This is a genomic window from Knoellia sp. AC549 (assembly GCF_979258975.1).
This window is the reverse complement of record NZ_OZ409890.1, coordinates 3,853,686-3,901,690: the sequence shown is the minus strand read 5'-3', so window position 1 is coordinate 3,901,690 and position 48,005 is coordinate 3,853,686. Positions and strand designations below refer to the sequence as shown.

The 48,005-nt window shown below is 70.4% G+C and carries 50 protein-coding genes and 3 pseudogenes (1 of these 53 only partly in view); 44 read left to right on the top strand and 9 right to left on the bottom strand.

The window, feature by feature from the left end; translation table 11 throughout:
* The first annotated feature begins 175 nt into the window (after positions 1 to 175).
* The 18 genes and pseudogenes from ACZZ98_RS19015 to ACZZ98_RS18930 all read left to right on the top strand — a co-directional run bounded on the left by ACZZ98_RS19015 (position 176) and on the right by ACZZ98_RS18930 (position 18,130).
* Positions 176 to 1,084, top strand: a complete 909-nt coding sequence (locus ACZZ98_RS19015) for an HAD-IIA family hydrolase (protein WP_463517695.1) — start codon at positions 176 to 178, stop codon at positions 1,082 to 1,084.
* Between the two features lie 67 nt (positions 1,085 to 1,151).
* Entirely contained in the window at positions 1,152 to 2,030 is an 879-nt protein-coding gene (locus ACZZ98_RS19010) for a hypothetical protein (protein WP_463517694.1), read from the top strand.
* Positions 2,027 to 2,374, top strand: coding sequence for a hypothetical protein (locus ACZZ98_RS19005; protein ID WP_463517693.1), 348 nt, complete (start codon positions 2,027 to 2,029; stop codon positions 2,372 to 2,374). The genes ACZZ98_RS19010 and ACZZ98_RS19005 overlap by 4 nt, the downstream gene beginning before the upstream one ends.
* A gap of 1 nt (position 2,375) precedes the next feature.
* Positions 2,376 to 3,179, top strand: a complete 804-nt coding sequence (locus ACZZ98_RS19000; RefSeq protein WP_463517817.1) for a TlyA family RNA methyltransferase — start codon at positions 2,376 to 2,378, stop codon at positions 3,177 to 3,179.
* Complete coding sequence (locus tag ACZZ98_RS18995) at positions 3,176 to 4,120, top strand: NAD kinase (RefSeq protein ID WP_463517692.1); 945 nt, start codon at positions 3,176 to 3,178, stop codon at positions 4,118 to 4,120. The genes ACZZ98_RS19000 and ACZZ98_RS18995 overlap by 4 nt, the downstream gene beginning before the upstream one ends.
* A 10-nt stretch (positions 4,121 to 4,130) precedes the next feature.
* Complete coding sequence (gene recN, locus ACZZ98_RS18990) at positions 4,131 to 5,834, top strand: DNA repair protein RecN (protein ID WP_463517691.1); 1,704 nt, start codon at positions 4,131 to 4,133, stop codon at positions 5,832 to 5,834.
* A gap of 51 nt (positions 5,835 to 5,885) precedes the next feature.
* On the top strand, positions 5,886 to 7,067 hold the full coding sequence (steA, locus tag ACZZ98_RS18985) for a putative cytokinetic ring protein SteA (protein ID WP_463517690.1): 1,182 nt from the start codon (positions 5,886 to 5,888) through the stop codon (positions 7,065 to 7,067).
* Positions 7,064 to 8,017 carry a copper transporter gene (locus ACZZ98_RS18980; protein WP_463517689.1) on the top strand — a complete coding sequence of 318 codons (954 nt, stop codon included), beginning with the start codon at positions 7,064 to 7,066 and terminating at the stop codon, positions 8,015 to 8,017. Before steA ends, ACZZ98_RS18980 begins: the two co-directional genes overlap by 4 nt.
* Entirely contained in the window at positions 8,014 to 8,826 is an 813-nt protein-coding gene (locus tag ACZZ98_RS18975) for a hypothetical protein (RefSeq protein ID WP_463517688.1), read from the top strand. Before ACZZ98_RS18980 ends, ACZZ98_RS18975 begins: the two co-directional genes overlap by 4 nt.
* Positions 8,823 to 10,472: a murein biosynthesis integral membrane protein MurJ gene (gene murJ, locus ACZZ98_RS18970; RefSeq protein ID WP_463517687.1), complete on the top strand. Its 1,650-nt coding sequence runs from the start codon at positions 8,823 to 8,825 to the stop codon at positions 10,470 to 10,472. Before ACZZ98_RS18975 ends, murJ begins: the two co-directional genes overlap by 4 nt.
* 46 nt (positions 10,473 to 10,518) lie before the next feature.
* Positions 10,519 to 10,932 (top strand): annotated as a pseudogene (locus ACZZ98_RS18965) (glycosyltransferase); the annotation flags it as partial.
* Entirely contained in the window at positions 10,922 to 11,623 is a 702-nt protein-coding gene (locus ACZZ98_RS18960) for a glycosyltransferase family 4 protein (protein WP_463517686.1), read from the top strand. The pseudogene ACZZ98_RS18965 and the gene ACZZ98_RS18960, both read left to right, overlap by 11 nt.
* Positions 11,624 to 11,708: 85 nt before the next feature.
* Complete coding sequence (locus ACZZ98_RS18955) at positions 11,709 to 13,418, top strand: CTP synthase (RefSeq protein WP_463517685.1); 1,710 nt, start codon at positions 11,709 to 11,711, stop codon at positions 13,416 to 13,418.
* A complete protein-coding gene (locus ACZZ98_RS18950) occupies positions 13,415 to 14,059 on the top strand; it encodes an NUDIX domain-containing protein (protein WP_463517684.1) in 645 nt (214 codons plus the stop codon). Before ACZZ98_RS18955 ends, ACZZ98_RS18950 begins: the two co-directional genes overlap by 4 nt.
* Entirely contained in the window at positions 14,023 to 14,469 is a 447-nt protein-coding gene (locus tag ACZZ98_RS18945; protein ID WP_463517683.1) for a YchJ family protein, read from the top strand. The genes ACZZ98_RS18950 and ACZZ98_RS18945 overlap by 37 nt, the downstream gene beginning before the upstream one ends.
* A 129-nt stretch (positions 14,470 to 14,598) precedes the next feature.
* Positions 14,599 to 16,431, top strand: coding sequence for an aspartate--tRNA ligase (gene aspS, locus ACZZ98_RS18940; protein WP_463517682.1), 1,833 nt, complete (start codon positions 14,599 to 14,601; stop codon positions 16,429 to 16,431).
* The gene (locus tag ACZZ98_RS18935) at positions 16,431 to 17,081 is read left to right on the top strand and encodes an HAD family hydrolase (RefSeq protein ID WP_463517681.1); all 651 of its coding nucleotides are present in this window, start codon (positions 16,431 to 16,433) and stop codon (positions 17,079 to 17,081) included. The genes aspS and ACZZ98_RS18935 overlap by 1 nt, the downstream gene beginning before the upstream one ends.
* Positions 17,078 to 18,130, top strand: a complete 1,053-nt coding sequence (locus ACZZ98_RS18930; protein WP_463517680.1) for a GTP pyrophosphokinase — start codon at positions 17,078 to 17,080, stop codon at positions 18,128 to 18,130. Before ACZZ98_RS18935 ends, ACZZ98_RS18930 begins: the two co-directional genes overlap by 4 nt.
* A gap of 76 nt (positions 18,131 to 18,206) precedes the next feature.
* Here ACZZ98_RS18930 and ACZZ98_RS18925 read toward each other — a convergent pair whose 3' ends face one another.
* Complete coding sequence (locus ACZZ98_RS18925) at positions 18,207 to 19,037, bottom strand: alpha/beta fold hydrolase (RefSeq protein ID WP_463517679.1); 831 nt, start codon at positions 19,035 to 19,037, stop codon at positions 18,207 to 18,209.
* A 121-nt stretch (positions 19,038 to 19,158) separates the two neighbouring features.
* Here ACZZ98_RS18925 and ACZZ98_RS18920 point away from each other — a divergent pair, with 121 nt between their 5' ends.
* From ACZZ98_RS18920 to ACZZ98_RS18890, 7 genes are all read left to right on the top strand, one after another.
* On the top strand, positions 19,159 to 20,529 hold the full coding sequence (locus ACZZ98_RS18920; protein ID WP_463517678.1) for a replication-associated recombination protein A: 1,371 nt from the start codon (positions 19,159 to 19,161) through the stop codon (positions 20,527 to 20,529).
* 138 nt (positions 20,530 to 20,667) lie between these two features.
* A complete protein-coding gene (gene alaS / locus ACZZ98_RS18915) occupies positions 20,668 to 23,361 on the top strand; it encodes an alanine--tRNA ligase (protein WP_463517677.1) in 2,694 nt (897 codons plus the stop codon).
* Entirely contained in the window at positions 23,358 to 23,876 is a 519-nt protein-coding gene (gene ruvX / locus ACZZ98_RS18910) for a Holliday junction resolvase RuvX (RefSeq protein ID WP_463517676.1), read from the top strand. The genes alaS and ruvX overlap by 4 nt, the downstream gene beginning before the upstream one ends.
* Positions 23,873 to 25,036: an endolytic transglycosylase MltG gene (mltG, locus tag ACZZ98_RS18905; protein ID WP_463517675.1), complete on the top strand. Its 1,164-nt coding sequence runs from the start codon at positions 23,873 to 23,875 to the stop codon at positions 25,034 to 25,036. Before ruvX ends, mltG begins: the two co-directional genes overlap by 4 nt.
* On the top strand, positions 25,030 to 25,848 hold the full coding sequence (locus tag ACZZ98_RS18900; protein ID WP_463517674.1) for a shikimate dehydrogenase: 819 nt from the start codon (positions 25,030 to 25,032) through the stop codon (positions 25,846 to 25,848). Before mltG ends, ACZZ98_RS18900 begins: the two co-directional genes overlap by 7 nt.
* Positions 25,845 to 26,543: a prepilin peptidase gene (locus tag ACZZ98_RS18895; RefSeq protein ID WP_463517673.1), complete on the top strand. Its 699-nt coding sequence runs from the start codon at positions 25,845 to 25,847 to the stop codon at positions 26,541 to 26,543. The genes ACZZ98_RS18900 and ACZZ98_RS18895 overlap by 4 nt, the downstream gene beginning before the upstream one ends.
* 18 nt (positions 26,544 to 26,561) lie before the next feature.
* A complete protein-coding gene (locus tag ACZZ98_RS18890) occupies positions 26,562 to 28,034 on the top strand; it encodes a cryptochrome/photolyase family protein (RefSeq protein ID WP_463517672.1) in 1,473 nt (490 codons plus the stop codon).
* Positions 28,035 to 28,117: 83 nt separating this feature from the next.
* Here ACZZ98_RS18890 and ACZZ98_RS18885 read toward each other — a convergent pair whose 3' ends face one another.
* The 3 genes from ACZZ98_RS18885 to ACZZ98_RS18875 are packed head-to-tail and all read right to left on the bottom strand — an operon-like array spanning position 28,118 to position 29,588.
* Positions 28,118 to 28,471, bottom strand: a complete 354-nt coding sequence (locus ACZZ98_RS18885; protein WP_463517671.1) for a VOC family protein — start codon at positions 28,469 to 28,471, stop codon at positions 28,118 to 28,120.
* A gap of 11 nt (positions 28,472 to 28,482) precedes the next feature.
* Positions 28,483 to 28,782, bottom strand: coding sequence for a DUF1905 domain-containing protein (locus ACZZ98_RS18880; protein WP_463517670.1), 300 nt, complete (start codon positions 28,780 to 28,782; stop codon positions 28,483 to 28,485).
* Positions 28,779 to 29,588 carry an ArsR/SmtB family transcription factor gene (locus tag ACZZ98_RS18875; RefSeq protein WP_463517669.1) on the bottom strand — a complete coding sequence of 270 codons (810 nt, stop codon included), beginning with the start codon at positions 29,586 to 29,588 and terminating at the stop codon, positions 28,779 to 28,781. The genes ACZZ98_RS18880 and ACZZ98_RS18875 overlap by 4 nt, the downstream gene beginning before the upstream one ends.
* Before the next feature lie 235 nt (positions 29,589 to 29,823).
* Between ACZZ98_RS18875 and ACZZ98_RS18870 the strand changes: the two genes are divergently transcribed.
* From ACZZ98_RS18870 to ACZZ98_RS18860, 3 genes are read left to right on the top strand one after another with little or no spacing between them, the layout of a single operon-like run.
* Entirely contained in the window at positions 29,824 to 30,309 is a 486-nt protein-coding gene (locus tag ACZZ98_RS18870) for a PfkB family carbohydrate kinase (RefSeq protein ID WP_463517668.1), read from the top strand.
* Positions 30,263 to 30,799: a PfkB family carbohydrate kinase gene (locus ACZZ98_RS18865; protein WP_463517667.1), complete on the top strand. Its 537-nt coding sequence runs from the start codon at positions 30,263 to 30,265 to the stop codon at positions 30,797 to 30,799. The genes ACZZ98_RS18870 and ACZZ98_RS18865 overlap by 47 nt, the downstream gene beginning before the upstream one ends.
* Entirely contained in the window at positions 30,796 to 31,416 is a 621-nt protein-coding gene (locus ACZZ98_RS18860) for a bifunctional 4-hydroxy-2-oxoglutarate aldolase/2-dehydro-3-deoxy-phosphogluconate aldolase (RefSeq protein WP_463517666.1), read from the top strand. Before ACZZ98_RS18865 ends, ACZZ98_RS18860 begins: the two co-directional genes overlap by 4 nt.
* A 22-nt stretch (positions 31,417 to 31,438) precedes the next feature.
* Here the strand turns inward: ACZZ98_RS18860 and ACZZ98_RS18855 are convergent, their stop codons facing one another.
* A complete protein-coding gene (locus ACZZ98_RS18855; protein ID WP_463517665.1) occupies positions 31,439 to 32,482 on the bottom strand; it encodes a lactonase family protein in 1,044 nt (347 codons plus the stop codon).
* 142 nt (positions 32,483 to 32,624) lie between these two features.
* On the opposite strand from ACZZ98_RS18855, the gene ACZZ98_RS18850 reads away from it, so the two are divergent.
* From ACZZ98_RS18850 to ACZZ98_RS18825, 6 genes are all read left to right on the top strand, one after another.
* Entirely contained in the window at positions 32,625 to 33,113 is a 489-nt protein-coding gene (locus ACZZ98_RS18850; protein WP_463517664.1) for a hypothetical protein, read from the top strand.
* A 39-nt stretch (positions 33,114 to 33,152) separates the two neighbouring features.
* Positions 33,153 to 34,703 (top strand): flotillin family protein, encoded by a 1,551-nt coding sequence (locus tag ACZZ98_RS18845; protein WP_463517663.1) that lies wholly within the window; start codon positions 33,153 to 33,155, stop codon positions 34,701 to 34,703.
* A gap of 61 nt (positions 34,704 to 34,764) precedes the next feature.
* On the top strand, positions 34,765 to 35,988 hold the full coding sequence (gene aroC, locus ACZZ98_RS18840) for a chorismate synthase (RefSeq protein WP_463517662.1): 1,224 nt from the start codon (positions 34,765 to 34,767) through the stop codon (positions 35,986 to 35,988).
* Positions 35,982 to 36,509: a shikimate kinase gene (locus ACZZ98_RS18835; RefSeq protein ID WP_463517661.1), complete on the top strand. Its 528-nt coding sequence runs from the start codon at positions 35,982 to 35,984 to the stop codon at positions 36,507 to 36,509. Before aroC ends, ACZZ98_RS18835 begins: the two co-directional genes overlap by 7 nt.
* Entirely contained in the window at positions 36,506 to 37,570 is a 1,065-nt protein-coding gene (gene aroB / locus ACZZ98_RS18830; RefSeq protein ID WP_463517660.1) for a 3-dehydroquinate synthase, read from the top strand. The genes ACZZ98_RS18835 and aroB overlap by 4 nt, the downstream gene beginning before the upstream one ends.
* Positions 37,571 to 37,656: 86 nt before the next feature.
* Positions 37,657 to 38,754, top strand: a complete 1,098-nt coding sequence (locus tag ACZZ98_RS18825; protein WP_463517659.1) for a spore photoproduct lyase family protein — start codon at positions 37,657 to 37,659, stop codon at positions 38,752 to 38,754.
* A gap of 24 nt (positions 38,755 to 38,778) precedes the next feature.
* Here ACZZ98_RS18825 and ACZZ98_RS18820 read toward each other — a convergent pair whose 3' ends face one another.
* The 3 genes from ACZZ98_RS18820 to ACZZ98_RS18810 all read right to left on the bottom strand — a co-directional run bounded on the left by ACZZ98_RS18820 (position 38,779) and on the right by ACZZ98_RS18810 (position 41,601).
* Entirely contained in the window at positions 38,779 to 38,961 is a 183-nt protein-coding gene (locus tag ACZZ98_RS18820) for a hypothetical protein (RefSeq protein WP_463517658.1), read from the bottom strand.
* A gap of 109 nt (positions 38,962 to 39,070) precedes the next feature.
* Positions 39,071 to 39,976 carry an NAD-dependent epimerase/dehydratase family protein gene (locus ACZZ98_RS18815; protein ID WP_463517657.1) on the bottom strand — a complete coding sequence of 302 codons (906 nt, stop codon included), beginning with the start codon at positions 39,974 to 39,976 and terminating at the stop codon, positions 39,071 to 39,073.
* Positions 39,977 to 40,020: 44 nt separating this feature from the next.
* Positions 40,021 to 41,601 (bottom strand): glutamate synthase-related protein, encoded by a 1,581-nt coding sequence (locus ACZZ98_RS18810; RefSeq protein ID WP_463517656.1) that lies wholly within the window; start codon positions 41,599 to 41,601, stop codon positions 40,021 to 40,023.
* A 106-nt stretch (positions 41,602 to 41,707) separates the two neighbouring features.
* On the opposite strand from ACZZ98_RS18810, the gene ACZZ98_RS18805 reads away from it, so the two are divergent.
* The 7 genes and pseudogenes from ACZZ98_RS18805 (at position 41,708) to ACZZ98_RS18775 (ending at position 45,777) form a co-directional block, all read left to right on the top strand.
* Positions 41,708 to 42,583 (top strand): intradiol ring-cleavage dioxygenase, encoded by an 876-nt coding sequence (locus ACZZ98_RS18805; protein WP_463517655.1) that lies wholly within the window; start codon positions 41,708 to 41,710, stop codon positions 42,581 to 42,583.
* Positions 42,584 to 42,610: 27 nt separating this feature from the next.
* Positions 42,611 to 43,208 (top strand): annotated as a pseudogene (locus ACZZ98_RS18800) (NYN domain-containing protein).
* A gap of 140 nt (positions 43,209 to 43,348) precedes the next feature.
* Positions 43,349 to 43,909 carry an elongation factor P gene (efp, locus tag ACZZ98_RS18795; protein WP_380089716.1) on the top strand — a complete coding sequence of 187 codons (561 nt, stop codon included), beginning with the start codon at positions 43,349 to 43,351 and terminating at the stop codon, positions 43,907 to 43,909.
* Between the two features lie 18 nt (positions 43,910 to 43,927).
* Positions 43,928 to 44,338, top strand: coding sequence for a transcription antitermination factor NusB (nusB, locus tag ACZZ98_RS18790; RefSeq protein WP_463517654.1), 411 nt, complete (start codon positions 43,928 to 43,930; stop codon positions 44,336 to 44,338).
* A gap of 164 nt (positions 44,339 to 44,502) precedes the next feature.
* A complete protein-coding gene (locus ACZZ98_RS18785; RefSeq protein WP_463517653.1) occupies positions 44,503 to 44,760 on the top strand; it encodes a FitA-like ribbon-helix-helix domain-containing protein in 258 nt (85 codons plus the stop codon).
* Entirely contained in the window at positions 44,757 to 45,176 is a 420-nt protein-coding gene (locus ACZZ98_RS18780; protein ID WP_463517652.1) for a PIN domain-containing protein, read from the top strand. Before ACZZ98_RS18785 ends, ACZZ98_RS18780 begins: the two co-directional genes overlap by 4 nt.
* 13 nt (positions 45,177 to 45,189) lie before the next feature.
* Positions 45,190 to 45,777 (top strand): dihydrofolate reductase family protein, encoded by a 588-nt coding sequence (locus ACZZ98_RS18775; protein WP_463517651.1) that lies wholly within the window; start codon positions 45,190 to 45,192, stop codon positions 45,775 to 45,777.
* Between the two features lie 26 nt (positions 45,778 to 45,803).
* Here ACZZ98_RS18775 and ACZZ98_RS18770 read toward each other — a convergent pair whose 3' ends face one another.
* Entirely contained in the window at positions 45,804 to 45,986 is a 183-nt protein-coding gene (locus tag ACZZ98_RS18770; protein WP_463517650.1) for a hypothetical protein, read from the bottom strand.
* 275 nt (positions 45,987 to 46,261) lie between these two features.
* On the opposite strand from ACZZ98_RS18770, the gene pyrR reads away from it, so the two are divergent.
* The 3 genes and pseudogenes from pyrR to ACZZ98_RS18755 form a co-directional block, all read left to right on the top strand.
* A complete protein-coding gene (gene pyrR, locus ACZZ98_RS18765) occupies positions 46,262 to 46,804 on the top strand; it encodes a bifunctional pyr operon transcriptional regulator/uracil phosphoribosyltransferase PyrR (protein WP_463517649.1) in 543 nt (180 codons plus the stop codon).
* A gap of 23 nt (positions 46,805 to 46,827) precedes the next feature.
* Positions 46,828 to 47,823 (top strand): aspartate carbamoyltransferase catalytic subunit, encoded by a 996-nt coding sequence (locus ACZZ98_RS18760; protein WP_463517816.1) that lies wholly within the window; start codon positions 46,828 to 46,830, stop codon positions 47,821 to 47,823.
* Positions 47,820 to 48,005 (top strand): annotated as a pseudogene (locus tag ACZZ98_RS18755) (dihydroorotase) (it continues 1,108 nt past the right edge of the window). Before ACZZ98_RS18760 ends, ACZZ98_RS18755 begins: the two are co-directional and overlap by 4 nt.

Below are 48,005 nucleotides of genomic sequence, written 5' to 3'. Positions count from 1 at the left end.
ACGCCGACACGTTGCTCGGCCTCGGGCGCGTGGAGGAGGCCCGCAACTGGTTCGAGAAGGCTGCCGACGCCGACGTCGAGTACGAGACCGATGCGGTCGAGCGGCTCGAGGAGCTGGACGGGGTCAGCACGACCGATCTGCTCGGAGGCGCCGACGAGGAGGACGAGGCCACCGAGTGAGGCTCGTCGACCGCTACGACGCCATCGTCTGTGACCTCGACGGAGTCGTCTACCGCGGCGACCCTGCGGTGCCGTATGCCGTGGAGTCCCTGTCCGCAGCGGGGATCCCGATCCAGTTCGCGACCAACAACGCCTCACGCCCACCGCACGAGGTGGCTGCCCACCTGCGGAGCCTGGGCCTGGACGTCTCCGACGCCGATGTCGCGACGAGCAGCCAGGCAGCTGCCTGGCTGCTCACCCAACGGCTTGAGCGTGGCTCTGCCGTGCTGGCGATCGGGGGTGAAGGAGTGGCGCACGCGCTGCGCCAGGCCGGCTTCGTGCCGGTGACCTCCGCCGAGGACCAGCCGGCCGCCGTGGTCCAGGGGTACGGCCCGGACGTGCGGGCCTCGGACCTGGCCCAGGCGGCATACGCGGTCCAACGCGGAGCGTTGTGGCTGGCCACCAACACCGACCACACGCTGCCCACTGCCCACGGCCTCGCGCCGGGCAACGGTGCCATGGTCCTGGCCGTGGGTGCAGCCGTCGGGCGCGCCCCGGACCTGGTCGCCGGCAAGCCGGACGAGCCTCTCTATCTCATGTGTGCCGAACGGCTCGGGGTGTCGCCGGATCGCGTTCTCGCGGTTGGCGATCGGCTCGAGACCGACATCGAGGGGGCTCACCACGCGGGGATGGACTCGCTCCTCGTCCTGACCGGCGTGCACGGTGTGCGAGACGCGGTCGCCGCTCCCTTGGTCGCCCGCCCCACGTGGGTCGCACCTGACCTGCGCGCCCTCTTGGCAGACGTCGGCGACCTCGAGCGCACGGCGGAGATCCTTGGCCGTGAGTGGGAACGGCGCGATGCGGGACCCGCCAGCGAGGACGGCACGGGAGCGCTGCCGACCGAGCTCGCGGCGCTGGCCGACTGACGCGCCTCTCCGGGCACGACCTGCCGAGTAGCGTGTGCGGGAACCACCACGAACCACAGGAGGAACCATGGCCAAGCGGTCGATCCAGGGATACGTCGAGCTGGCGTCCGGGCTGGGCGAGATGACCAAGGGTGCTGCCAAGGATGCAGCCGCCGAGCTGGTCTCGCTCACCAACGCCGACCTGTCACCCAAGAAGGCCACCAAGCAGGCAAGCAAGCTGGCTGATGACCTCATCGCCGCCGCCAACACGAACCGCAGGAATCTCGTGTCGCTCGTCCGCTCCGAGGTTGACCGGGCCGTGCGCCGACTCGACGTGCCGGGCCTCCAGCAGGAGCTGTCGACGGTGACGGACACCGTTCACGCCCTGCGTGCCCAGGTCGAGGACCTGGCCTCCACCCTGTCCGGTCGGTCGGCACGGACCGTGCCCGGCGTTGCGCTCAGTCCTGCCGCGGTCGTCGACTCTGCGGCTGCGGTCGCGCGTGACACCGCGGCGGTCGCGGGTGCCGCGCCGACGCCCAGTCGTCGCCCCGCCCGCTCGGCCCTGAAGAAGGCCACGCCCGCCGAGAAGGCCACGCCGACGAAGTCGGCTTCGGCCACGAAGTCGGCTCCGGCCACGAAGGCTTCACCCGCCAAGAAGGCGGCCAGCGCCAAAAAGGCGACCGCCTCGAAGTCAGCCCCTGCCAAGAAGGCGTCACCCGCCAAGAAGGCGAGCACGGCGAAGAAGACCACGACCACGACGTCCGCTCCCGCCAAGAAGGCGTCGACGGCCGGGACGACCACGGCGAGGAAGGCCACGACGAAGACGTCCGCCTCGGCGGCCAAGAAGTCAGCTCCCGCCAAGAAGTCGTCGCCCACCAAGAAGGCGTCGACGGCCAAGAAGTCCACGTCCGCCAACAAGGCCACCACGGCGGCGCCCAACAGCACCCCTGCGGCGGGCGGCGCGTGAGCGAGCAGGCCGCCGACGAGACCCACGAGGACGCTCTGGGGTCTGAACCAGAACCCTCCGGTGGCTCGGGGACGCTCGTGGAGAGCTCACCGGAGCCACGTGCATCCGAGGCTGCCGGACCCGAATCCGAACCCGAACCCGAACCCGAACCCGAACCCGAACCCGAATCCGGAGCCGAGCCCCGGCCCGCGGAGCCGGCGGCACCCGAGACGGGGGACCTCGTCATCGACGCTGCCCTGCGAGATCTCGCCGAGACGCCCACCGACGACCTCGACGCGCAGATCGAGCGGGGCGAGCAGGTCCAGCGGACGCTGCAGGGCCGGCTGAGCGACCTCGGAGGCTGACATCACCCGGCTGGACGCCGAGCTCGTGCGACGAGGGCTCGCCCGATCCCGCGGGGAGGCGAGGGAGCTGGTCGACGCCGGGCTCGTCACCCTGGACGGACGCATCGCGCGCAAGCCGGCCAGCGCCGCCGACGGCTCGAGCGCGCTGGAGATATCGCAGGACCGTCCGAGGTGGGTGGGTCGCGCCGCGCTCAAGCTCGACCACGCGTTCACGACCTGGTCGCCCATGGGCCTCGCCGCTGAAGGGCGCAGCTGCCTCGACGTCGGCGCGTCGACCGGTGGCTTCACCCAGGTCCTGCTCGCCCGGGGCGCGAGCCACGTCATGGCCCTCGACGTGGGCCGCGACCAGCTCGTCGCGGAGCTGCGCCACCACCCACGGGTCACCGAGCGCAGCGGCACCTCCATCCGCGATGTGGGGCCGGAGGACCTCGGCACCTTCGACGTCGTCGTCGGCGACCTGTCGTTCATCTCACTGACCCTCGTGCTCGAACCGATCGGCCGGCTGGCGAAGCCCGGCGCGGACGTCGTCCTCCTGGTCAAGCCGCAGTTCGAGGTGGGGCGTGGGCGGCTCAGCAAGAACGGCATCGTCACCGACCCGCGCCACCGCCGCAAGGCTCTCGTCGATGTGGTGGCCGCGGCCGAGCGTGCCGGGTTGGGCATCCACGGACTGGTCCGGAGCCCGATCCATGGGGGAGAGGGCAACACCGAGTACCTCTTGTGGGCACGGTCAGGGGTCTCGGGCACGATGGACCCCGTTGCGGTCACTGCCGCAGTCCGTGAGCTGAGCAAGGAGGTCAGGCCGTGACCGAGTCACGACGCATCCTTCTCGTCGTGCACCCTGCGCGGCCCGAGGTTCACGACCACGCGCTGGGCGTCGTCAAGCGCCTCACAGCAGCCGGCGTGGCGGTCGCGGTCATCAGCGCGGAGATGCGCGGCACCCCCCTCGAGGGCGCACCCGACCTCATCAGCGCTGATCCCGACGACCCCGCCCGTGGCTGCGAGCTGGTCTGCATCCTCGGCGGTGACGGCTCGATCCTGCGTGCCGCCGAGCTCTCGCGTGGCTCCGGCGTGCCCCTGCTCGGCGTGAACTTCGGACACGTCGGCTTCCTCGCCGAGGTGGAGCGGGACGACCTCGACGTCACGGTCGAGCGGATCGTCTCGCGTGACTACGCCGTGGAGGAGCGCATGACCCTCGAGGTGGTCGCCGTCCACGAGGGCGAGACCGTCTTCGAGAGCTGGGCCCTCAACGAGGTCACGGTCGAGAAGGCCTCGCGCGAGCGGATGATCGAGCTCACCGTCGAGATCGACGGCCGTCCGCTGTCGACGTGGGGATGCGACGGGGTGGTCATGGCGACGCCCACGGGATCGACCGCCTACGCCTTCTCTGCGGGTGGGCCGGTCGTGTGGCCCGACGTCGAGGCCATGCTCCTCGTGCCGATCAGCGCGCACGCCCTCTTTGCCAGACCCATCGTCGTCGGGCCCGAGAGCCGGCTGGCGGTCGAGGTGGTGCCACGGACCGAGGGCGCCGGGGTCGTGTGGTGTGACGGCCGCCGAGCCATCGACCTTCCTCCGGGTGCCCGCATCCAGGTGCACCGCAGCCCCGACCCCGTGCGGCTCGCTCGTTTTGCCGGCTCGCCGTTCACCGACCGGCTCGTCGAGAAGTTCGACCTGTCGGTGCACGGCTGGCGTGGGGCCGCACGCCGGGCCAGCGAGACCAGCACTGGGTCCTCCAGCGAGACGGGCTGACCGGCGCGCCGTGCTGCAGGAGATCAGGATCCAGGACCTCGGCATCATCGATGAGTCGCTCATCGAGTTCGGGCCGGGGCTGACCGTGCTCACGGGCGAGACCGGCGCCGGCAAGACGATGGTCGTGACGAGCCTCGGGCTGCTCCTCGGCGCCAGGTCCGATGCCGGCCTCGTGCGCGAGGGCGCCGCCCGCGCCGTCGTGGAGGGGGTGTTCGACGTCCCCGCCGACCACCCAGCGACGCTGCGCGCGACCGAGGCCGGAGGAGAGGTCGACGACACGCTCGTCCTCGTCCGCACCGTCCAGACCGAAGGGCGCTCGCGGGCCCACGTGGGCGGACGCAGCGCACCGGTGGGGGTGCTGGCCGATCTCGGCGAGCACCTCGTCGCGGTCCACGGGCAGGCCGACCAGTGGCGCCTGCGCCGACCCGAGGAGCACCGGGAGCTGCTCGACGCCTTCGGCGGCGAGGCTTTGGGAGCTGCGCGGACGGCATACGAGAGCAGGTATGCCGCGCACGCGGCGGCCGTGACCGAGCTCGAGTCCCTGCGCGCTGCCGCGCGCGAGCGCACCCGCGAGCTGGACCTGCTGCTGCGAGGGCTGGAGCGCATCGAGGCGGCCGAGCCCACGCCGGGCGAGGACGTGGCCCTGCGGATCGAGGACGAACGTCTCGCCCACGCCGAAGAGCTGCGCCAGGGCTCGGCGCAGGCCCAGGACCTCCTCGCAGGTGGCGACGACGCCGACGGACGAGCCGATGACGGCGTCATCGGCGCCCTCTCCCGCGCTCGCTCGGCGCTGAGCCAGGTCAGCGCCAACGACCCGGCGCTCGCCGACCTCGAACGCCGGCTCACCGAGGTGACCCATCTGGTCAACGACCTGGCCTCCGACCTCTCCGGCTACGTCGCCGACATCGACCTCGACCCCGGGCGCCTCGTGTGGGTGCAGGAGCGCCGAGCCCTGCTCAGCGAGCTGACCCGCAGCTATGGCGACACCGTGGACGACGTCCTCGCGTGGAGTGCCACCGCGTCGCGCCGGGTGCTCGAGCTCGAGGGCGATGACGACCGCATCAAGGAGCTCGAAGGCGAGGTCGCCGAGCTCGACGGGCGTCGCGCTGCTGCCAGCAAGGTGCTCAGCACGGCCCGTCGCAAGGCGGCCAAGGCACTGGCCACGCGCATCGGCGAGGAGCTCTCGCACCTCGCGATGGGCTCGGCCCGCGTCGTCGTCGGAGTCGAGCCCTCGGGACGGCTCGGCCCCCACGGCGCTGACGACGTCGAGATCGGTCTCGCCGCCAACGTGGGCAGCGCCCCCCGGAGCGTCAGCAGGACGGCGTCCGGCGGTGAGCTCTCGCGGGTGATGCTCGCGATCGAGGTCGCCACCGCAGAGGCCACCAGCACCGTGCCCACGTTCGTCTTCGACGAGGTCGACGCCGGTGTCGGCGGCCGCGCCGCGCTCGACGTGGGGGCCCGGCTCGCCGCCCTCGCCCAGAAGGCGCAGGTCATCGTCGTCACCCACCTCGCTCAGGTCGCGGCGCACGCCGACCACCACCTCGTGGTGTCCAAGTCCGACGACGGGCAGGTCACCCGCAGCGGTGTCCGTCGGGTCGAGGGGGAGGACCGGGTCACCGAGCTGGCCCGGATGCTGGCCGGGACCGTCAGCGAAGCGGCTCTCGACCACGCCCGCGACCTGCTCACCGACCTGGGGCAGAGCACCCCCGCCTGACCGGCCACGCCCTCCGCGGGAGCGGTGCACCAGCGTGGCACGATGTGCTGGATGCCCTTCACGACCCGACTTCGACGCGAACGCGACCCCGGACCCGCCGGTGTGAGCGGGCCTGCCCGGGTGGACCCCCGCACCAAGGACCTGACCAAGCGGCTCAAGCCCGGCGACATCGCCGTCATCAACCACGTCGACATCGACCGGGTGAGCGCTGAGGCGCTCGTCGCCTGTCGGCCGGCTGCCGTGGTCAACGCCGCGACGTCGATCTCGGGTCGCTATCCCAACCTGGGCCCCGAGATCCTGCTCGCCGCCGGCATCCCACTGCTCGACGCCGTCGGCGACGAGGCCATGGCGGTGGCCGAGGGCACCCTCGTGCACCTCGACGGAGACAGGCTCATGGCCGGCCAGACGGTGGTGGCGACCGGCCAGTCCCTCGACGACGCCTCGGTCGTCGAGTCGATGGCGGTGGCCAGGGCTGGGCTCAACGAGCAGCTCGAGGCGTTCGCCGCCAACACGATGGAGTACCTCAAGCAGGAGCGCGCCCTCCTCCTCGACGGTGTGGGTGTCCCCGACATCACGACCGACCTCGAAGGTCGCCACGCCCTCATCGTCGTCCGTGGCTACCACTACAAAGAAGACCTCAACATGCTCCGGTCCTACATCCGCGAGTACAAACCGATCCTCATCGGCGTCGACGGGGGAGCGGACGCGATCGTCGAGGCACGACTCAAGCCCGACCTCATCGTCGGCGACATGGACTCCGTCTCTGACGCGACGCTGCGGTGTGGGGCCGAGGTCGTCGTCCACGCCTACCGCGACGGGCGCGCACCCGGGCTCGAGCGGGTCCGCGACCTCGGGGTCGAGCCCGTCGTCTTCCCGGCCACGGGCACCAGCGAGGACATCGCGATGCTCCTGGCCGACGACAAGGGAGCCAAGCTCATCGTCGCCGTCGGCACCCACGCCACGCTCATCGAGTTCCTCGACAAGGGGCGGTCGGGCATGGCGAGCACGTTCCTGACCCGGCTGCGCGTCGGCGGCAAGCTCGTCGACGCCAAGGGCGTGAGTCGCCTCTATCGCTCGCGCATCTCCGGGAGCTGGCTCGTCTTCCTCGTCCTCGTCGGCCTGACCTCGCTCGCTGCCGCACTCTGGGCCACGCCCGGGGGGAGGGTGCTGCTCCAGGTGATCGGCGCCCGTCTCGACGATCTCTGGTCCGCACTCGGAGGAATCCTCACGTGATCGACTTCCGCTACCACCTCGTCTCGATCGTCTCGATCTTCATGGCCCTCGCGGTCGGGATCGTGCTCGGTGCGGGCCCCCTCAAGGGGTCCATCGGCGAGACCCTCACGCAGGAGGTCACCCAGCTCCGGGAGGACCGGGCAACGCTGCGCAGCGAGCTCGACGTCGCGCGCAAGGCAGGCGTGACGCGCGACGACTTCAACGACGCCGCCCGGACCCGGCTCGTCGGCGGCACCCTCACGGGCACCACGGTTGCCCTTGTGCTCCTGCCCGGCGCTGACGCCGACCACGTGACGGACGTCGCCGAGACGCTCACGGCGGCAGGCGCGTCGGTCGTCTCGCGCACCACCGTGGAGGACGCCTGGGTGCCCGAGGACGACGAGGCCCGCGCGCAGCAGGCCACGCTCGCATCCGAGCAGCGGCGGGCACTCGGTCTGCCCCAGGCGGGGGAGTCGGACAGCAACTCTCTCGATGACGTGTTCGCGACCGCCCTGCTCGCCCCGAACTCCGGCACCAACAGCGACGCGGGCAAGGGCGCCCTCGACGCTCTCGCGGCAGCCAAGCTCATCGACGTCGAGACCGCCGACCTCGTGAGGGCCAACGCCGCTGTGCTCATCGGGGCACCGATCAAGGGCGACGTCGCCGCCGAGCGCGACCGCAGCGCGACCAGCCTGGCCTCGCTGGCAGCCTCGCTCGACCGCTCCGGTGCAGGAGCCGTCCTTGCAGAGGACGTGGGAGTCAGCGGCTCGGCCGGCGCTGCGTCCGTCGTGCGCGCGGCTCGCAGCGACGCCGAGACGTCCCGGGCTCTCTCCACGGTCGACGACGTCAGCCTGCCGCTGGGACAGATCAGCGTCGTCTATGCGCTGGTGCAGCAGATCGCCGGCGGCGTGGGTCAGTACGGCCTCGGCGACGGTGTCTCGGCCGGCTACCCCCCGATCCCGGCACCATGAGCCGACGCCCGCTCGTCGGGGCCGTCGTGGCTGCGGCCGCGGCGGGCGCCGCGATGCTGGCGCGTCATCAGCTTCCTGCACACCTGCGCGAGCCGTGGGACCGCACCAACCACGCAGGGCGCACGGTGACCCTGCTCGAAGGGCCGGTGTATGCCGTGGCGGCCGCAGCGGGCGTGCTCGCAGCGGGACCCCCTTCGGCCCCCGGCATCGTGGCGAGTCTCGGTGCCGGCGCGTTCGGGGCCTTGGACGACCTGGCCGGGGACTCCTCCAGCAAGGGCCTCAAGGGCCACCTGGGGGCCCTGGCACGGGGTGAGGTGACCACCGGTGCGATCAAGATCGCTGGTCTAGCCGCGACCGGTCTCGCCGCGGCCGCAGTGACCGACCGGCGGGTCGGTCGTGGGCTGCTCACCACCCTGATCGGCGGAGCTGCGATCGCGGGATCGGCCAACCTCGCCAACCTCTTCGACCTGCGTCCCGGACGCGCCCTCAAGGTCACGACCCTGTCAGCGCTGCCGTTGCTCATCCCTCCCGACGCGAACGGCGCCGCCACCGCGGCAGCCGCGCTCGGCGCTGCAGCCGGCACCCTGCACAGCGACCTGCGCGGGCAGGCGATGCTCGGCGACACCGGAGCGAACGCTGCCGGTGCGCTCGTCGGCCTCGCACTCGTCGAGCGCAGTGGGCTGCGTGGACGCATCGTGCTGCTCGCCCTCACCGCGGGCCTCACCGTCCTCTCCGAGAAGGTGTCGTTCAGCCGGGTCATCGAGGGCAACCCCGTCCTGCGCGCCATCGACTCCTTCGGTCGCCCGTGACGGCCCGGTCGGTGGGCCAGTCGGTGGCCCGGGCCGCCCTCGTCGTCGCCGTGGCCACCCTGCTGGCCCGCCTCGCCGGGTTCGTGCGCACCCTCGTCTTCTCGTACAGCGTGGGCACGAGCCCTGTCGGCGACACCTACCAGACGATCAACACGCTGCCCAACGTCGTCTACGAGGTTGCGGCGGGTGGTGCCCTGGCCGCGATCGCGGTGCCGTTGGTCGCCGGTCAGCTCGGAGCGGGACGACGCGAGGACGCGGACCGCGCGGGCTCGGCCCTGCTGACCTGGGCCGTGGTCATCCTCCTGCCGCTCGCCGCGCTCGTGTTCGTGGCGGCACCCTGGCTGAGCGACCTGCTCCTCGACGACTCCGAGGAGCCCGGAAGCGTGGACCTGGGCGCCACCATGCTCCGGATCTTTGCGCCACAGGTGGCGCTCTACGGCATCGGGGTCGTCCTCGCCGGGATGCTCCAGGCGCACCGACGCTTCCTCGCCGCTGCGCTCGTGCCCCTGCTGTCCAGCCTGGTCGTGATGGCTTCCTACCTCGCCTACGGCCAGCGGATCAGCGCGAGGGTCACTGCGCAGGAGGTGCCGTCGGACGCGGTGTGGATCCTCGCGGGTGGCACGACCCTTGGGGTCGTCGTGCTGAGCCTCCCACTCTTCGTGCCGGCCCTGCGCGCTGGCATCCGCTTTCGACCCACCCTGTCGTTCCCGGCCGAGCTCGGCGCTCGGGCAGCAGGGCTGGCGGGGGCGGGTGTCATCGCCCTCGCGGCGCAGCAGGCCGCGGTGTTCCTGACCCTGTGGCTCACCCATTCCCCGCGGACCGTCGACACGGGCGCCGTCAACATCTATGCCTACGTCCAGGCGGTCTACCTCCTGCCGTATGCCGTCCTGGCCGTTCCCATCGCGACGGCCGCCTTCCCGTCCCTGGCCAGTGCCGAGGCGGCGAGGGGCAGGACGGGTGACGACTCCGCCCCCGCGACGCTGGCGCGAAGCCTTCGCGGCATCCTGCTCCTCACCTCAGGAGCCGTGGCGGTCCTCGTCACCGTCTCGCGACCGGTCGGCCGGTTCTTCGACGCCCTGGACCGCGGGTCCGACGGTCCCGGCCAGTCGGCGCTCGCCGCCCTGCCGGGCGCGCTGACGTCCTATGCACCTGGCCTCGTGGGCTTCAGCGTCGCGGCCCTGCTCACGCGAGCCCTCTATGTCCGAGGACGCCCCGTCCACGCCGCCGTGGCCGTGGCGGCAGGCTGGGGGATCGCCGGACTCGTCCCGGTCCTGACGATCCCGGACGGGTCCGATGCGGCCGCGACGCTGACTGCCCTGGGCATCGCGTCGACGTGCGGCATGACCGTCTCGGCCGTCGCGTTGGCCGTCCTCGTGCGTCGCTCGTGGGGGGTGGCGGCGCTGGCCGGCAGCGGTCGGACCCTCGCCGCCGCAGTCGTCGCCGTCGCGCTGGCCATTGCCGTCGGAGACACGGTCGAGCGGCTCGCCGACTGGAGCGGTCTCGTGGGGTCGGCGGTCGCCGGCCTCGCCGTCGCAGTGGTCACCATGGGCGTCCACCTGGGCGTCATGGCGCGAGCCGACCGGTCGGGCATGAGCGCACTCCGAGAGCGTGGCCGGCAGCGTCGCCGGAAGGAGACGCAAGCATGACCATCGCCGTCGTAGTCTGGCGTCCAGGCTCAGCAGGGGGGTTCTGATGCGCATCGTCCAGCTCATCGGTCGCAGCACGGGTGGGATCGGCACCCATGCCGTCGACCTGACGCGCCACCTCCGCGGCCTCGGCGACGATGTCGTCGTCGTGACGGATGCCCTCACGGCGGGACGCTTCGGGCTGGACGATGCCCGACAGTGGTGGCCGACGGGCCTGACCGCAGGCTCCCTCCGCAACCTCCTGCGACTGCGCAGGCTGGCCCGGTCGGCAGAGGTGGTCCACGCCCACGGTCACCAGGCGGGCCTGCTGGCCGTGCTGACGACGACGGGGACGGAGGTGCCGGTGGTCGTGAGCCAGCACAATGCCGTGCTCGCCGGTGGATGGCGTCGCCGGCTGTCCTCGCGGCTCCTGCAGCGCTTCGTCGCCGGACGAGCCGCGCTGACGACTGGTGCGAGCAGCGACCTCGTCGCCGAGGCGAAGCGGCACGGCGCCCGGCAGGCGGAGCTTCGCCCCCGTCCCGTCACCCCGGGTGCCGGACCTGTTGGCAGCAGACCCGCTCCCTCGGGGCGAGCGTGCGGGGCGGGCCGCCACGCTGCTGCGGGAGAACCGAGTGATGGGGGAGGGGCCGATGATCCTCACGATCGCCCGCATCGCTCCCCAGAAGCAGCTGGACTCCCTCATCGACGCCGCGTCCGTCGTGGGTGTCACCGCGACCTGGGTCGTCATCGGCGACGGTGACGCCACCCTGCTGTCGCGCCTCCGGAAGCGCGCCGGGGACGAGGGCGTCCCGGTGCACTTCGTCGGTCCGCAGAGCGATCCCACCCCATGGCTCCGGGCGGCCGACGTGTTCGTGCTGACGAGCACCTGGGAGGCGCGGGCGCTCGTCGTCCAGGAGGCCATGGCGGCCGGGGTCCCGGTCGTGACCACCGACACCGGCGGTCTTCGCGACCTCGTCGAGGGTGTCGGAGACCTGGTGCCCGTCGGCGACGCCTTCGCGCTGGCATCGGCCGTGAGGCGGTTGCTGACCGACCGGCAGCTCCGAGCCTCCGCCGCGGAGGCCGGCCGCGAGCGGGCCGCCCAGTGGGCCGACGGCGCCCAGACCGCCCTGTGGTGGCAGGAGAGGTACGCGCGGGTGGCGCGCACGAGGTAGGGGCGACCACACGGCATACCCGCCAGGTCCGTGACCAGCGCGTCGTGGCGAGCCGCATCCCGGCGATGACGTATTGTTGAAGCCCGTGGTGGCTCAGACGAAACAGATCTTCGTGACCGGAGGCGTCGCCTCTTCGCTCGGCAAGGGCCTCACGGCATCCAGCCTCGGATTCCTGCTCAGGGCACGCGGTCTGCGCGTGACGATGCAGAAGCTCGACCCCTATCTCAACGTGGACCCCGGGACGATGAACCCGTTCCAGCACGGCGAGGTCTTCGTCACCGACGACGGTGCCGAGACCGACCTCGACGTGGGGCACTACGAGCGCTTCCTCGACCGCAACCTCATCGGCAAGGCCAACGTCACGACCGGTCAGGTCTACAGCAAGGTCATCGCCAAGGAGCGGCGCGGTGAGTACCTCGGCGACACCGTCCAGGTCATCCCGCACATCACCAACGAGATCAAGGAACGCATGCGCGCCCAGGCCGCCGGCGCTCCTGACGTCGACGACACCGAGGCGCCGGACGTCATCATCACCGAGATCGGGGGCACCGTCGGCGACATCGAGTCCCTGCCCTTCCTCGAGGCGGCCCGCCAGGTGCGTCACGACCTCGGCCGGGACAGCGTCTTCTTCCTCCACGTCTCGCTCGTGCCCTACCTCGCCCCCAGCGGTGAGCTCAAGACGAAGCCGACGCAGCACTCGGTCGCGGCGCTGCGCCAGGTCGGCATCCAGCCCGATGCCCTTGTGCTGAGGGCCGATCGAGAGATCCCGGAGTCGATCAAGCGCAAGATCTCGCTCATGTGCGATGTCGACACCGACGGTGTTGCCGCCTGTGTCGACGCCCCGAGCATCTATGACATCCCCAAGGTCCTGCACCGTGAGGGCCTCGACGCCTATGTCATCCGTCGTCTCGGCCTGACCTTCCGCGACGTGGAGTGGACCGAGTGGGACCGCCTCCTCGGACGCGTCCACAACCCCGAGCACCGGGTCGAGGTCGCCCTCGTCGGCAAGTACATCGACCTGCCCGACGCCTACCTCTCCGTCACCGAGGCCCTGCGCGCCGGTGGCTTCCACCACGACGCCAAGGTCCAGATCCGCTGGGTGGCGAGCGACGAGTGCCAGACCGCGTCGGGGGCGCAGAAGGCGCTGGGTGGCGTCGACGCCGTCCTTGTGCCGGGTGGCTTCGGGGTCCGGGGCATCGAAGGCAAGCTCGGCGCGCTGACCTGGGCGCGCGAGCACCGCGTCCCGACCCTCGGCATCTGCCTCGGACTGCAGTGCATGGTCATCGAGTACGCCCGCAACAAGGCCGGCATCGACGGAGCGAGCTCGACCGAGTTCGACCCCGACACCACGGCCCCGGTCATCGCGACCATCGAGGAGCAGAAGGCGTTCGTCGAGGGGGCGGGTGACCTGGGCGGGACGATGCGTCTGGGTTCGCAGCGCGCCGACCTCGTCGCCGGCTCCGTCGTCGCCGAGGTCTACGGCTCGACGAGCGCCGACGAGCGGCACCGCCACCGTTACGAGGTCAACGAGTCCTACCGCAGCGAGATCGAGGCGGCCGGGCTGCGCATCTCCGGGACGCACCCCGAGCTCGGCCTCGTGGAGTTCGTCGAGCTCGACCGTGACGAGCACCCCTACTACGTCGCGACCCAGGCCCACCCGGAGTTCAAGTCCCGTCCGACCCGGGCGCACCCGCTCTTCGCCGGCCTCATCGGTGCCGCCATCGAGGAGCAGCGGGCTGCACGGCTCGTCGAGGTCGAGCGTCCCCGGGTGAGCGCCGACGCAGACGTCTCATGACCGCTGACGCCTTCGCCGACGAGTTCGACCCCCGGCCGGTGCGGCACTCCGAGCTCCTCCTGACGGGCCGGGTGTGGGACGTCGTCCGCGACGAGGTCGACCTCGGCGACGCCGGCACCCACGTGCGCGACTACGTCCGCCACCCCGGCGCCGTCGCCGTCCTGGCGCTCGACGAGAGCGGGCGGATCTGCCTCATCCAGCAGTACCGCCACCCCATCCGCACCCGTGACTGGGAGATCCCGGCCGGTCTCCTCGACGTCGAGGGCGAGCCGGCCTGGCAGGCCGCCGCCCGAGAGCTGCACGAGGAGGCGGACCTCGTCGCCGGACGTCTCGACGTCCTCGTCGACCTCCGGCCGTCGCCGGGTGGGCTCGACGAGGCGATCCGCGTCTACCTCGCGCGTGACCTGTCGTCCGTCGCCGACTCCGACCGCCACGTGCGTGACGCGGAGGAGCACGGTATGCCGCTTGCCTGGGTCCCGCTCGACGATGCCGTCGCCGCGGTGCTTGAGGGGCGCGTCCAGAACGCCATCCTCGTTTCGGCGGTCCTCGCGGCTCACGTTGCACGACAGGGGGACTGGTCCACGCTCAGGCCGCACCACACCCCGTGGCCACAGGGTCCCGGCGGCTCGGCCCGCGCGTGATCGACGACCCCGGTTCGCAGCGCTGCCCGTGCGGAGGGGTACCAGCCGGTGCCGACCTTTCGGCCTGCTGCGGTCCCTTCCTCGCGGGGGAGACGTGGCCGCCGACTCCGGTGACGGTGATGCGGTCGCGCTACACGGCATACGCCGTCGGTGACAGCGACCACCTCTTCCGCACCTGGCACCCGGCGACGCGCCCGGCAGAGGTGCGACTCGACGCAGCGCTCGAGTGGGTGGGCCTCGAGATCGTCGCGGTCTCGGGCGACGAGGACGCGGGCGTCGTCGAGTTCGCAGCCCGTTGGCGCTCGGGGCAGGGCCGCTCGCGTCAGGACGGTGCCGTCCGGGAACGCAGCACCTTCGTGCGGAGGGCCGGCCGCTGGTTCTATCGCGACGGTGTCGACCTCTCGACGTAGCAGGCCACCGCGGGTGGTGCGGCTCGTGACGAACGGAGCACACGGCATACCCGAAATGCGGTTCGTGCGAGGTGGGCGCGACTCCGTAGGATGACCGAGTTCATCCACCCCCGTTCCAAAGGACCTCTCGTGCTCCGCACCCACGAGGCCGGCACTCTGCGCGCCGACCACACCACTCAGACCGTCACGCTCACCGGGTGGGTGGGCAGGCGTCGCGATCACGGGGGCGTCGCCTTCATCGACCTGCGCGATGCCAGTGGTGTCGTCCAGGTCGTGGCACGTGACGAGGTCCTCACCGGTGCGGCCCACGACCTGCGGGCCGAGTTCTGCATCAAGGTGACCGGGGAGGTCGTCGCGCGCAGCGAGGCCAACGTCAACGCCGACCTGCCGACCGGCGCCGTCGAGGTCGTGGCCTCCGCCATCGAGGTGCTGGCGCCCAGCGCACCGTTGCCCTTCCAGATCGACGAGCGCGTCACCGTCGGCGAGGAGGCCCGCCTCAAGCACCGCTACCTCGACCTGCGTCGTCCGGGCGCGTCCTCGGCCGGTGCTGCCCTGCGGCTGCGCTCCAAGGTCAACGCCGCAGCCCGCTCGGTCCTCGGCGAGCGCGACTTCGTCGAGATCGAGACCCCCACGCTGACGCGGTCCACGCCCGAGGGGGCACGGGACTTCCTCGTGCCCGCGCGGCTGGCTCCCGGCTCCTGGTACGCCCTGCCGCAGAGCCCGCAGCTGTTCAAGCAGCTGCTCATGGTCGCCGGCATGGAGCGCTACTACCAGATCGCCCGCTGCTACCGCGACGAGGACTTCCGTGCCGACCGCCAGCCGGAGTTCACCCAGCTCGACATCGAGATGAGCTTCGTCGAGCAGGCCGACGTGCTCGAGCTGGGCGAGGCGATCGTCAAGGCCGTCTGGAAGCTCATCGACGTCGAGCTGGACGCGCCCTTCGAGCAGCTGACCTATGCCGAGGCCATGCGGCGCTTCGGCTCGGACAAGCCTGACCTGCGCTTCGGCAACGAGCTCGTGGAGTGCACCGACTACTTCAAGGAGACGCCGTTCCGGGTGTTCCAGGCCGAGTACGTCGGGGCCGTCGTCATGCCCGGTGGCGCCTCGCAGCCGCGCAAGCAACTCGACGCCTGGCAGGACTGGGCCAAGAGCCGTGGCGCCAAGGGGCTGGCCTACGTCCTTGTCAACGAGAACTCAGCGGACGGTTCCGTTGAACTTTCCGGACCGGTCGCCAAGAACCTCTCCGACGACGAGAAGGCCGGGCTGGCCGCCCACGTCGGTGCCCAGCCTGGCGACTGCGTGTTCTTCGCCGCCGGCCCGACGAAGTCCTCACGCGCCCTGCTCGGCGCTGCCCGTCTGGAGATCGGCAAGCGCTGCGAGCTCATCGACGAGAGCGCCTGGTCCTTCCTCTGGGTCCTCGACGCGCCGCTGTTCGAGCCGGCGTCCGAGGCCGTCGCCGCCGGTGACGTCGCCGTCGGTGGGGGAGCCTGGACGGCTGTCCACCACGCCTTCACCTCGCCCAAGGCCGAGTTCATGGACTCGTTCGACACCGACCCCGGCCCCGCGCTCGCCTATGCCTACGACATGGTCTGCAACGGCAACGAGATCGGTGGCGGGTCGATCCGTATCCACCGTCGCGACATCCAGGAGCGCGTCTTCAAGGTCATGGGCCTGTCCGACGAGGAGGCCCAGGAGAAGTTCGGCTTCCTGCTCGACGCCTTCGCCTTCGGTGCGCCGCCGCACGGCGGCATCGCCTTCGGGTGGGACCGCATCGTCTCGCTGCTCGCCGGCACCGAGTCCATCCGCGACGTCATCGCCTTCCCGAAGTCCGGTGGCGGCTACGACCCGCTGACCGCGGCGCCGGCACCGATCACGCCGGAGCAGCGCAAGGAGGCCGGCGTCGACGCCAAGCCCGAGGCAAAGGGCGACGGTCCGACCGATCCGGCGGCGGCGACGGCCTGATGACGAACGCGGCCGACACCCTGGCGACGGATGCCCGGCCGCTCGATCCTGCCCGGCCCGTCCGCGTCCTCCTCTGGGACGCGGACGGGGTCCTCCAGCATCCTCGGCACGAGTGGGCTCCGCGCCTGCAGGCCTGGGGCGGCCCCGGGTTCGCCGAGGCTCTCTTTGCCGCAGAGCTCCCCGCGCTGCGTGGGGAGGCTCCCTTTCGGGACTGCCTGTCCGAGCTGCTGCTCGAGTGGCCAGAGGTCACCGCGAGTGTGGACGACCTCCTCAGTCTGTGGGAGCAGGTCGACCCCGACGACGACGCCCTCCGCCTCGTGCGAGAGGTGGCGGCGACCGGCGTGACCTGTGTGCTCGCGACGAACCAACAGGACCACCGCAAGGCCTACCTGCGTCAGCGCTTCGGCTACGACGAAGTCTTCGAGCGGTCGTTCTACTCGTGTGACGTCGGAGCGATGAAGCCCGAGGTCGCCTACTTCGAGCGGGTGCTCGAGGCCCTGGGAATCTCTCAGCAGGACGCTGGTGCGGTGGGCTTCGTCGATGACATGCCCGCCAACGTCGCCACCGCCCGGGAGCTGGGCATCCGGGCGGTCCACCACGACCCGGCCTCGGGTGTCGCCGGGCTGCGTGCCTCGCTGGGTTGGTCATGAGCGACCACGGCGCACCCCTGGGCGATGAGGAGCGGCTCCACTCCTCCGAGCAGACGCCGCCGGGCGCCTTCCAGCAGGCCATCCGCCGCTATGCCCAGCAACAGCCCGAGCTGCGTGAGGTCACGGACCAGTTCGTCGCCATGGTCACGGCGATGCTCGACGACGCGGGCATCAACTACGTCAGTGTCACCGGCCGCGCCAAGAGTGTCGCGTCCTTCGCGGGCAAGGCATCCCAGACGGAGGGCGGGGTCCCGGTCTACTCCGACCCGCTCACCGAGATCACCGACCAGATCGGTGTCCGGGTCGTCACCTACCTGCAGGGAGACGTTGCCGCCGTCGCGGACCTCCTCGCCGGCGAGTTCAGCGTCCTGGACGACCGGGACCTCGGGCAGGAGACCGCCAAGCAGGGACGCTTCGGCTACTCGAGCAGGCACCTCCTGGTGACCCTCGACGACGAGGGCGGCGACCCGGCATACGGGCACCTGCGTGGACGCTCCGCGTCGGTGCAGGTCCGCACGATCCTGCAGCACGCCTGGGCCGAGTTCGAGCACGACGTGCGATACAAGGGGTCAGTCCCGGCAGAGGACGTGTCGGACCTCGACCGCCGATTCACCCTCGCCGCAGGACTCCTGGAGCTGGCCGACCGTGAGTTCACCGCCATCCGTGACCGGCTGCAGGCCAGCGTCGGGGTCGACCCGGACGCCTCGGACGACGACCCGCGGATCAGTGGCACCGACCTGGCCGCCTTCCTGACGGCGCAGTTCCAGGACGCCGGCTGGTCCCGGACCGACCACTACTCGTGGATCTCGGGGTTGCTCCTCGAGCTCGGGATCACCTCGCTCGACGAGCTCGGGGGCCTGCTCGGGTCCATCGACGCCCAGGGCATCAACGAGCGGATGGACTACCGCTACCCAGCTGGTGCCGTGCGCCGGCTCGATGACGCGCTGCTTGCCGTCTTCGGCCCGCGCTACATCGGCCTGCACGGCAACTCGCACCGCGTCGAGTCGCTCACCGCACGCCTCGACAAGGTGCGCGCCACCCAGTCCTGAGCGCCGGCTCCGCCCTCCGGCGGACCCGGCGCCCAACGTCCACCGGCGCGTGGACGCATGGCGTGGAGTGATGAGCTCAGGCGGTCAGGAAGCGCACCAGGGCTGCGTTGAACGCCTCGGCGTGGCTCGTGTTGACGCCGTGGGGTCCGTCCTTGACGGTGACCAGCTCGCTGCCCGCGACCTGCTCGTGGGTGCGTTGGCCCGAGACCTCGATCGGCACGATGGCGTCCGAGTCGCCGTGGATGACCAGGGTCGGCACAGTGACCTTGGCGAGGTCGTCGGTGAAGTCCTCGAGCCACGACGCGATGCACGCCTTCGCGGCGTCCAGATCCGCCTGGGCGGCGAGCGCCAGTGCCTCGCGGCGCTGCTCCTCGGTCACCTTGAGCTCCCCACCGGCGCTGAAGAAGTTCGTGGTGAACTCGTCGAGGAAGCCCTCCCGGTCGGCCCGCAGCCCTGCCTGCATCTTCTCGGCCTCTGCGCGGGGAAGACCGCCGTCGGGGTTGTCGTCACTCTTGAGCAGCCACGGCGGGATGGCCCCGGCGAAGGCGATGCTGTGAAGGCGGTCCTCGCCGTGGGTGCCGACGTAGCGCGCCACCTCTCCGCCGCCCATCGAGAACCCGACGAGCGAGACGTCGGTCAGGTCGAGCTCCTCGATGAGCCCGGCGAGGTCGGCGGTGAGGGCGTCGTAGTCGTAGCGTCCGTCGGCGGCGGGCGCCGACTGGCCGAACCCGCGCCGGTCGTAGGTGATGACGCGCAGCCCGGCATCGACGAGCGCGGGGACCGTGTCCTTCCAGGAAGCGCCGGAGAGGGGCCAACCGTGGATGAGGACGACGGGTCGGCCCTCACCCCCCGTGTCCTCGTGATGCAGGGCAGGTGACGTCGGTGTCGTCGAGGTCGTGTCGGTCATGGTTCACCTTTCGAGAAGGGTCAGAGGGTCGTGTGACCCTGTGCACGTCATTCGTCGCAGGCTCGGCGGCGGGTGGGTGTGACCCGCGTCACCTGTCTGACCAGCACGTTAGTCTGCGGGAGTGCCGGCCTCCAACGACCTCTTCGCATCAGCTGAGGGCACCGGTGCCGCCACCCTTCCTCCCCTCGCGGTCCGCATGCGTCCCGCGTCGATCGATGAGGTTCGCGGTCAACAGGCCGTCCTGCGACCGGGCAGCCCACTTCGACGCCTCATCGAGGGTTCTGGCGGCACCGCCGGTTCCCTGAGCGCCATCCTCTGGGGTCCGCCCGGGACGGGCAAGACGACGCTGGCACACCTCGTCGCGACCGCGGCGAACCGTGAGTTCGTCGAGCTGTCGGCCGTCACCGCCGGGGTCAAGGACGTGCGCGCCGTGATGGAGGCGGCCGCGCGCAACCGCGACCTCTACGACCGGCAGACGGTGCTCTTCCTCGACGAGATCCACCGATTCACCAAGGCCCAGCAGGACGCCCTTCTCCCCGGGGTCGAGACGCGGCAGGTCATCCTCGTCGCGGCGACCACCGAGAACCCGTCCTTCGCCGTCATCGCCCCCCTGCTCTCGCGCTCCATGCTCATCACGCTCACCTCGCTCGACGACGAGCAGGTCACCGACGTGCTCGGCGCAGCGGTGAGCGACGAGCGCGGTCTCGACGCGAGATACACGTTGTCCGACGAGGCGCGTGAGCACCTCGTGCGCATCTCCGGTGGGGACGCTCGGCGGGCGCTCACGTCCCTGGAGGCAGCGGCAGGTGTCGCCCTCGACGATGCACCTGCCGGGCGTGACGACTCGACCCCGATCGAGATCACCCTCGCACACGCCGAGCAGGCCGTGGCCCAGGCGTCGGTGCGCTACGACAGGACCGGCGACCAGCACTACGACGTCGCGTCGGCGTTCATCAAGTCGATGCGTGGGTCCGACGTCGACGCGGCGCTGCACTACCTCGCCCGTCAGCTCGAGGCGGGGGAGGACCCGCGCTTCATCGCCCGGCGCATCGTCATCTCGGCGAGCGAGGACGTCGGCATGGGCGACCCGACCGCCCTCCAGACCGCTGTCGCAGCGATGCACGCCGTCGCCCAGGTCGGCATGCCCGAGGCGCGAATCATCCTGGCGCAGGCGGTTGTCCACAACACCCTGGCTCCCAAGAGCAACGCGGCCTATGCCGGGATCAACGCGGCCATCGCCGACATCCGTGGCGGACGTGGCGGGGCCGTGCCTGCACACCTTCGCGGGAGCGGGTATGCAGGTGCGTCCCGTCTCGAGCACGGGAAGGGCTACGTCTACGCCCACGACGAGGCCGACGGTGTGGCGCGCCAGCAGTACCTCCCGGACGACCTGCACGGGAAGGCCGACTACTACCAGCCGACCGACCGCGGGTTCGAGGCTCGGCTGCAGGAGCGCTGGAGCTGGCTCAAGGAGCGCCTCGGCGGACGCTGAACGGAGCCAACGTGGGACACGGGCTTGCCGTCAAGGAACGCGGCGGCGGTGGCGGAGGTGCGACCCGTAGGATTCATCGGTGCCCCATCCCGGGCGATGCACTCGACCCGATGCCTTCCAACCTCCAGGACTGCCCACATGGAAACCGCTGAGATCCGGCGCCGCTGGCTCGCCTTCTTCGAGAAGAACGGCCACACGGTGGTGCCCTCCGCGCCGCTCATCCACGACGACCCCAACCTGCTGTTCGTCAACGCGGGCATGGTGCCGTTCAAGCCGTACTTCTCGGGCCAGGAGACGCCGCCGTGGGAGCGCGCCACGAGCGTCCAGAAGTGTGTCCGCACCGGTGACATCGAGGAGGTCGGCAAGACCTCGCGCCACGGCACGTTCTTCCAGATGAACGGCAACTTCTCGTTCGGCGACTACTTCAAGAAGGACGCCATCCGTTTCGCGTGGCAGCTCCTCACCACCTCGCAGGACGAGGGTGGCTACGGCCTGGACCCCGACCGGCTGTGGGCCACGGTCTACGAGGACGACGACGAGGCCGAGCGTCTCTGGGCCGAGCACACCTCGATCCCGCTCGACCGCATCGTGCGACGCGGGAAGCTCGACAACTACTGGCACATGGGCGTGCCCGGTCCCGGAGGCCCGTGCAGCGAGATCTTCTACGACCGCGGCGAGGAGTACGGCCAGGAGGGTGGCCCCGCGGTCGACGAGGACCGCTACATGGAGATCTGGAACCTCGTCTTCATGCAGGAGGAGCTCTCGCAGGTCCGGGCCAAGGACGACTTCGACATCGAGGCTCCGCTGCCGGCGCAGAACATCGACACCGGCATGGGGCTCGAGCGCATCGCCTCGGTCCTCCAGGGTGTCGACAACCTCTACGAGATCGACGAGGTCTACCCCGTCCTCGCCAAGGCGGCCGAGATGACCGGCAAGTCCTACGGCGCCGAGTCGGGTCACTCGGCCCAGGGTTCCCATCCGGACGACGTCCGGCTGCGCGTCGTCGCGGACCACATCCGGTCCTCGCTCATGCTCATCGGTGACGGCGTGACCCCCGGCAACGAGGGTCGTGGCTACGTGCTGCGCCGGATGCTGCGACGCGCTGTGCGCTCGATGCGGCTCCTCGGCTTCGAGGAGCCCGCGCTGCCTCACCTGCTCCCGGTCTCGATGGAGCGGATGAAGCAGTCCTACCCGGAGCTCGAGACCGGCTTCGACCGGATCAGCAAGATCGCGTATGCCGAGGAGGAGGCCTTCCGGCGGACGCTCGCCTCGGGCACGACGATCCTCGACACGGCCGTGTCGCGCACCAAGGAGTCGGGTGGCACCACGCTGGCCGGGGACCAGGCGTTCCAGCTGCACGACACCTATGGCTTCCCGATCGACCTCACCCTCGAGATGGCGGAGGAGCAGGGCCTCGCCGTCGACCGCGAGGGCTTCACGCGGCTCATGCAGGAGCAGCGCAACCGGGCGAAGGCCGACGCCAAGGCCAAGAAGTCCGGCCACGCCAACACCGAGGTGTGGAAGGAGCTGCGCTCGGCCGGCGAGACCGACTTCCGCGCCTGGCAGGAGCTCACCAGCGAGGCCACGGTCCTCGGCCTCGTCATCGACGGGCAGCGCGTCGAGGAGATCGAGCCCGGACAGCGCGGCCAGGTCATCCTCGACCGCACCCCCTTCTATGCCGAGTCCGGTGGGCAGATCGCCGACGAGGGCATCATCACGGCCGACGGGGTGCACCTCAAGGTGATGGACGTGCAGCGGCCGGTCAAGGGTCTCATCGCCCACACCGTGGAGGTCGTCCACGGACCGCTGCGCGCCGGCGCGCCCGTCCTCGCCGAGGTCGACCCCGAGTGGCGGATCTCGGCGTGCCAGGCGCACTCCGGCACCCACGTCATCCACGCCGCACTCCGCCAGGTCCTCGGCCCGTCCGCGCTCCAGTCCGGCTCCTACAACAAGCCGGGCTACCTCCGCCTCGACTTCGCGTGGGGTCAGGCGCTCTCGCCGGAGACCCGCAGCGAGATCGAGGAGGTCGCCAACCTCGCCGTCCGCAAGGACCTGCCGGTGTCCGCGGCCTGGATGCCGCTGGCCCAGGCTCGTGAGGCCGGCGCGCTCGCGCTCTTCGGTGAGACCTATGGCGAGGACGTGCGCGTCGTCGAGATCGGTGGCGCGTGGTCGCGCGAGCTCTGCGGTGGCACCCACGTCGGCCACTCCTCGCAGGTGGGTGCGCTCACCCTGACGGGCGAGTCGTCGATCGGTTCCGGGGTCCGTCGGGTCGAGGCGTTCGTCGGCATGGATGCCCTGCGCCACCTCGCCCGGGAGCGGGCGATCGTCGCCGAGCTCACCGGCATCGTCGGAGTCCAGCCCGGCGAGCTGACCGAGCGCATCGGCGCGATGGTCACCCGGCTCAAGGACGCCGAGCGTGAGCTCGAGCGCACCCGCAAGCAGGCCGTGCTCGCCGCGGCCGGCTCGCTCAGCGACCACGCCAAGGACGTCGGGGGGGTGCGGTTCGTCGGGCACGACGCCGGTGGCGAGGCAGGCGCCGACGACGTGCGGGCCATGGTGCTCGACGCCCGGCAGAAGCTCGGTGACGCGTCACCGTCGGTCGTGGCCGTGACCGGTGGGGCCAAGGGCCGACCTGTCGTCGTCATCGCGACCAACCAGGGCGCGCGTGACCGCGGCATCAAGGCCGGTGAGCTCGTCCGCATCGCAGCCCAGGCCCTCGGTGGCGGCGGCGGTGGCAAGGACGACATCGCCCAGGGTGGTGGCCAGGACCTCTCGAAGTCCGGTGAGGCCATCAACGCCGTCGAGTGGCGCGTCGGGGAGCTCGTCGGTTGAGCGTGCGCCCCGGGGTCCGTCTGGGGGTGGATGTCGGCACGGTGCGTGTCGGCGTGGCCGTCAGCGACCCCTCGGGGCTGCTCGCGACACCCCACGCGACGCTGGCACGCGCCTGGCCCGATGCCGAGCCCGCCACCGACGACGTCGCCGAGATCGTCGCGCTGGGCGTCGCACTGGGTGCCGTCGAGGTCGTCGTGGGTCTGCCACGCTCACTTTCGGGGGACGAAGGTCCGAGCGCAGCGGCCGCGCGCCAGTATGCTGCGGAGTTGGCCCAGCGCGTTGCTCCCGTGAGCGTCCGTCTCGTCGACGAGCGACTCACGAGCGTCAGCGCTCACAGGGCCCTGCGCGACAGTGGTGTCGCCGGGCGTCGACAACGTGCCGTCGTCGACCAGGTGGCGGCAGTCCTCATCCTCCAGGCCGCACTGGATGAGGAACGCAGCTCCGGCCGCCCCCCGGGCGAGCTGGTGGTGCGGCAGAAGCGGCGCAGGCCGAAGACGAAGGACGGATCACGGTGACCCAGGACCACCTCGACACGACGATCTTCGGGGAGCCTGCAGCCCACGAGCCGCGTCGTCGCCGCCGCCAGCGTCAGAACAAGGGCAAGGGTCGTCGTCTGCTGACGCTCGTCCTCGCCATCGTCCTCGTGGGTGGTGCGGCGATCGCCGCCGTGGCCGTCCTCAAGCCGTTCGTCTCGTCGATCGCCGGCGGCGGTGGGTCCGAGGCCGAGGACTTTGCCGGACCCGGCGAGGGCGAGGTCGCCGTGACCGTGAAGCAGGGCGACAGCGGTGAGGCGATCGCGACGGCTCTGAAGTCCGCCGGCGTCGTCAAGACGCGCACGGCATACCTTGACGCGTCCGCCGCGGACCCGGAGCAGAGTGCCAAGATCCAGGCCGGGACGTACACCCTCAAGAAGGGCATGAAGGCTCTCGATGCCTTCACGCTGCTGGCCGACCCGGCCAACCGCAGCGTGCCGCGGCTGACGCTCCCCGAGGGACTGTGGGCCAGCGAGATCATCCCGCGGCTCAGCAAGTCGACCGGTGTCCCAGTTGCTCAGTACCAGGCCGCCCTCAAGAACCCTGCGGCGCTCGGACTTCCGCAGGCCGCGGGGGGCAAGGTCGAGGGCTACCTCTTTCCGTCGAGCTACGAGTTCGACAAGGGCACGCCCGCTGCGGCGCAGCTCAAGCAGATGATCGCGCTGACCCTCGCCGAGCTCGAGAAGGCCGGCGTCCAGCCCGAGGACTACACCCGCATCCTCACCGTGGCCTCGATCATCGAGGGCGAGGTCAACGGGGAGGCCGACCGGGCCAAGGTGGCTCGCGTCATCGAGAACCGGCTCGACGACCCCAGCGGCCCCACCATCGGCCGGCTCCAGATGGACTCCACCGTCCACTACATCGAGCAGAAGCGCGGACGGGCCGGCACCTCCAACGAGGCCCGCAACTCGAACAGCCCCTACAACACCTACAAGGTCAAGGGACTCCCTCCGGGACCGATCAACAACCCGGGAGCTGCCTCGATCGAGGCGGCGGCCAACCCGGCGCAGGGTCCGTGGTTCTACTTCGTCGCGGTCAACCCGTCGACCGGCGAGACGAAGTTCGCCGTGACCCAGGCCGAGCACGACGTCAACGTCCGAGAGTTCAACACGTGGTGCTCGGAGAACAAGGACAAGTGCTGAGAGCAGCCGTCCTCGGATTCCCCGTCTCGCACTCGCTGTCACCCGTTCTCCACCGGACCGCGTATGCCGTGCTGGGCCTGCCCGAGTGGTCCTACGAGCGTCACGAGGTCGGCTCCTCCGAGCTGGCGGCCTTCGTGGCCGGCCTGGACGAGGCGTGGCGTGGCCTGAGCCTGACGATGCCACTCAAGGAGGTGGCCTTCGAGGTCGCTGCCGAGGTCACGGCGATCGCTCGCGACGCAGGCGCCGTCAACACGCTCGTCCGTCGCGACGACGGACGTTGGGACGGCCACAACACCGACGTCGTGGGCATCGTCCGGGCAGTGGAGCACGTCGAGCACGACGGGCGCGCCACGATCCTCGGGTCCGGAGCCACGGCCCGGTCAGCGGCCCTGGCGCTCGGCGAGCTCGAGGTGCGCGACGTGGTGGTCGCTGCCCGCAACGCCGACGCGTCGGCGGAGGTCGTGGCGCTGCTGGCCAGGCACGACATCAAGGGGGTCCACGTCCCGCTCGAGCTCTGGGGTGCGGAACCCCCTCGGCTCGTCATCTCGACCCTGGCACCCGCGGCGAGCTCGGCTGCCGGCGTCGTGGCGCAGGAGTCGTCGAGGCTGTCCGGCACCACGCTCCTCGACGTCGTCTACGCCGACTGGCCGACACCTCTCGCGAGGGCCGCGCGCGCGGCCGGGGCGGACGTCGTGTCGGGACTCGACATGCTCGTCCACCAGGCGGCGGCCCAGGTCGAGCTGTTCACCGGGCGACCCGGCCCCGTGGACGCCATGTTCGCCGCTGCCCGCACGGCGGTGTCCGAGCGATGAGCGACGGCCTCGGCCTCGGCCTGGCGCTCCTCGCCCTCGTGGTGGCCGCTGCCGTGGTGGGTCGAGTGACCGCGCGGGAGCTCGCAACCGGCGGCTACCGCATCCCGGAGGACGAGGCGATGCACGCGCCACCGCCGTCGTGGTGGGTGGCCCCGCTTCTCGTCGGGCTCGTCCTGTTCGTCACCTCCGCGGTCGGTGCGACGGCCACGTATGCCGCTCTGCCGGCATACCTGCTGTTCGCATGGTTGAGCGTGTGTCTCGTCTGGATCGACCTCGACGTCCACCGCCTCCCGGTGGGGCTCACCCGGCCGGCCCTGCCCGCGTTCGCGCTTCTCCTGCTGCCACCGACGATCGCGACGGGTGAGTGGGACCGTCTGCTCGTGGCGGCCATCTGCTCGCTCGTGCTGACGGCGATCTATGTGGCGTTCGCGTTCCTGCCCGGGGGAGGGTTCGGTGGTGGTGACGTGCAGCTCGCGCCGACGATCGGCCTGCTTCTCGGCTGGTTCTCGGTCGGGCACGTCGTCGTCGGGACCCTGGCCGCCTTCGTCCTCGGAGGTCTTGGCGCGGTGGTCCTGCTCCTCTCGGGTCGCGCGGGACGCAAGACGGCCATGGCCTTCGGGCCGTTCATGTGCGCCGGGCTGCTCGTGGCATTGGCCTGGACCGAGGAGGTCCTCACCGGGCTCGTCGGCGGCTGACAGGGCTAGCGTGCAGGCATGACCACGCGGTGGCTGTTCGGTGACCAGCTCGGCCCGCACTTCGTCGATGACCACGCCGGTCAGGTCGTCATGGTCGAGTCCCGAGCGGTGTTCGCCCGCAGACGGTTCCACCGAGCCAAGGCCCACCTCGTGCTGTCCGCCATGCGCCACCGTGCCGCCGAGCTGGGGGACCGCATGACCTACCACCGCGCCAACACCTACGGCGAGGTTGTGCGGGGACTCGAGGACGTCGAGGTCATCCACCCGACCTCGTATGCCGCGCTCGACCTCGTCGAACGGCTCGGGGCTCACGTCCTCCCGCCTCGCGGGTTCGCCACGAGCCGCGAGGACTTCACCCGGTGGGCGCAGGGCCGGGGTGGCCGCCGCCTGCTCATGGAGGACTTCTACCGCGACGCTCGACGACGCCACGGTGTGCTTCTGGATGGTGCCGACCCCGCGGGCGGGCAGTGGAACTTCGACCACGACAACCGCAAGCCTCCGCCCAAGGGGGCAAGCAGTCTCGGCGTGACCGAGCCGTGGTGGCCGGACGAGGACGAGATCGACGACCAGGTGCGCGAGGACCTCGACCGCTGGGAGCGGGACGGCGACGTGGCCTACCTCGGCCGCGACCGGCCGCGGCGCTTCGCTGCGACGCGGACCGAGGCGCTCGCCGCCCTCGACCACTTCGTCGAGCACCGCCTGGCGGACTTCGGGGCGCACGAGGACGCGATCATGGAGGGCGACCCGTGGATGGCACACAGCCTCCTCAGCGCACCGCTCAACCTGGGGCTGCTCGACCCGCTCGAGGTCGTCGCACGGGCCGAGGCGGCATACCTGGCGGGGGACGCACCGATCGCGAGCGTGGAGGGTTTCGTGCGTCAGGTGCTCGGGTGGCGCGACTACGTGTGGCACCTCTACTGGCACGAGGGCAGCGGCTACCGCCGCAGGAACGCGCTGGCGGCCAGTCAGCCGATGCCGCAGTGGTTCGCCGAGCTCGACTCCGAGGCGACCGAGGCACGCTGCCTCTCGCACACCCTCGACCAGGTCGCCGAGCACGGGTGGGTCCACCACATCCCACGGCTGATGGTGCTCGGGTCCTTCGCGATGCAGCGCGGTTGGGCGCCGGCGGAGGTCACCGACTGGTTCCACCGCGCGTTCGTGGACGGCTACGACTGGGTCATGGTGCCCAACATCGTCGGCATGTCGCAGCACGCCGACGGTGGCGTCATGGCGACCAAGCCCTACACCTCGGGCGGTGCCTACATCAACACGATGAGCGACCACTGCGGCTCGTGCCGCTTCGACCCCAAGGTCCGGGTGGGCGAGGACGCCTGCCCGTTCACGGCGGGCTACTGGTGGTTCCTCGACCGCAACCGAGAGCGGCTCTCCGACAACCCGCGGATGACCCGCCCGACGCAGGGCCTGGACCGGCTGCGCGACCGGGCGGCTCTCGTCGCGCAGGAGGTGGAGCGCGGCAACCGGGCACCCTGAGGGCGCGCGAGCTCACCACGGCCGTCCCCTCCACGCTCCCTGAGCTGGGACGTGACGTCGTCACCCACGCTCACGCGCTCCGGTCAGGACCCGATCTCGCTCGCGTAGTACACGTTGCCGTCGGGGTCGCGGAAGTCGAACATCGGCGGCGCGTAGTCGGACACGATGAGGTCGTCGACCCGGACGCCGGAGGCCCGAAGCGCGGCATGCATCGCGGCAGCGTCGTCGACGACGAACCGGATGCCGGAGTCGATGCCCACGGGCGGGCCGTCGCTCGAGAGCAGGGCGACGGAGGTCTGGGCGCCAGGGGCGGCGACCTCGACCCAACGGAAGGTCTCGCTCATGGCGACGTCCATGCGCAGCTCGAAGCCCAGCTGCTCGGTGAAGAAGGTGATGGCGGCGTCCGTGTCCGAGACACCGACCGCGACGGCTCTCACGTCACTGAACATCACGCGCTCACCAACGTCGTCGCACCGTCAAGGCGCTCGGTGAGGTGGATGGTGACCTCGTCGCCGGTGCCCTTGCCGATCGCCGTGCGGGTCGCTTTGGTCAGGGCCAGCTTGTGGGTGCCGTCGCCCAGGGCCATGAAGGACCCGCGGAACGGGTGGTCGTCAACGCTGCCGGCGACCTTGACCAAACCGCGAGTTCCGAAGAAGTCGGCGCTCCAGTCGGTGACGAGATAGGTCCAGGCGCCGCCGCTGCCGCTCGTGACGAGGGTGCCGGTGAAGGTCTTGTCGAGAGTGCTCATCGTCGTGCTCCTGTGGTGTCGGCGTCGGTGTCGGTCGTGGTGGCTCGGCCGTACAGCAACGAGCCAGGGGTGGTGAGCTCGGTGCCGGTCTCGAGCCAGGTCTTCAGGCCCGAGAGCACCATGGGCCAGCCGCCGTAGATCGCCTCGACGACGCCCTCGGGCAGCTGGTCGTGGATGACGGTGAGCCGGCACGAGTCGCCCACCTCCTCGATCTCCCACGTGACGCGGGACGTGCCCGCGGACTCGGCATCGTCGTCCCAGTGGGCGTGGAAGCTCTGGACGAGGAGGTGCGGCGGCTCGACCCGGACGTTCTCGCCGTCGACGAGGGGACCTTCGACGCCGTCGTGGCTGACCTCGTAGGGAGAGCCCTGAGTCCAGTCGGACGCGACGGTGCTGCCGAAGTGGAAGCGGCGTCGGGTCTGCGGGTCGGTGATGGCTGCCCACACCTTCTCAGGGGTGGTGCGGATGTAGATCTCGAACACCTTGCTCGTGCTCATGTCCTGGCCTTCCAGCTCGTCGCGCAGCCCGATCAGGCCGGCGGCCCAGGGCTCGGTGTACTTGCTGACCCACCGGTCGTGGACCTGGCGGATGCCCACCGGGTTGAGGAAGTGCAGCTTCTCCCGCCCCTGTCGCCGGCTCACGACGAGGCCGGCCTCCTCCAGCAGGGCCAGATGCTTGGCCACGCCGATCCGGGTCATGTCGAAGTCGGCAGTCAGCGCGAGGAGCGACTGGCCGTCTCGGGTGAAAAGGGCATCGAGCAGCGCCCGGCGGGTCGGGTCCGCGAGTGCTCGGAAGATGAGGTCCACAAGGACAGATTAGGAAACCATATGGTTTCCTGTCAAGGAGTCACCCGTGTGACTTCCCGAGGGTCGTGGGTGGCAAAGGCGACGGCACCCTGCCGGAAGGCGTGACTCCAGCCTCATGGTTGGATGGCCTCGCCCGACGACGGGGCCGGCCTCGTCGTCCCTGACCCGGAGGACAGACATGGACGGCGCACGGCCGGCTGCGCAGCAACCTCTCGTCGTGTGCGTGGGTGAGTCCATGGCTCAGGTCGTGCCCCAGGACGGCCGCCTGGGCACAGCCGAGATGTTCCGGATCGCCACTGCCGGGGCCGAGTCCAACGTTGCCGCGGGCCTCGCCGCCCTCGGCCTGGACGCGTCCTGGGTGAGCGCCGTCGGTGCGGACCCTCTGGGGGAGCGGGTGGTCGCCGACCTTGCTGCCAAGGGGGTCGACACGTCGTTGGTGCTCATCGACGACGACGCGCCCACCGGCGTCTTCTTCAAGGACCCGTCACCCGAGGGGTCCCGGGTGCACTACTACCGTGCCGGGTCGGCCGCGAGCCGCATGGGCGCCTCGGTCGCCGATGTCGTCCTGGCCGCCGCGCCCTCCTGGGTCCACGTCTCCGGTGTGACGAGCGCCCTCTCCCCGTCCTGCCGGGAGCTCGTCACCTCGCTGCTGCGACGAGCGCGAAGCTTCTGGTGTGCGCACCAGCTTCGACGTCAACTACCGCCCGCGCCTGTGGACTGACCGCGAGAGCGCAGCGGCAGCCATCGCCGAAGCCGCTGCCCTTGCCGACACCGTGCTGGTGGGGCTCGACGAGGCCCAGGACCTCTGGCACGTCGAGACTCCCGAGGACATCCGTGCCCTGCTGCCCCATCCCGAGACGATCGTGGTCAAGGACGGGAGCCGGTATGCCGTCCGCCTGGGTCGCGCGGACACCGTCACCGTGCCTGCCCTGGCCGTCGACGTGGTCGAGCCGGTCGGGGCCGGCGACGCGTTCGCCGCGGGCTGGATCGCGGCCACTGCCACGGGTGCTGATGCCGCGACGGCCCTCCGCCTCGGTCACCTCGTCGCCGGGAGAGCCCTGCTCAGTCTCGACGACCATCCGGAGCTAACCGACCACGAAGCACTTCTCGTCCGCGCGACCGACCCACACGGCGAGTGGCCGGCCGAGACACAGACCCTCCCCGTGGCGCCCGAAGCCACCTCCCTCACCGCCCAGGAGCAGACCTCATGAGTGCATCCCACGACCCGGACGGCTGGTTCGACGAGCAGCTGGGCGGGACCGGCGTCATGGTGATCCTGCGCGGCTTCGACCCGGGGCGAACCCTCGAGCTGGCCCGCACGGCGTGGGCCGCCGGCATCCGCGTGGTCGAGGTGCCGGTGCAGGGCGAGGAGTCGCTGCGTTCGCTCACGGCCGTCGCCCAGGCCGCACCCGACGGTGCACCCGTGGGGGCGGGCACCATCGTCACCCCCGACCAGGTGGCCCTCGTGCGTGAGGCGGGAGCTGTCTTCACGGTCTCCCCGGGCTTCGACCGGGAGGTGAGCGTGGTGAGCCGCAACGCCGGTCTGCCGCACCTGCCCGGTGTCGCCACGGCCACCGAGGTGCACCACGCCGTCAGTGCGGGGCACCGCTGGCTCAAGCTCTTCCCGGCCAGCGTCCTGGGTGCTGACCTCATCCCTGCGCTGCACGGTCCCTTCCCGTCCGCAAAGTTCTGCGTGACCGGCGGTGTCTCCGTCGACAACGCAGCCCAGTTCCTCGACGCGGGTGCCTCAGCGGTGTCGTTGGGCTCGAGCTTCGCCGGCGCCGATCCCAGCGACCTCACCGCCCTCGTGGAGCGCATCGCCGGTTGAGCCTGGCGCTGCCAGCGCTGCCTCAGGTGTCGGCAGGGGCGGGTGCGACACACATCGGAGCGGGAACCGTCAGGGTCGTGACGGCGCCACCGATGCCGTCACGCGACAGGTCGTGGGTCGTGACCGCGCCGGCGTCGCGTCCGGCGACGAGCAGGATCTGGCGGTCGCTGTCGGCATGGAAGTGCCGCGGATGTGCCGGAACGGCCGTCTCGCCGACGAGCACCGGGAGCTCCCCGGCCACGTCGAAGACGCTCACCGTGTCCGGACCCCGGTTCGAGATGAGCAGGCGTTGCGCGTCGGCATCGAGCCAGATCTGGGCGACGAAGTTCTCGGTCTCGCTCGAGGATGCGGGAACCGCATCGGTGACCTGGAGCTCGCCGGCGACGCTCTCGCGCACGGCGATCAGTTCGCCGGACAGCTCTGCCCCGACCAACGCTCGACCCGTCCGTGGGTCACGCACGACGTGACGCGGACCAGCGCCGGGCGGCAGGGCGCTCGAGGTGAGCTGGTCCAAGGTGCCTTCGCGGACGGCATACGTGACGACCTGGTCGCCTCCGAGGTCCACGACCCACACGCGGTCATCACCCAGGGGCACGACCTGGTGGGCGTGACTGCCCTGCTGGCGTGTCGGGTGCGGCCCGGTGCCGGACAGGCGCGCAGTGTCGCTGAGCGTGGCGGCGACGTCGTCGATGACCTCGATGGCCGCCACGGTGCCGTCGGAGTAGTTGGCGGCGAGGAGGGTCAGCCCATCGGGCATGAGGGCGAGGTGGCACGGGTGGGCGCCACCTGACGAGCACTGCCCGACCTGGCTGAGGACAGGTGTGCCGTCGGAGCCGTGTTCGACCAGGAGAGTGACCACGTGACCGTCAGGCGTCTCGCAGGCGACATGGAGGTGCGTGCCGTCCGGCGCCCAGACGATCCAGCTCGGCCGCTGGAGCTCGATGCTCGCGGCAGCGCCGCCGAGCCCGTGGCCACCGTCCCACGGGTGCAGCGAGACCGTCCCCACGGACGGCTCGTCCGGGGCTGATGCGACGGCAACCCAGCCAGTCCTCGATGTCGTGCCCATCACGCCAGCCTATGGTCGGCGCGAGTCCCGTATGCCGCGTGGTCGCCGACACGCGACACCCGACGCAACCACGCGGCATACCGAGCGTCCGGTTCGAACGGATCCCCGGCGCGCCCGCACGTCGGCACCCTAGGATGCGGTCATGGTCGCGTTCCTCGTCATCGGTGGCATAGGCATCCTCTTGCTGCTGGCCTCCCTGGTCGTCGGTGACGTGCTCGACGGCGCGCTCGAGTTCGGTGGGGACCTCATCTCGGGGTCGGCGCTCGCGGCCTTTATCGGTGCCTTCGGCTTCGGTGGGGCGCTGGCGCTCGAGGCCTCTGGCTCGATGGGGATCGCGATCGCCAGCGGAGTCGTCGCCGGACTCCTGTTGGGGGCGGGTGCGGGGTGGGCGTCGTCGCGGCTGCAGAAGGGCGGCGACGAGGCCAACGTGCGCTCTGCGGACCTCGCGGGTCGTGACGCAACTGTCGTCGGGGCGATCCCCGAGGACGGATTCGGCCAGATCTCCATCGTCGCCTCGGGCCACATCACCCAGCTCAACGCCCGCTGCCCCGGGGGACTGGCGGCCGGCACGCCGGTCACCATCACCAGCGTGCTCTCGGCCACCTCGGTGAGCGTCGCTCCGCGCGCCTGACTTCGACCACTTCCTGCTGACAGCTGAAGGACCACACACATGTTCGGCCTGTCTCCCACTCTCTTCGCCGTCCTGGGCCTCGTGGCCCTCGTGGTGCTGCTCGGGCTCCTCGTCACGACCCGCTACAAGGTGGCCGGACCCAACGAGGCCTTCCTCGTCACCGGCCGCAAGGGCAAGGAGGTCAAGAACCTCGAGACGGGAGTGGTCTCCACCGACCTGTCCGGGCAGAAGGTCGTCATGGGTGGAGGTGTCTTCGTCCTTCCGTTCGTGCAGAAGTCGCACACGCTCGACCTGTCGTCGCGACGGATCTCGGTCCAGATCCGAGGGGCAGTGTCCGGGCAGGGCATCAAGCTCAACCTCGACGGTGTCGCCATCGTCAAGGTCGGCGGCAACGAGGACTCCATCCGCGCTGCCGCACAGCGATTCCTCAGCCAGCAGGCCGAGATCGAGACCTTCACCCAGGAGACCCTCGCGGGTGCCCTGCGGTCGATCGTCGGGTCCCTCTCGGTCGAGCAGATCATCCGTGACCGGGCCGCCTTCGCGCAGCGGGTCGCCGACGAGTCCGAGACCTCGCTCACCGGCCAGGGACTGGTCCTGGACACGTTCCAGATCCAGGACATCACCGACGACGGCTCCTACCTCGCGGACCTCGGGCGTCCTGAGGCGGCCAAGATCGGCCAGCTGGCCGCCATCGCCGAGGCCAACGCCCGTCAGGCAGCCGAGCAGGCCCGGATCACGGCCGAGCAGGAGATCGCGGTCACGCAGCGACTGCTCGCCCTCAAGACTGCCGAGATCAGGGCCGAGACCGACGCCGCGAGTGCGACTGCTGCCGCTGCCGGCCCGCTCGCTCAGGCCGACCGCGACCAGGCGATCCTTGCCGAGCAGGAGAAGGTCGCCGTGCGCCAGGCGGCGCTGAAGGAGCGTCAGCTCGACACCGAGGTGCGCAAGCCCGCGGACGCCGAGCGCTACCGCGTCGAGACCGAGGCCAACGGTCGGCGCACGTCGGAGATCTTCGAGGCCGAGGCCCGCAAGGCGGCCGCGATCGCGGCTGCGGAGGCCGACGCCGAGAAGGCCCGCCTCACCGGTGAGGGCGAGAAGTCGCGCCGTTCGGCTCTCGCCGAGGCCGAGGCCATCGAGGGTGCCAAGCGCGGTGAGGCAGAGAAGGCACGGCGCATCGCGGAGGCCGACGCGGTGCGGGCCGAGGGTGAGGCCAGCGCCGCGGCCACCCTGGCCAGTGGCGAGGCCGAGGCGATCGCGATGACCAAGAAGGCCGACGCCTTCGCCCGCTACAACGAGGCCGCTGTGCTGCAGATGCTCGTCGAGGTGCTGCCGGCGGTGGCGCACGAGGTGGCGGCCCCGATGGCGTCGATCGACCGGCTCACGGTCATCTCCACCGACGGTGCCGGCCAGCTCCCGCGCCAGGTGACCGACAACATCGTGCAGACCATGGCGCTGCTCAAGGACACCACCGGCCTGGACTTCGAGTCGCTGATCAAGAAGTACGCCGGCCAGCAGGACGAGGTCGTCCCGCCGGCCCCGGTCCCGGCGACTCAGACCGCGGTCGCGGGGGCCACGCAGCTCGACCAGTAGCCCCCTGGACGGACGCCGGACAGGACGTCGGCGCCGCTGCCCTCCGTGGGAGGATCGGGCCATGCTCCGTTGGTTGACCGCAGGTGAGTCTCACGGCCCTGCACTCCTTGCCACGATCGAAGGCCTCCCTGCAGGAGTCGAGGTGACTCGCAAGGACCTCGCTGACGCGCTCGCCCGACGCCGCCTCGGCTACGGCCGTGGCGCCCGGATGAAGTTCGAGCAGGACGAGGTCGAGTTCCTCGGCGGCGTGCGCCACGGGCTGACGATGGGCTCGCCGGTCGCCATCCGCATCGGCAACACGGAGTGGCCCAAGTGGGAGACCGTCATGTCGGCCGACCCGGTGTCCGACGAGGCCTACGCGGCGTCGGACGACGTCAACGCCGAGAAGGAGATCGCCCGCAACCGACCCCTGACGCGCCCGCGACCGGGACATGCCGACCTCGTGGGCATGCAGAAGTACGGCTTCGACGACGCCCGTCCAGTGCTCGAGCGTGCCTCAGCTCGCGAGACGGCCGCACGGGTCGCCCTGGGTGAGGTCGCCGCCCGCTTCCTCGCGCAGGCCTACGGCATCCGGCTGGTGTCGCACACCGTGGCGATGGGCCCAGCCGGGGTTGCCGAGGATGCACCCCTGCCGACGCCTGACCAGCTCGCCGAGATCGACGCCGACCCGGTCCGCACGCTCGACGCAGCCGGGTCTGCCGCCATGGTCGCCGAGGTTGAAGCCGCCAAGAAGGACGGCGACACCCTCGGTGGCGTCGTCGAGGTCCTCGCCTATGGCCTGCCGCCCGGACTCGGCTCGCACGTGCACTGGGACCGACGCCTCGACGCGCGCCTGGCCGGAGCGCTCATGGGCATCCAGGCCATCAAGGGGGTCGAGGTGGGTGACGGCTTCCGCACCGCCGCCCGCCGTGGCTCGGCCGCCCACGACGAGATGGAGCGCGCCGCCGACGGCACGATCCAACGCCGCACCGGGCGGGCGGGCGGGACCGAGGGCGGCATGTCGACGGGTGAGGTCCTGCGCGTCCGCGCCGCGATGAAGCCGATCTCCACCGTGCCCCGGGCGCTCGACACCATCGACACCACGGGAGAGGCCGAGGCCAAGGCGATCCACCAGCGCTCCGACGTCTCGGCCGTGCCCGCAGCCGGCGTCGTTGCCGAGGCGATGGTCGCGCTCGTCCTCGCCGAGGCCTGTCTGGAGAAGTTCGGCGGGGACTCCGTCGCCGAGACGCGACGCAACCACGCGGCATACCTGGCGGCCATCCCCGAGACGATGCGCTCGTGGTGACCGGGGGAGAGGACCGCCCGACGGTCATCCTGGTCGGGCCTCCCGGTGCGGGCAAGACGACGATCGGTGAGGCGCTCGCGGGCGTGCTCGGCGTGGACTTCCATGACACGGACGCCGCCATCGAGGCTGAGCAGGGGTGCTCGATCTCGGACATCTTCGTGCTGGAGGGAGAGTCGGCCTTCCGGGCACTCGAGCGGGCCGAGGTGGCCCGCGCCGTCTCGACCGAGCGCGGCGTCGTGGCACTCGGGGGCGGGGCGCCGATGGACTCCGAGACACAGGAGGTCCTCGCGGACCACGTCGTGGTCTTCCTCGATGTCGGGATCGCGGACGCGGCCAAGCGGGTGGGCTTCGACGGCAGCCGACCGTTGCTCGCCGTCAACCCGCGCGCGTCCTGGACCAAGCTGATGAACGAACGCCGCCCCACCTACGACCGGGTCGCCACGCACCACATCGACACGGCCGGACGTCCGGTGGACGACATCGTCGAGGAGATCGCCGACCGACTGCGGACCGCCCCATGAGCGTGGTCTCGGTGGGTGGGGACTACGACGTCGTCGTCGAGGCCGGCTGCTCCGCGCGGGTTGCCGATGTCGTCGGCGACGGCGTCCAGCGGGCGCTCGTCGTGCACCCGGACTCGATGCGCTCACTCGGCCAGAAGGTCACGACGTCCCTGCGGGACAGCGGAATTGATGCGTATGCCGTGAGCGTGCCTGACGCAGAGGACGCCAAGACCGCTGTGGTCGCGGCCGACCTCTGGGCGGTGCTTGGCCGGCACGGTTTCACCCGGTCCGACGTCGTCGTCGGGGTCGGGGGAGGGACGGTGACCGACCTCGCGGGGTTCGTCGCGGCGACCTGGTTGCGCGGCGTGCCCGTGGTCCAGGTGCCGACGACCCTGCTGGGCATGGTCGATGCGGCCGTCGGGGGCAAGACGGGCATCAACACCGCCGAGGGCAAGAACCTCGTCGGGTCGTTCCACCCGCCGAGCGCCGTGTTGTGCGATGTCGACGTGCTGTCGACGCTGCCGCGCCCGGACTACGTCGCGGGGCTCGCCGAGATCATCAAGGCCGGCTTCATCGTCGACCCCGTCATCCTCGACCTCGTCGCGGAGGACCCGCAGGCGGCGACCCGGCCCGACGGTCCGCACACCCTGGAGCTCATCGAGCGGGCCATCGTCGTCAAGGCCGACGTCGTCAGCCAGGACCTCAAGGAGTCCTCGCTGCGCGAGATCCTCAACTACGGCCACACGTTCGGTCATGCGATCGAGCACGTCGAGCACTATCGCCGCCGCCACGGTGAGGCGGTCTCGATCGGGATGGTCTTCGCCGCCGAGCTGGCCTGTGCTGCAGGGGTGCTCGCCCGCGACGTCGTCGAGAGGCACCGCGCGGTTCTGGAGTCGGTCGGGCTGCCGACGACCTATGAGTCGGGCCAGTGGGCCGAGCTCGAGACGGCGATGCGACGAGACAAGAAGACCCGAGGATCGCTCCTGCGGTTCGTCGTCCTCGAGGACATCGGCAGGCCGGTCCGGCTGGAAGGTCCGACGGAGGACCAGCTCAACGCGGCATACGCCGCGCTGTCCCGCTGAAACACGGGCTGCCCCTGGAATGCCCGCCGCGGCCCGACCGTTGTCGTGTCGTGACTCCTCAGGCCCATGACGGTGTGCCTCAGCCCATGACGGATGCGCCCTCGCGCCGGGTCTCGGCGCAGCTCGCCGATCGTCTCTTCGACATCAAGACCATCTACCACGAGCCGGAGATCGACCGCTTCGCTCGGGCACGCGAGGTCTTCGACCGTCACCCCGAGGCTGAGCGCATCGTCGTGCCGTCCCACGGTGCCATCCCCGGGCTCTACGGCAACCGGGGGAGCGTCGACGACTGGGTTCGCCTCAAGCGCGAGGTGCTGGTCCTCGGGGAGAAGAAGTCTCTGAGCGCACGCCCCAACGGGAGGTCGAGCGACTGGATCGCACCCTCGACCGCGAACGGCTGTGCCATGTCCTGCTCGTACTGCTACGTACCTCGCCGCAAGGGCTTCGCCAACCCGGTGACCGTCTTCGCGAACATCGAACGACCCCTGGGCTACCTGGAACGTCACGCGGGTCGCCAGGGCGTCAAGACGCAGCCCAACCAGTGTGATCCGAGCGACTGGGTGTACGACATCGGTGAGAACAGCGACTGCTCCGCCGACGCACTGGTCTCGGACAACGTGCGAGACCTGATCGACCTGTTCGGCCGGCTTCCCAACGCGAAGGCAAGCTTCGCCACGAAGCTGGTCAATCGTCAGCTCCTCGACCTCGACCCGCGCGAGGGCACGCGCGTTCGATTCAGCCTCATGCCCGAGGTGATGTCCAAGGTCGTCGACGTCCGCACCTCAAAGGTCGCCGAGCGGATCGCCGCCATGGACGAGTTCGTCGAGGCGGGCTACGAGGTGCCCGTGAACCTCAGCCCGGTCATCGCCCACGAGGGCTGGCTCGAGGAGTGGGCCGATCTGCTCGACCAGCTGGCCGACGGGACGAGCGCGCGGACGAAGGCCCAGCTGGCGGCCGAGATCATCTTCCTGACCCACAACGAGGACCTGCACGAGGTCAACCTCGGGTGGCACCCACAGGGGGAGGACCTGCTGTGGCGGCCCGACCTGCAGGAGACGAAGCAGAGCCAGAGCGGGCAGACCAACGTTCGGTACAGAAGTGCGTGGAAGGGCCGGTGGGTGGCTCAGCTCAACGACCTGGTCGCCACCAAGCTGCCCGGGTGCCGGATCCGTTACGCCTTCTGAGTCCCGCTCCTGGCCATTGCTCGCTCAGCCGAAGGTTCCGCCGATCCCGCCGATCAGATCCATCGGGTTGATGCCGAGCCGGTGCAGCAGGTCTGCGTGCTTGTCGGTGTCGACCACCTCCGGCAGCTCCTGCTCAGCGCGATCGGCTGCGGCGTCCTCACCTCTGCCTCGGAGCTCGTCGACGATCTCCTGCCTGTCAATCTCCACGTCGAGTTCCGTCCGTTCGTAGGGTCCTCCAGCGTGCCTGATCCTTGGCGCCCCGTGAAGGGGTGCGGACGCTTTTCACTGGTCGGGCGCCGGTCGCCGTCAAGGCGAGTCAGTCGCTCTGCGTCCGGGGATCCGTCACGACCTCGCGCCAGGAGTGCTGGGGCTCATAGCCGAGGAGCCTGCGGGCCTTGTCGATGGAGTAGAACGTCTCGTCGCGTCCCATCTCGCGAGTGACCTCGACTCCGTCGTAGAACCGGTCGCGAACCTCCTTCGTCGTCAGCGCGACGGACATGTCGGCGTTGGCGACGTTGAAGACCTCGTAGCCGAGCCCGTCGACCTCGAGACACCTCTGCACCATCTGACCGAGGTCACGAGTGTCGATGTAGGCGAAGATGTTGCGTCGCCGCGGCGACGGGTCGGCGACGAACGCCGGGAACATCTCGGCGTACTCGTGCGGCTCGATGACGTTGTTGATCCGCAGGCCGTAGATGTCGGCACCGGTGCGAGCCTGGAACGAGCGGGCTGTCACCTCGTTCGCGACCTTGGACATCGCATAGGAGTCCTCTGGCACGGTCGGGTGCTCCTCGTCCACGGGCACGTACTGCGGCCGCCGCACGCCCTGGCTGAAGCAGATGCCATACGTCGTCTCCGAGGAGGCGAAGACGACCTTGCGGATGCCCAACCGGGTCGCGGCCTCGAGCACGTTGTAGGTGCTGAGCACGTTGGTCGCATAGGTCTTCGCGTCGGGCGCCAGGAGGATCGCCGGCACCGCCGCGAAGTGGACGACCGCGTCGTAGGAGGGCTTGCTTCCCAGCTCCAGCTCGCCCATCGTCGCCAACCCTGCCAACGCGGAGTAGGTCTCCCCGATGTCGGTGAGGTCGACCCTCAGGTCACTGACAGCCGGGTGTCCCAGCGGGACGAGGTCGGCGTTGGTGACCTGGTGGCCCTGCTCGGCGAGGTGCGTCGCGACGTGCTTGCCGGCCTTGCCGCTGGCCCCGGTGAAGAAGATGCGCATGCGTCGATCCAACCACCGAGTGGAGCCGACGGCGCGGCCACGCCTCAGCCGGTCGAGGTGGCGGACTCGGGGGCCTCGGTGTCACGGTCGCGCTCGGGCCACATGATCGAGGTGATCTCGCGCGACAGGTCGGGACCCAGCGCCCCCCAGCCCGGCTCGTACCCGTAGACCTCGCGCAGCGGTCGACCCGAACGGTTGCCGTCGAGGATCTCGACGGCGTCGGCGTCGATGAGCCCGGGGTGGGGCACGCCGCACGCCTCCGACACCTTGAGGAGGTCGCGGCGCAGCGTCTGGAGGTAGTTCGCGAGGCGCACCGACTTGAGGTCGGGGTCGAGGCCGTGAGCGAGCCACGGGTCCTGCGTCGCGACACCGGTGGGGCAGCGGTCGGTGTGGCACTTCTGGGCCTGGATGCAGCCGAGCGCGAGCATGGGCTCCCGGGCGACGTTGACCATGTCGGCGCCCAGGGCGAAGGCGACCAGCGCGTTGTCGGGCAGCCCCAGCTTGCCGCTGCCGATGAACGTGACGTCGTCGGTGAGACCGGCTCGCGCGAACGTCGAGTAGACCCGGGCGAAGCCGATCCGGAACGGCAGGGCCACGGTGTCGGTGAAGACGAGCGGCGCCGCACCCGTGCCGCCCTCGCCTCCGTCGACGGTGATGAAGTCGACGCCGCGGGCTCCGCCGGACATCTGCTTCGCCAGCTCGGTCCAGAAGTCCATCTCGCCGACGGCCGACTTGATCCCGACGGGCAGGCCGGTCTCGTCAGCCACCATCTCGACCCAGTCGAGCAGGCTGTCGACGCTGTCGAACTCCGCGTGCCGTGACGGACTGACACAGTCCTCACCCTTGGGTATGCCGCGAATCCTGCTGATCTCGTCGGTGATCTTGGCGGCGGGCAGGACCCCGCCGAGGCCGGGCTTGGCTCCTTGGCTCAGCTTGACCTCGATCGCCCTGACGGGCGCGCTCTGGACGAGGTCCTTGAGCCGCGCCAGGTCGAAGCGACCGGCATCGTCACGGCAGCCGAAGTAGGCAGTCCCGATCTGGAGGACGAGGTCGCCGCCCTGGCGGTGGTGGTCGGACAGGCCACCCTCGCCGGTGTTGTGGAGCGCCCCGGCGAGCGCGACCCCGCGGTTCATCGCCTGGATGGCGTTGCCCGACAGCGAGCCGAAGCTCATCGCCGAGACGTTGACGACCGAACCGGGACGGAAGGCGTGTCTGCGACCCCGCGGCCCGCCGAGCACCTTGGCCGACGGCAGGTCGACCTTCTCGTCGTGGTGACCGTGCGCGACAGCCGTCGAGGGCGCCGAGGCAGAGAAGGTCCGGTGCTTGATGACCGGGTAGTTCTCGAGGTGCTCGACATCGTTGTCGGTGCCGAAGCCGACGTAGTTGTTCTCGAGCTTGCTGCTCGCATAGACCCAGGAGCGCTGGTCGCGGGAGAACGGTCGCTCGGCGTCGTTGCCCGTGATGATGTACTGCCGCAGCTCGGGGCCGATCTTCTCCAAGAAGTAGCGGGCGTTCGCGACGACCGGGAAGTTGCGCTTGAGCGAGTGCTTCTTCTGGGTGAGGTCACGGACGGCGACTCCAGCGAGTCCGACGACGGTGGCACCGATGAGTGACTTCGCTTTCATGTCTCGCAGTCTGCCCTGCCAGCGGGCGGCCAAACGGCAAGTCGTCCACAGGAGCCACACAGCCCTTTCAAAGCCCTTCACCGGGTCCGGCGCCCACAGTGGACCCATGAGCGAACGCCAGACCAGCCAGCACCCCCACCCGGACCACGACCGTGGCCTCGAGTTCGACGTCGCCACCCTCCTGGGCCGGCGCCGCGCACTCGGCCTCTTCAGTGGTGCCGGCCTCCTCGCCCTCGCCGGCTGCGCCGACGCCACCACCGGATCGACCACGACGACAGCATCGGGCACGTCGACAGCGTCGGCATCCGCGACCGCCTCGGCCGGCGCGTCCTCGGCGACCGGCGCGGCCACAGCATCCACCGAGGTGCCGGACGAGACCGGTGGCCCCTTCCCGGGCGACGGCAGCAACGGGGTGAACGTCCTCGACGACTCCGGCATCGTCCGCTCAGACATCACCAGCTCGTTCGGCACGTCGACGACGACGGCAGAGGGGGTCCCGCTCACCATCAACCTCACCGTCACCGACAGCGCCAACGGGTATGCCGCGATGCAGGGTGTCGCCGTCTATCTCTGGCACTGCGACCGGGACGGCCGCTACTCCATGTACTCGGAGGGCGTCGAGGACGAGAACTACCTGCGAGGGGTGCAGCCGAGCAACGCCAACGGCACGGCGACGTTCACGACGATCTTCCCGGCGGCATACCAGGGTCGTTGGCCGCACGTGCACTTCGAGGTCTACCGGTCCACCGCGGAGGCGACGAGCAGCGGGCAGATCGTCAAGACCTCGCAGCTGGCCCTGCCGGAGGCGGTGTGCAACAGCGTCTATGCGACACCTGGCTACGAGCAGAGTGTGCGCAACATGTCGCGGACGAGCCTCACCTCGGACAACGTCTTCGGTGACGACGGCGGCATCCACCAGCTGGCCACGGTGACGGGGGACGCCACGAGCGGCTACGTCGCGAACCTGACGATCGGCGTCTGACACGGCGCCGGGCCTACACTCCAACCCATGGCAGCCCCGCACGCATCGCCCCAGCCCGAGAACGGTGGTGACGACGTCGTCACCTACGTCCTCGTCGACGGGGAGAACATCGACGCCACCCTCGGCACCTCGATCCTCGGTCGGCGCCCGCAGCCGGACGAACGCCCGCGCTGGGACCGCCTGCTGTCGTTCGCCCGCGAGACGTGGGGCCAGGACGTGCGTGGCCTGTTCTTCCTCAACGCCAGCACGAGCATGCCCATGCCGTTCATCCAGGCGCTCAACGCGCTCGGTTTCACTCCGGTGCCGCTGTCCGGAGCCGCCGACGTCAAGGTCGTCGACGTCGCCATCCAGAAGACGCTGCGGGCCATCCGCGACCGCGACGCCGACGTCATGCTCGTCAGCCATGACGGCGACTTCCTCGAGGAGCTCGAAGGGCTGCTCGACGACGACCGCCGCGTCGGGGTCATGGCGTTTCGCGAGTTCCGCAACAGCGGCTTCACGGCGCTGGAGGCCGACGGCCTCGAGAAGCTTCGACCTCGAGTACGACGTCAAGGCCTTCACCTCACGGCTGCCACGCGTCCGGGTCATCCCGATCGACGAGTTCGACCCGTCGCAGTTCCTCTGAGCCGCGCGTGGGTTCGGGCGCCGGCGTCCCGGCGGATAGACTTCCCGGCGAATCCCACCGTCCGACTTCCGTGACGCCTCCGCGCGCCCTGCGCACGCGGCATACCGGATCCTTGAAGACCTGATCGAAAGTGAACACCCGTGGCATCGACGAACGACCTCAAGAACGGCCTCGTCCTCAACCTCGAGGGCCAGCTCTGGACCGTCGTGGAGTTCCAGCACGTCAAGCCCGGCAAGGGCCCGGCCTTCGTGCGCACCAAGCTCAAGCACGTGCTGTCGGGCAAGGTCGTCGACAAGACGTTCAACGCCGGCACCAAGGTCGAGACCGCCAACGTCGACAAGCGCAACATGCAGTACCTCTACAACGACGGCACCGACTACGTCTTCATGGACGGCGACACGTTCGACCAGATCGCGGTCACGCCGACCGTCGTGGGTGACGCGGCCAAGTACATGCTCGAGAACCAGGACGCCATCGTCGCGCGCCACGAGGGCAACGTCCTCTTCATCGAGCTCCCCGCCTCGGTCGTCCTCGAGATCCAGTACACCGAGCCCGGCCTGCAGGGCGACCGCTCCACCGGTGGCACGAAGCCGGCGACCCTCGAGACCGGCGCCGAGATCGGCGTGCCGCTCTTCCTCAACACCGGCGACAAGGTCAAGGTGGACACGCGCGACGGGTCCTACCTCGGCCGCGTCAACTGATCGGCGGACTTCCACCACATGGCTGCCCGCACCAAGTCGCGCCGACGCGCGATCGACCTGCTCTTCGAGGCCGAGCAACGTCAGGTCAACGCCAGCGAGCTCCTCAGGGAGCGCCTCGCCACCCCGGTGACCGAGGCCCCGCTCAACGAGTTCACGGCCGACCTCGTCACGGGGGTCGTCGAGCACTGGACCCAGATCAACGACCTGCTCGCGACCTACTCGCAGGGGTGGTCGGTCGAGCGGATGCCCGCCGTCGACCGCGCCATCTTGCGCGTCGGTGCCTTCGAGGTGCTCTTCGGTGAGGTGCCCGAGGGGGTCGCGATCAGTGAGGCGGTGGCCATCGCCACCGAGCTCTCGACCGACGACTCGCCGAAGTTCGTCAACGGCCTGCTCGCCCGTCTCGCGGAGGTCAAGCCGACCCTGGTGTGACGACCTCTGTGTCGTCTGACGGCCGCTGACCTGTCCGGTCGGCGGCCGTTTTGCGCTGTGCTCGGGCCATGCCCTTCGCGTATGCCGTGTGCTCGCCACGATGTGCCCATCCCTGCTGCGCTGCTAGCATTGACAGCACTGGCAGGTGTAAAAGGGTGGCGAAGATGAGCACACTGACAATTCGCAAGGTCGACGACGACGTCAAGCACCGACTGCAGGTGCGGGCAGCAAGGAACGGGCGCTCCATGGAGGCCGAGGTCCGGGCCATCCTCCGCGAGGCAGTTGCCGACGATGACTCGTCACAGCCCGAGCCCACGCTCGGTGAGGTGATGGCGGAGTTCCGTCGAAGGACCGGGGGCGTCGAGCTGGAGCTGGAACCCCGGGGCGACGGCGGACACCGTCCGGTACCGGACTTCTCGTGATCGTCCTCGACACTAACGTCGTGTCCGAGGCGATGAAGCCTGCCCCCGATCCAGGCGTGACGTCGTGGCTCGATTCCGTTCCGGTGTCTTCGGTTCGGCTCACTGTGGTGACGGTCGCCGAGCTGCTCAAGGGAGTCTTCCAGCTTCCGGAGGGACGTCGGCGCGACACGGTGCAGGAGCACGTTGACTTCGCACTGGCCTCCTACGACGGCAAGCTGCTCGACGTGGATGCCCGCACGGCTCCGTATTTTGCCGACATCGTGACGGCCCGGGACCGCGAGGGCCGATCCATCGGGGTCATGGATGCGTGGATCGCCGCCGTCTGTCGCCGGCATGATGTGCCGCTCGCGACGCGCAACGTCAAGGACTTCGCCGGCGCCGGCATCGCGGTGATCAACCCGTGGGATCCGGCCTGACAGGATCGGCGCCATGCGCAAACTCGTCTACTACGTCGCCGTCACGCTCGATGGGTTCATCGCCGCACCGGACGGCGGTGACCCGAGTGGGGCCGAGTTCTTCCCGATCACGCCCGACCTCGTGGAGTTCATCGCCACGAACTACCCCGAGACGTTGCCCGGACCGGCACGCGACGCCATGGGGATCGAGGGGGAGGGGCGGCACTTCGACACGGTCATCGAGGGGCGGGCTTCCTACGAGCTGGGATTGGCTGCGGGCCTGGACGACGCCTACCCACACTTGCGCCACCTCGTCGTGTCGACGTCGTTGGGCGAGCGCACGGACCTGCCCGTCGAGATCGTGTCGACCGACCCAGTCGCCCGAGTGCGGGAGCTCAAGGCCGAGGACGGCCTCGACATCTGGCTCGTCGGGGGAGGCACGCTGGCACACGCACTCCTGCCCGAGATCGACCGCCTGGTCCTCAAGGTCAACCCGTCGGTCATCGGCTCCGGGATCCCCCTGTTCGCCGGAGAGTTCGGGCACGCACGCTTCGCGCCGGTGGACCAGGTGGACCTGACCGGCGGCATCCGGGTCGTGACGCTGGACCGAGAGACGGCCTGACGCGGGGGCTCGTGGCCGCCGCGTCGTCAGTGCGCGGGGGACGGGTGCGGGAGCCGCGCGCCGAAGACGACCTCGGGCCAGGCGGCGCGTGCGAGCCAGGCGCGGTAGGTGTCGGCGTCGGCGTCGCGCGGTGGGAAGAGCGGCGCGCGCTCGGACGTCGGGGCACACGTCTCGCCGGAGGTGGATGTCGTGAGCGTCTGCCGGTGCACGGTGCCTCCTTCGGCGATGAGCGATGTCCCATTACATCACGTCACCTTGGGTCATGCATAGCATCTTGTTATGTGTTTCGCCTCGTGGGACGTGGTGCTGGGCCGGGTTGGGGGAGGGTGCGTCGAGTCGCTACAGTGAGGCGACCGACATCCTTTAACGACCTGTCCCGTGAGGCAGGGAAGGAGGTCACGACACTGATGTGTCCTGACGCAGCTGTGCCCCGAGCTCCCAGAAGTCCCCGAGCTCACCAGGCTCCTCGAGTGAGACCGATCCCGTGGACGACGGGAGGACGGTCCTCGGAGCATCCGACATCTCCCGGGCACTGCGTCGCATCGCCCACGAGATCCTCGAGGCCAACAAGGGGGCGGAAGGCCTCGTCCTGCTCGGCATCCCCTCTCGGGGCGTGCCGCTCGCGCGCCGCCTGGCCGCCATCATCGCCGAGTTCGAGGGCAGCGAGATCCCGGTCGGCAGCCTCGACGTGACGATGTATCGCGATGACCTGCGACGTCAGCCCACGAGGGCGCCGCTGCCGACCGAGATCCCCGACGGTGGCGTCGACGGCAGGACCGTCGTCCTCGTGGACGACGTGCTCTACAGCGGTCGCACCGTCCGGGCCGCGCTCGACGCCCTTGCCGACCATGGACGTCCGGCCGCCGTGCGACTGGCCGTGCTCGTCGACCGTGGGCACCGTGAGCTCCCGATCCGCGCGGACCACGTCGGCAAGAACCTCCCGACCGCCCAGACCGAGAAGGTGCGCGTGCGCCTCGCCGACTTAGACGAGGCCGACAGTGTCACGATCACCGGAGGCGTCCGATGAGCGAGGCGACGACGCAGGCACGTATGCCGCGCCACCTGCTCTCGATGGACGACCTGGACGCGGCCGGTATCCGGACCATCCTGGCCACGGCCACCCAGATGCACGAGGTGCAGAAGCGCGAGGTCAAGAAGATCCCGACCCTGCGGGGACGCACGATCATCAACCTCTTCTTCGAGGACTCCACGCGCACGCGCAGCTCGTTCGAGATCGCGGGCAAGTGGATGAGCGCCGACACCATCAACATCACCGGCAAGGGGTCGTCGGCCTCCAAGGGTGAGTCGCTGCGCGACACCGTGCGCACCATCGACGCCATGGGGGTCGATGCCATGGTCATCCGGCACGGTGCATCAGGTGCCTGCCACCAGGTCGCCGGCTGGGTCGACGCCCACGTCATCAACGCCGGTGACGGCACGCACGAGCATCCGACCCAGGCGCTGCTCGATGCCTACACGATGGAGCAGCGGCTCGGTTCGCTCGAGGGCAGGCACGTGGCCATCGTGGGGGACCTCACCCACTCGCGGGTCGTCCGCTCCAACCTCATCTCGCTGCGCCGGCTCGGGGCCGACGTCACCCTGGTCGCTCCGCCGACCCTCATGCCGAGCGGCATCGGGACCTGGGCGCAACGGGAGGGCTTCGACCTCAGCCACGACCTCGACGAGGTGCTGCAGGGCGACGGTTCAGGGAGGCCGATCGACGCGCTGATGATGCTTCGCGTCCAGAAGGAGCGGATGAGCGGCGGCTTCTTCCCCACCGCCCGCGAGTACACCGTGGGCTACGGGCTCACGCGCGACCGGCTCGCTCGCCTCACCGACGCCAACCCGGACCTCGTCATCTGCCACCCGGGTCCGATGAACCGTGGCCTCGAGATCAGCGCGGACGCTGCCGACGCCGCGCAAAGTCTGGTCCTGGACCAGGTGAGCGCCGGTGTGGCCGTACGGATGAGCGTGCTGTACCACCTGCTCGCCGGCAACGACTCACCCACCCAGGTGGGTCCCGTCACAGAGGGGAGTGCGGCATGACGAACCTGCACATCGCGGGAGCCCGACTGCTCGGTGCCGACGCCCAGGACGTCCTGGTCCGAGATGGACAGGTCGCCGAGATCGGTTCCCACCTCGATGTGCCCCAGGGCACCGAGAGGATCGACGCCGACGGGCTCGCCCTGCTGCCCGGCTTCGTCGACCTGCACACCCACCTGCGTGAG

What these genes read in the sequence shown, in the direction of transcription:
- ACZZ98_RS19010 (WP_463517694.1), top strand. Translation starts at nt 1,152, where the DNA reads ATGGCCAAGCGGTCGATCCAGGGATACGTCGAGCTGGCGTCCGGGCTG.
- steA (WP_463517690.1), top strand. Translation starts at nt 5,886, where the DNA reads ATGCCCTTCACGACCCGACTTCGACGCGAACGCGACCCCGGACCCGCC.
- ACZZ98_RS18975 (WP_463517688.1), top strand. Translation starts at nt 8,014, where the DNA reads ATGAGCCGACGCCCGCTCGTCGGGGCCGTCGTGGCTGCGGCCGCGGCG.
- ACZZ98_RS18950 (WP_463517684.1), top strand. Translation starts at nt 13,415, where the DNA reads ATGACCGCTGACGCCTTCGCCGACGAGTTCGACCCCCGGCCGGTGCGG.
- ACZZ98_RS18935 (WP_463517681.1), top strand. Translation starts at nt 16,431, where the DNA reads ATGACGAACGCGGCCGACACCCTGGCGACGGATGCCCGGCCGCTCGAT.
- ACZZ98_RS18930 (WP_463517680.1), top strand. Translation starts at nt 17,078, where the DNA reads ATGAGCGACCACGGCGCACCCCTGGGCGATGAGGAGCGGCTCCACTCC.
- ACZZ98_RS18925 (WP_463517679.1), bottom strand. Translation starts at nt 19,037, where the DNA reads ATGACCGACACGACCTCGACGACACCGACGTCACCTGCCCTGCATCAC.
- alaS (WP_463517677.1), top strand. Translation starts at nt 20,668, where the DNA reads ATGGAAACCGCTGAGATCCGGCGCCGCTGGCTCGCCTTCTTCGAGAAG.
- ACZZ98_RS18895 (WP_463517673.1), top strand. Translation starts at nt 25,845, where the DNA reads ATGAGCGACGGCCTCGGCCTCGGCCTGGCGCTCCTCGCCCTCGTGGTG.
- ACZZ98_RS18890 (WP_463517672.1), top strand. Translation starts at nt 26,562, where the DNA reads ATGACCACGCGGTGGCTGTTCGGTGACCAGCTCGGCCCGCACTTCGTC.
- ACZZ98_RS18880 (WP_463517670.1), bottom strand. Translation starts at nt 28,782, where the DNA reads ATGAGCACTCTCGACAAGACCTTCACCGGCACCCTCGTCACGAGCGGC.
- ACZZ98_RS18870 (WP_463517668.1), top strand. Translation starts at nt 29,824, where the DNA reads ATGGCTCAGGTCGTGCCCCAGGACGGCCGCCTGGGCACAGCCGAGATG.
- ACZZ98_RS18860 (WP_463517666.1), top strand. Translation starts at nt 30,796, where the DNA reads ATGAGTGCATCCCACGACCCGGACGGCTGGTTCGACGAGCAGCTGGGC.
- ACZZ98_RS18855 (WP_463517665.1), bottom strand. Translation starts at nt 32,482, where the DNA reads ATGGGCACGACATCGAGGACTGGCTGGGTTGCCGTCGCATCAGCCCCG.
- ACZZ98_RS18850 (WP_463517664.1), top strand. Translation starts at nt 32,625, where the DNA reads ATGGTCGCGTTCCTCGTCATCGGTGGCATAGGCATCCTCTTGCTGCTG.
- ACZZ98_RS18845 (WP_463517663.1), top strand. Translation starts at nt 33,153, where the DNA reads ATGTTCGGCCTGTCTCCCACTCTCTTCGCCGTCCTGGGCCTCGTGGCC.
- aroC (WP_463517662.1), top strand. Translation starts at nt 34,765, where the DNA reads ATGCTCCGTTGGTTGACCGCAGGTGAGTCTCACGGCCCTGCACTCCTT.
- aroB (WP_463517660.1), top strand. Translation starts at nt 36,506, where the DNA reads ATGAGCGTGGTCTCGGTGGGTGGGGACTACGACGTCGTCGTCGAGGCC.
- ACZZ98_RS18825 (WP_463517659.1), top strand. Translation starts at nt 37,657, where the DNA reads ATGACGGATGCGCCCTCGCGCCGGGTCTCGGCGCAGCTCGCCGATCGT.
- ACZZ98_RS18815 (WP_463517657.1), bottom strand. Translation starts at nt 39,976, where the DNA reads ATGCGCATCTTCTTCACCGGGGCCAGCGGCAAGGCCGGCAAGCACGTC.
- ACZZ98_RS18810 (WP_463517656.1), bottom strand. Translation starts at nt 41,601, where the DNA reads ATGAAAGCGAAGTCACTCATCGGTGCCACCGTCGTCGGACTCGCTGGA.
- ACZZ98_RS18805 (WP_463517655.1), top strand. Translation starts at nt 41,708, where the DNA reads ATGAGCGAACGCCAGACCAGCCAGCACCCCCACCCGGACCACGACCGT.
- nusB (WP_463517654.1), top strand. Translation starts at nt 43,928, where the DNA reads ATGGCTGCCCGCACCAAGTCGCGCCGACGCGCGATCGACCTGCTCTTC.
- ACZZ98_RS18785 (WP_463517653.1), top strand. Translation starts at nt 44,503, where the DNA reads ATGAGCACACTGACAATTCGCAAGGTCGACGACGACGTCAAGCACCGA.
- ACZZ98_RS18775 (WP_463517651.1), top strand. Translation starts at nt 45,190, where the DNA reads ATGCGCAAACTCGTCTACTACGTCGCCGTCACGCTCGATGGGTTCATC.
- ACZZ98_RS18760 (WP_463517816.1), top strand. Translation starts at nt 46,828, where the DNA reads ATGCCGCGCCACCTGCTCTCGATGGACGACCTGGACGCGGCCGGTATC.